56 protein-coding genes (1 of these 56 running past the window's edge) are annotated in these 57,671 nt (G+C 33.3%); 33 read left to right on the forward strand and 23 right to left on the reverse strand.

All coding sequences use genetic code 11. The annotated features are described in order from the left end of the window. The first annotated feature begins 252 nt into the window (after positions 1 to 252). From ACRHOC_RS04815 to ACRHOC_RS04830, 4 genes are all read left to right on the forward strand, one after another. On the forward strand, positions 253 to 966 hold the full coding sequence (locus ACRHOC_RS04815; protein ID WP_431157456.1) for a DUF547 domain-containing protein: 714 nt from the start codon (positions 253 to 255) through the stop codon (positions 964 to 966). A gap of 12 nt (positions 967 to 978) precedes the next feature. Beyond that, complete coding sequence (locus ACRHOC_RS04820) at positions 979 to 1,896, forward strand: hypothetical protein (protein ID WP_431157457.1); 918 nt, start codon at positions 979 to 981, stop codon at positions 1,894 to 1,896. Positions 1,897 to 1,920: 24 nt separating this feature from the next. Further along, positions 1,921 to 3,180, forward strand: a complete 1,260-nt coding sequence (locus ACRHOC_RS04825; protein ID WP_431157458.1) for a POTRA domain-containing protein — start codon at positions 1,921 to 1,923, stop codon at positions 3,178 to 3,180. A gap of 71 nt (positions 3,181 to 3,251) precedes the next feature. After that, entirely contained in the window at positions 3,252 to 4,334 is a 1,083-nt protein-coding gene (locus ACRHOC_RS04830) for a serine hydrolase domain-containing protein (RefSeq protein ID WP_431157459.1), read from the forward strand. 18 nt (positions 4,335 to 4,352) lie between these two features. On the opposite strand, the gene ACRHOC_RS04835 is transcribed toward ACRHOC_RS04830, so the two are convergent. From ACRHOC_RS04835 to ACRHOC_RS04880, 10 genes are all read right to left on the reverse strand, one after another. Further along, positions 4,353 to 4,589 carry a DUF6095 family protein gene (locus ACRHOC_RS04835; RefSeq protein WP_431157460.1) on the reverse strand — a complete coding sequence of 79 codons (237 nt, stop codon included), beginning with the start codon at positions 4,587 to 4,589 and terminating at the stop codon, positions 4,353 to 4,355. After that, a complete protein-coding gene (gene murQ, locus ACRHOC_RS04840) occupies positions 4,576 to 5,388 on the reverse strand; it encodes an N-acetylmuramic acid 6-phosphate etherase (RefSeq protein WP_431157461.1) in 813 nt (270 codons plus the stop codon). Before murQ ends, ACRHOC_RS04835 begins: the two co-directional genes overlap by 14 nt. A 122-nt stretch (positions 5,389 to 5,510) precedes the next feature. Continuing rightward, positions 5,511 to 6,326 (reverse strand): DUF4249 domain-containing protein, encoded by an 816-nt coding sequence (locus tag ACRHOC_RS04845; RefSeq protein ID WP_431157462.1) that lies wholly within the window; start codon positions 6,324 to 6,326, stop codon positions 5,511 to 5,513. Positions 6,327 to 6,328: 2 nt separating this feature from the next. Beyond that, on the reverse strand, positions 6,329 to 8,704 hold the full coding sequence (locus ACRHOC_RS04850; RefSeq protein WP_431157463.1) for a TonB-dependent receptor: 2,376 nt from the start codon (positions 8,702 to 8,704) through the stop codon (positions 6,329 to 6,331). Between the two features lie 71 nt (positions 8,705 to 8,775). Beyond that, positions 8,776 to 10,992, reverse strand: a complete 2,217-nt coding sequence (locus ACRHOC_RS04855; RefSeq protein WP_431157464.1) for an NADP-dependent isocitrate dehydrogenase — start codon at positions 10,990 to 10,992, stop codon at positions 8,776 to 8,778. Between the two features lie 812 nt (positions 10,993 to 11,804). Continuing rightward, the gene (gene rplS / locus ACRHOC_RS04860; RefSeq protein WP_431157465.1) at positions 11,805 to 12,155 is read right to left on the reverse strand and encodes a 50S ribosomal protein L19; all 351 of its coding nucleotides are present in this window, start codon (positions 12,153 to 12,155) and stop codon (positions 11,805 to 11,807) included. Positions 12,156 to 12,287: 132 nt separating this feature from the next. After that, a complete protein-coding gene (gene trmD / locus ACRHOC_RS04865; RefSeq protein ID WP_431157466.1) occupies positions 12,288 to 12,968 on the reverse strand; it encodes a tRNA (guanosine(37)-N1)-methyltransferase TrmD in 681 nt (226 codons plus the stop codon). A gap of 81 nt (positions 12,969 to 13,049) precedes the next feature. Continuing rightward, entirely contained in the window at positions 13,050 to 13,679 is a 630-nt protein-coding gene (locus ACRHOC_RS04870; RefSeq protein ID WP_431157467.1) for a tRNA (guanine-N1)-methyltransferase, read from the reverse strand. Between the two features lie 195 nt (positions 13,680 to 13,874). Next, positions 13,875 to 15,323: a glyceraldehyde-3-phosphate dehydrogenase gene (locus ACRHOC_RS04875; RefSeq protein ID WP_431157468.1), complete on the reverse strand. Its 1,449-nt coding sequence runs from the start codon at positions 15,321 to 15,323 to the stop codon at positions 13,875 to 13,877. Positions 15,324 to 15,454: 131 nt separating this feature from the next. Continuing rightward, positions 15,455 to 16,867, reverse strand: a complete 1,413-nt coding sequence (locus ACRHOC_RS04880; protein WP_431157469.1) for a S1C family serine protease — start codon at positions 16,865 to 16,867, stop codon at positions 15,455 to 15,457. 149 nt (positions 16,868 to 17,016) lie between these two features. On the opposite strand from ACRHOC_RS04880, the gene dapF reads away from it, so the two are divergent. The 5 genes from dapF (at position 17,017) to ACRHOC_RS04905 (ending at position 21,053) form a co-directional block, all read left to right on the forward strand. Continuing rightward, positions 17,017 to 17,796 carry a diaminopimelate epimerase gene (gene dapF, locus ACRHOC_RS04885; RefSeq protein ID WP_431157470.1) on the forward strand — a complete coding sequence of 260 codons (780 nt, stop codon included), beginning with the start codon at positions 17,017 to 17,019 and terminating at the stop codon, positions 17,794 to 17,796. Further along, positions 17,790 to 18,317 (forward strand): GNAT family N-acetyltransferase, encoded by a 528-nt coding sequence (locus ACRHOC_RS04890; RefSeq protein WP_431157471.1) that lies wholly within the window; start codon positions 17,790 to 17,792, stop codon positions 18,315 to 18,317. Before dapF ends, ACRHOC_RS04890 begins: the two co-directional genes overlap by 7 nt. A 3-nt stretch (positions 18,318 to 18,320) precedes the next feature. Further along, a complete protein-coding gene (gene mltG / locus ACRHOC_RS04895; RefSeq protein WP_431157472.1) occupies positions 18,321 to 19,364 on the forward strand; it encodes an endolytic transglycosylase MltG in 1,044 nt (347 codons plus the stop codon). Next, a complete protein-coding gene (locus ACRHOC_RS04900) occupies positions 19,315 to 20,274 on the forward strand; it encodes a DUF2279 domain-containing protein (RefSeq protein WP_431157473.1) in 960 nt (319 codons plus the stop codon). The genes mltG and ACRHOC_RS04900 overlap by 50 nt, the downstream gene beginning before the upstream one ends. Before the next feature lie 116 nt (positions 20,275 to 20,390). Beyond that, positions 20,391 to 21,053, forward strand: a complete 663-nt coding sequence (locus tag ACRHOC_RS04905) for a peptidoglycan-binding protein LysM (protein WP_431157474.1) — start codon at positions 20,391 to 20,393, stop codon at positions 21,051 to 21,053. 1 nt (position 21,054) lies between these two features. On the opposite strand, the gene ACRHOC_RS04910 is transcribed toward ACRHOC_RS04905, so the two are convergent. Genes ACRHOC_RS04910 through dnaA form a run of 4 tightly spaced genes read right to left on the reverse strand, consistent with a single transcriptional unit; the run spans position 21,055 to position 25,127 of the window. Continuing rightward, positions 21,055 to 21,768: an SAM-dependent methyltransferase gene (locus tag ACRHOC_RS04910; RefSeq protein WP_431157475.1), complete on the reverse strand. Its 714-nt coding sequence runs from the start codon at positions 21,766 to 21,768 to the stop codon at positions 21,055 to 21,057. A gap of 2 nt (positions 21,769 to 21,770) precedes the next feature. Continuing rightward, positions 21,771 to 23,171: a PQQ-dependent sugar dehydrogenase gene (locus ACRHOC_RS04915; protein WP_431157476.1), complete on the reverse strand. Its 1,401-nt coding sequence runs from the start codon at positions 23,169 to 23,171 to the stop codon at positions 21,771 to 21,773. Positions 23,172 to 23,231: 60 nt separating this feature from the next. Beyond that, positions 23,232 to 23,687 (reverse strand): low molecular weight protein-tyrosine-phosphatase, encoded by a 456-nt coding sequence (locus tag ACRHOC_RS04920; RefSeq protein ID WP_431157477.1) that lies wholly within the window; start codon positions 23,685 to 23,687, stop codon positions 23,232 to 23,234. Positions 23,688 to 23,699: 12 nt separating this feature from the next. Continuing rightward, the gene (gene dnaA / locus ACRHOC_RS04925; RefSeq protein WP_431157478.1) at positions 23,700 to 25,127 is read right to left on the reverse strand and encodes a chromosomal replication initiator protein DnaA; all 1,428 of its coding nucleotides are present in this window, start codon (positions 25,125 to 25,127) and stop codon (positions 23,700 to 23,702) included. Positions 25,128 to 25,323: 196 nt separating this feature from the next. On the opposite strand from dnaA, the gene ACRHOC_RS04930 reads away from it, so the two are divergent. Beyond that, positions 25,324 to 25,731 carry an acyl-CoA thioesterase gene (locus ACRHOC_RS04930; protein ID WP_431157479.1) on the forward strand — a complete coding sequence of 136 codons (408 nt, stop codon included), beginning with the start codon at positions 25,324 to 25,326 and terminating at the stop codon, positions 25,729 to 25,731. Here the strand turns inward: ACRHOC_RS04930 and ACRHOC_RS04935 are convergent. From ACRHOC_RS04935 to ACRHOC_RS04955, 5 genes are read right to left on the reverse strand one after another with little or no spacing between them, the layout of a single operon-like run. Further along, positions 25,726 to 26,328, reverse strand: coding sequence for an IMPACT family protein (locus ACRHOC_RS04935; RefSeq protein ID WP_431157480.1), 603 nt, complete (start codon positions 26,326 to 26,328; stop codon positions 25,726 to 25,728). The two genes, ACRHOC_RS04930 and ACRHOC_RS04935, sit on opposite strands and share 6 nt — an antisense overlap. 5 nt (positions 26,329 to 26,333) lie before the next feature. Continuing rightward, a complete protein-coding gene (locus ACRHOC_RS04940) occupies positions 26,334 to 27,185 on the reverse strand; it encodes an EamA/RhaT family transporter (protein ID WP_431157481.1) in 852 nt (283 codons plus the stop codon). Then, on the reverse strand, positions 27,182 to 27,793 hold the full coding sequence (locus ACRHOC_RS04945) for an HAD-IA family hydrolase (RefSeq protein ID WP_431157482.1): 612 nt from the start codon (positions 27,791 to 27,793) through the stop codon (positions 27,182 to 27,184). Before ACRHOC_RS04945 ends, ACRHOC_RS04940 begins: the two co-directional genes overlap by 4 nt. A 1-nt stretch (position 27,794) precedes the next feature. Then, positions 27,795 to 28,808, reverse strand: a complete 1,014-nt coding sequence (gene ribD, locus ACRHOC_RS04950; RefSeq protein ID WP_431157483.1) for a bifunctional diaminohydroxyphosphoribosylaminopyrimidine deaminase/5-amino-6-(5-phosphoribosylamino)uracil reductase RibD — start codon at positions 28,806 to 28,808, stop codon at positions 27,795 to 27,797. Continuing rightward, positions 28,809 to 29,264 carry an LEA type 2 family protein gene (locus ACRHOC_RS04955; protein ID WP_431157484.1) on the reverse strand — a complete coding sequence of 152 codons (456 nt, stop codon included), beginning with the start codon at positions 29,262 to 29,264 and terminating at the stop codon, positions 28,809 to 28,811. Positions 29,265 to 29,330: 66 nt separating this feature from the next. Here ACRHOC_RS04955 and ACRHOC_RS04960 point away from each other — a divergent pair, with 66 nt between their 5' ends. The 5 genes from ACRHOC_RS04960 (at position 29,331) to ACRHOC_RS04980 (ending at position 34,110) form a co-directional block, all read left to right on the forward strand. Next, positions 29,331 to 29,822, forward strand: a complete 492-nt coding sequence (locus ACRHOC_RS04960) for a GNAT family N-acetyltransferase (RefSeq protein ID WP_431157485.1) — start codon at positions 29,331 to 29,333, stop codon at positions 29,820 to 29,822. A 2-nt stretch (positions 29,823 to 29,824) separates the two neighbouring features. Next, the gene (prmC, locus tag ACRHOC_RS04965; protein WP_431157486.1) at positions 29,825 to 30,688 is read left to right on the forward strand and encodes a peptide chain release factor N(5)-glutamine methyltransferase; all 864 of its coding nucleotides are present in this window, start codon (positions 29,825 to 29,827) and stop codon (positions 30,686 to 30,688) included. Between the two features lie 4 nt (positions 30,689 to 30,692). After that, a complete protein-coding gene (locus ACRHOC_RS04970; protein WP_431157487.1) occupies positions 30,693 to 31,274 on the forward strand; it encodes a TIGR00730 family Rossman fold protein in 582 nt (193 codons plus the stop codon). Position 31,275: 1 nt separating this feature from the next. Beyond that, positions 31,276 to 33,270: an NAD-dependent DNA ligase LigA gene (gene ligA / locus ACRHOC_RS04975; protein WP_431157488.1), complete on the forward strand. Its 1,995-nt coding sequence runs from the start codon at positions 31,276 to 31,278 to the stop codon at positions 33,268 to 33,270. 99 nt (positions 33,271 to 33,369) lie between these two features. Continuing rightward, on the forward strand, positions 33,370 to 34,110 hold the full coding sequence (locus ACRHOC_RS04980) for a hypothetical protein (RefSeq protein WP_431157489.1): 741 nt from the start codon (positions 33,370 to 33,372) through the stop codon (positions 34,108 to 34,110). Here the strand turns inward: ACRHOC_RS04980 and ACRHOC_RS04985 are convergent. From ACRHOC_RS04985 to ACRHOC_RS04995, 3 genes are read right to left on the reverse strand one after another with little or no spacing between them, the layout of a single operon-like run. Further along, positions 34,107 to 34,490 carry a DoxX family membrane protein gene (locus ACRHOC_RS04985; protein ID WP_431157490.1) on the reverse strand — a complete coding sequence of 128 codons (384 nt, stop codon included), beginning with the start codon at positions 34,488 to 34,490 and terminating at the stop codon, positions 34,107 to 34,109. The genes ACRHOC_RS04980 and ACRHOC_RS04985 overlap by 4 nt on opposite strands. A gap of 57 nt (positions 34,491 to 34,547) precedes the next feature. After that, a complete protein-coding gene (locus ACRHOC_RS04990) occupies positions 34,548 to 35,462 on the reverse strand; it encodes a bifunctional metallophosphatase/5'-nucleotidase (protein ID WP_431157491.1) in 915 nt (304 codons plus the stop codon). A gap of 2 nt (positions 35,463 to 35,464) precedes the next feature. Then, entirely contained in the window at positions 35,465 to 36,226 is a 762-nt protein-coding gene (locus tag ACRHOC_RS04995; RefSeq protein WP_431157492.1) for a 5'-nucleotidase C-terminal domain-containing protein, read from the reverse strand. A gap of 70 nt (positions 36,227 to 36,296) precedes the next feature. Between ACRHOC_RS04995 and ACRHOC_RS05000 the strand changes: the two genes are divergently transcribed. The 18 genes from ACRHOC_RS05000 to ACRHOC_RS05085 all read left to right on the forward strand — a co-directional run bounded on the left by ACRHOC_RS05000 (position 36,297) and on the right by ACRHOC_RS05085 (position 57,587). Next, a complete protein-coding gene (locus tag ACRHOC_RS05000) occupies positions 36,297 to 36,815 on the forward strand; it encodes a DUF6913 domain-containing protein (protein ID WP_431157493.1) in 519 nt (172 codons plus the stop codon). Further along, the gene (dapA, locus tag ACRHOC_RS05005) at positions 36,815 to 37,699 is read left to right on the forward strand and encodes a 4-hydroxy-tetrahydrodipicolinate synthase (RefSeq protein WP_431157494.1); all 885 of its coding nucleotides are present in this window, start codon (positions 36,815 to 36,817) and stop codon (positions 37,697 to 37,699) included. The genes ACRHOC_RS05000 and dapA overlap by 1 nt, the downstream gene beginning before the upstream one ends. A gap of 108 nt (positions 37,700 to 37,807) precedes the next feature. Continuing rightward, the gene (locus ACRHOC_RS05010; protein WP_431157495.1) at positions 37,808 to 38,608 is read left to right on the forward strand and encodes an outer membrane protein assembly factor BamD; all 801 of its coding nucleotides are present in this window, start codon (positions 37,808 to 37,810) and stop codon (positions 38,606 to 38,608) included. Positions 38,609 to 38,625: 17 nt separating this feature from the next. Further along, positions 38,626 to 38,952 carry a DNA-directed RNA polymerase subunit omega gene (locus ACRHOC_RS05015; RefSeq protein WP_431157496.1) on the forward strand — a complete coding sequence of 109 codons (327 nt, stop codon included), beginning with the start codon at positions 38,626 to 38,628 and terminating at the stop codon, positions 38,950 to 38,952. A 6-nt stretch (positions 38,953 to 38,958) separates the two neighbouring features. Then, on the forward strand, positions 38,959 to 40,170 hold the full coding sequence (coaBC, locus tag ACRHOC_RS05020; protein ID WP_431157497.1) for a bifunctional phosphopantothenoylcysteine decarboxylase/phosphopantothenate--cysteine ligase CoaBC: 1,212 nt from the start codon (positions 38,959 to 38,961) through the stop codon (positions 40,168 to 40,170). Further along, entirely contained in the window at positions 40,163 to 41,050 is an 888-nt protein-coding gene (locus tag ACRHOC_RS05025) for a DUF4835 family protein (protein WP_431157498.1), read from the forward strand. Before coaBC ends, ACRHOC_RS05025 begins: the two co-directional genes overlap by 8 nt. A gap of 116 nt (positions 41,051 to 41,166) precedes the next feature. Continuing rightward, positions 41,167 to 42,819 carry a DNA repair protein RecN gene (gene recN, locus ACRHOC_RS05030; RefSeq protein ID WP_431157499.1) on the forward strand — a complete coding sequence of 551 codons (1,653 nt, stop codon included), beginning with the start codon at positions 41,167 to 41,169 and terminating at the stop codon, positions 42,817 to 42,819. 55 nt (positions 42,820 to 42,874) lie between these two features. Beyond that, complete coding sequence (locus ACRHOC_RS05035; RefSeq protein WP_431157500.1) at positions 42,875 to 43,690, forward strand: enoyl-ACP reductase FabI; 816 nt, start codon at positions 42,875 to 42,877, stop codon at positions 43,688 to 43,690. 77 nt (positions 43,691 to 43,767) lie between these two features. After that, entirely contained in the window at positions 43,768 to 45,504 is a 1,737-nt protein-coding gene (locus tag ACRHOC_RS05040; RefSeq protein ID WP_431157501.1) for an FG-GAP-like repeat-containing protein, read from the forward strand. Positions 45,505 to 45,657: 153 nt separating this feature from the next. After that, positions 45,658 to 47,382, forward strand: coding sequence for a T9SS type A sorting domain-containing protein (locus tag ACRHOC_RS05045; RefSeq protein ID WP_431157502.1), 1,725 nt, complete (start codon positions 45,658 to 45,660; stop codon positions 47,380 to 47,382). Positions 47,383 to 47,472: 90 nt separating this feature from the next. Then, positions 47,473 to 49,176, forward strand: coding sequence for an FG-GAP-like repeat-containing protein (locus ACRHOC_RS05050; protein WP_431157503.1), 1,704 nt, complete (start codon positions 47,473 to 47,475; stop codon positions 49,174 to 49,176). After that, entirely contained in the window at positions 49,176 to 50,915 is a 1,740-nt protein-coding gene (locus ACRHOC_RS05055) for an FG-GAP-like repeat-containing protein (protein ID WP_431157504.1), read from the forward strand. Before ACRHOC_RS05050 ends, ACRHOC_RS05055 begins: the two co-directional genes overlap by 1 nt. Before the next feature lie 29 nt (positions 50,916 to 50,944). Further along, positions 50,945 to 52,645, forward strand: coding sequence for an FG-GAP-like repeat-containing protein (locus ACRHOC_RS05060; protein WP_431157505.1), 1,701 nt, complete (start codon positions 50,945 to 50,947; stop codon positions 52,643 to 52,645). Positions 52,646 to 52,674: 29 nt separating this feature from the next. Further along, positions 52,675 to 53,688 (forward strand): glycosyltransferase, encoded by a 1,014-nt coding sequence (locus tag ACRHOC_RS05065; protein ID WP_431157506.1) that lies wholly within the window; start codon positions 52,675 to 52,677, stop codon positions 53,686 to 53,688. Further along, complete coding sequence (locus ACRHOC_RS05070) at positions 53,689 to 54,639, forward strand: hypothetical protein (RefSeq protein ID WP_431157507.1); 951 nt, start codon at positions 53,689 to 53,691, stop codon at positions 54,637 to 54,639. It abuts the gene before it with no gap. A 1-nt stretch (position 54,640) separates the two neighbouring features. Then, positions 54,641 to 55,231 (forward strand): dephospho-CoA kinase, encoded by a 591-nt coding sequence (gene coaE / locus ACRHOC_RS05075; RefSeq protein WP_431157508.1) that lies wholly within the window; start codon positions 54,641 to 54,643, stop codon positions 55,229 to 55,231. 70 nt (positions 55,232 to 55,301) lie between these two features. Then, positions 55,302 to 56,867 (forward strand): sensor histidine kinase, encoded by a 1,566-nt coding sequence (locus ACRHOC_RS05080; RefSeq protein ID WP_431157509.1) that lies wholly within the window; start codon positions 55,302 to 55,304, stop codon positions 56,865 to 56,867. Between the two features lie 9 nt (positions 56,868 to 56,876). After that, positions 56,877 to 57,587, forward strand: coding sequence for a response regulator transcription factor (locus ACRHOC_RS05085; RefSeq protein WP_431157510.1), 711 nt, complete (start codon positions 56,877 to 56,879; stop codon positions 57,585 to 57,587). 13 nt (positions 57,588 to 57,600) lie between these two features. Here ACRHOC_RS05085 and miaA read toward each other — a convergent pair whose 3' ends face one another. Then, positions 57,601 to 57,671, reverse strand: the 3' end of a protein-coding gene (miaA, locus tag ACRHOC_RS05090) for a tRNA (adenosine(37)-N6)-dimethylallyltransferase MiaA (RefSeq protein WP_431157511.1). 850 nt of this gene lie beyond the right edge of the window; only the last 71 of its 921 coding nucleotides appear in the window; its start codon lies beyond the right edge, outside the window; it ends in the stop codon at positions 57,601 to 57,603.

Here is a 57,671-nt window from a genome sequence, read left to right on the forward strand (position 1 = left end):
GTAGGTCGCCGCCTTTTTTGAAGCCCTTTGCTTTTTAGCTTAGGGCTTTTTTTGTATTCTATAATTTTTAAAATTCTTCTAAGAAGCATTTTAATTCTAACATAATACCATTGTTCATACATATATTCTGTAATTGTGGTAGACCCTTTCTTAAAATTTAATTTTTTCACATTCGTAATTAAGAGAAAATTTATTTGATCTGTTTGTAAGTAAACATCATTCTAAACGAACTACATTCTAAACCAATTTAGAATGAAACATCTTACGTTATTGTTTTTGTTATTAAGCCTAAATATTAATGCACAAACTCTAGAGACCTTTTTTAATGATACTAACAAGTTCATATCTGAGTATGTTATTGATGAAAAGGTAGATTACGAGAGAATTAGAGAGAATCAAACATCATTGGATCATGTTATTAATATGTCAAATGAATTGAATTTAAGCAATATCACAGATAATCAATATAAAGCACTTTGGGTCAATCTTTACAATCTATGCGTGATTAAAGGTGTTATAAATAATATAAAAATTAATTCACCTTTAGATGTTAGTGGCTTTTTTGATAAGGTAGTTTATCGCGTAGGAGGGAAGGAAGTTACCTTAAATTATATCGAAAATCAATTACTAAGAAAAAAGTTTGATGATGCAAGATTACATTTTGTTCTTGTATGCGGTGCCATAGGTTGTCCAGAATTGATAGATACCGCCTATACTCCTGAAATGATTAATCAACAGCTAGAAACCCAAACTATAAGAGCAATTAACAACCCAGAGTTTATAAAGATTAATAGAAAGAAAAAAAGAATTGTGATATCAGAAATATTTAAATGGTATAAAGAAGATTTCACTTTAAACGGTACGGAAATAGATTTTATCAATTTGTACTTGAATGAACCAATTCCGTCCAATTTTAAATTAGGTTACTACTCATACAACTGGAAATTAAATAAAAAAAGTAACTAACAAATAAAATCAATGATGAAAAAGAAATTAGTGTTATTATTTGCTATGGCTATTAGTATGGTTATAGTTGGTCAAGAAGAAGATTCAAATAAAAGTATTATTCAAGAATATACACCTTCGATATTATTAAAAAAGGGGCAATGGGATATAAAGTGGTTTAATAACCTATATACAGAAACCGAGGATTTATTTGGACCAAATGGTGATAAACAAAGTATTCCTAGAAAATCATTTTTTACTTCTTCAGTAGATATTTTTACAGGTATATCTGATAGCCGACGTGTTAATTTAGGTCTTTTATTAGAATTTAGATCAAATGTAATTGGTGGTAGAAATGCACTAGATGTGTTTTCTTTTGACGGTGAGCGAGGAAGTGCTCGTTCGGGTTTTACTTCTTTTGCACCTGCGATTAAGTTTAACCCAATTAAAAGTATTGGAAATTTCACAATCCAATCTGCGATACATATCCCATTAGTTGATAATGAAGAGGAAGACTTCGTTTTTGATTTTGATAATGATGGTAATCTAGATGGTGTCTTTTTGGATCAAAACGGCTATATATTTCAAAATAGATTCTTTTATGATTATAGTTTTTCTGATGGTAACTGGCAGTTATTTACAGAACTAAATACAGAATATAGTTTTAAAGAAGAAACGAGTTTTGCAAGTAATAGCTTAAGATTGATGCCAGGTGTATTTCTAAGTTATTTTCCGTCTTCTAAGTTTACAGTGCTTGGATTTGTTCAACATTTGCAATTAATTTCATTTGAGACTGAAGGGTTTGAGCAAGATGCTACTATATTGGGAGCTGGAGCCAAGTATCAGTTGACTGATGAGTTAAATGTAGAATTACTCTATTCAAACTTTGTGAGAGGTAATAGCACAGGTTTAGGTCAGACCTTCAATATTGGACTAAGAGCCCTTTTTTAATTTTCACACTAGAAAAACAAAACATTGAAAGTAAAATACGCCATAGTTTTACTGCTTATTACTTTTTTCTCAGGTGCGCAACAAAATGAGGTTGCTAGTATTGAAATTAGAGGGCTAAAAAGAACCAAAGAATCATTTATAAGAAAAATACTAGGTACAAAAATAAATGCTGTTTTAGACAGTACTATAATTAATAACGATATTGAGAGATTAAAGCGATTACCTCTAGTCTCTCATGTGTCTTTCCAAGTTTTTTATTCACATGAGAACAAGTACAATGTCTTCTATAACATTGAGGAAAATTTCACGTTTATTCCTAATGTCAATTTGTGGACAGCAGTAAATGATCAAGTAGCTTACAGATTAGGACTAAGTGATTTTAATTTTTTAGGACAAGGAATTGCCTTTGGCGGATTTTATCAAAATAATGGTAATGACACCTATGCCATTAACTTTAGAGCTCCTTATTTATTCAGCAAACATTTTGGATTATCGATAAATCATCAAAATTGGAAAAGTGAAGAACCTCTTTATTTTGAGAATACTAGTGCAAATTATCTATATAATAATATCTCCATTGAAGGATTAGCGATAATTGAATTTAATAGAAAGCACAAAGTTCATTTAGGTGTCAATTTTTTTACGGAGAAATTTGAGTATTTAAATGGTGATATACCAGAGGAAATACCAAGAAACCTCGATATCAATAAAACACTTTATAAATTGGTGTACGATTTTGATGATTTACATTATCATTATCAGTATATCTCAGGATTTAGAAGTTTGTTTTACTTACAATCTGTAGAAGCCCAGAATAATTTACAACCAAATTTTTTGATTGCTTGGAACGATTTTTTCTTCTTTAAGAGAATAGGTGAAAAAGGAAATTGGGCCAATAGATTACGACTTGGAATATCTACTAACAATGACAGTCCCTTTGCTCCGTTTTCTCTTGATAACAACATAAATATTAGAGGTGTCGGCAATTTAATAGATAGAGGTACAGGCGTAATAGTGCTAAATACAGAATATAGACATTCATTAATTGAAAAGGATTGGTTTGTATTGCAATCAAATGTATTTGTTGATTCTGGTACATGGAGAAATCCTGGCGGAGATTTTAGTGATTTTATAGATTCTCAGAACTTAAGAATTTACCCAGGGTTTGGACTTAGATTTATTAATAAAAAAATATATAGTGCCACCCTAAGAATTGATTACGGTTTTGGAATTACTGAAAATTCAAGTAATGGAATTGTATTTGGAATCGGACAGTATTTTTAAGAGTCATTTTGTTCAACTAATTAAAAAAGTGTAATGCGAATTGAGGTAAGGATTTTAAACCTAATTATGAGATGAAGAATTGGTTATATATCTTATTAATATCGATTTTGTTTGTTTTTCAAGATGTAAATTCTCAAGAATATATAATCAATACAGAGAAGATTGAAAGGGAAGCAAGAAAACTAATAAAAAGGAAAAAAGTTCCAGGTTTATCCATATCCGTTATTTCTAATGATTCTTTAGTTTTCTCTAAAGGTTATGGCTACGCAGATATAGAGAGAAAAATATCAATCAATTCTAGAGAAACACTTTTTAGAATAGCCAGTATTTCTAAAAGTTTGTCAGCCTATGGATTGGCTAAGGCTGTTGAACAGAACTTAATAAATTTAGATACTACTGCTTATGCCTATTTACCTGATTTCCCCAAAAAAAGATATGACTTTACTATAAGGGATTTAGGCGGACATTTGGCTGGAATTAGAAGTTATAAGGAGAAGGAATTCGAAAACTCTGAAAATTTAACTATAACAGAAGGATTAGATTTTTTTAAATCTGATACGTTGTTGTTTGAGCCTAAAACCAACTATAATTATACAAGTTATGGATGGAATTTAATATCCAAAGCACTTGAGAATTCCGCAAACACTACGTTTGAAGATTTTATGAATGCAAATGTTATTGCCCCTCTTAATTTACAAAAGACATTAGTTGATAAGAATGATGACTTAAAAAGTAAGGCAATTTATTATTCTAAGGGTAGATTGAACCGTAAATTCTATGAAGTAAAAAGTGTAAATAATTACTTTAAGCTTGCTAGTGGTGGCTATTTATCAACTTCAGAGGATATAGCTAAGTTTGGCAATGCTTTATTGAATTATACGGATATTGATACAACTATATTTAATGAATTTATATCTTCTCAAAGTCTGAAAAATAATTCAAAAACCTATTATGGAATTGGATTTCAAACAAGTTTTGATCATAATAATAGACCTTATTTTGGTCATTTTGGTAGTGGCCAAGGTAGCTATGGACTTTTCTACGTATATCCTAATGAAAAAACAGTTGTTGTAATTTTGATGAATTGCTCTAATCCTAATCAACAAAAACGATTTAATAGGATTATAGATGCTGTATTCGACTCGCGATCCTGAGAATACTGGTGTTATTCCCTAGTTTTTATCAAAAAAACTATTTACCACAGTCCTAATACTTATAAATAACATGACTATTGCAGACAAAATAATTAAAATAGCAATTATTAAAATAGGGATATAGAGTGATTTGTCCTTATTGAGTATGGCAACTCTAAACAATGAAGGGCCTGCAAATAATAGTAGAAGCGTAAACCCTAATCGCTGAAGACCTTTTTTCAAGAGCTCTTTATTTGTTCTATTATTTTCGTCCATGTCTTATACTTTCTCTAACGTTTTTATATTTCTTCAATAATCTTGATGCTTCTTCCTTAGAAATATTTAATTCATTCATTATCATTTTTTCACCTCTGTCCACTAGTTTATTATTACTCAATTGCATATCAACCATCTTATTTCCTTTTACTCTGCCTAGTTTAATCATGGAGGCTGTTGTAATCATATTAAGCACTAGCTTTTGCGCAGTGCCTGCTTTCATTCGTGAGCTACCTGTAAGAAATTCAGGGCCTACGATAACTTCAATAGGATATTTAGCTGTAAGACTTAAAGGACTATTTTTATTACAAGTAATACAACCAGTTAAAACATTATTTTCATTGCATGCCTTTAAAGCATGCACGACATAAGGTGTTGTGCCAGATGCTGCAATCCCAATTACAATATCATTTTTGGAAATTTCATAGCGTTTTAAGTCTAGCCAACCTTGTGTGGTAGAATCCTCTGCATTTTCAACTGCTTTTCTTATGGCATTATCACCACCCGCAATTAACCCAATAACAAGATTGTGAGGAACTCCAAAAGTAGGAGGGCATTCAGATGCATCAAGTATACCAAGTCTTCCACTTGTACCTGCTCCTATATAAAAAAGACGTCCACCTGAATTTAATTTTAGAATAACCTGTTCTATTAAAGATTCTATTTGAGGTAATGCCTTTTCAACGGCTAAAGGAACAATTTTATCCTCATTATTCATGTGTTTAACAATCTCATCTACAGACATTTGTTCTAGATGATTGTAATGGGAATCTTGTTCCGTAATTTTAATAAAATCCATAAGTTAAAGGTAATAAATATATCTTCTCGGTGTATTTTGTTTGTCTTAGAAACTGCCTCCTAAAGAGACTTATTGAGAAAAGATATTTCTTAATCAAACCCTTTAAATAAAAGCACAGTAATTTATTGTATAGTGTAAATTACTTCATCTACTTCAGAAAGTCTAAAGTAGCCAAAAGGAAAATTCTCAGGGTTAGTAAGGTTAATACAATTACCTCTCACCGTAGCCGGTTGAGTTTCAAATGGGCCTCCATTTTCTTCACTTCCTTGTTGCAGAAGAATAAACATGTATTCGTAAAACTCCTCGGAAACTCCGTAATTTCTGATAGTAACATTATCACCAGGTTCTAAATCTTCTTCGGTGTAAAACCCAAAAATTTGATTACCATCAGTAAACCTATCTTCATAGACTTCCAAGCTCGGTACTACAGATATTTCACTAAGAAATTCAAAGAAATAGTAGTTTTCTATATCAGCTGGATCTGTATAAAATGCTTTCAGTTCAATATCTTCTCCAGAGAACCCACCATCGTTTATTTGTTCAACAAATTCTATCGGTACTACAGATTTTAAAGTTTCTGTAGCTGTATATACTTCTTCGTTATAAATTATCGAAAGCGTATATTCCTGATCTAAAACAGGCAGGAAATTAGTATTTGTATAAATGCCTGTATTACCAACTTCCGTGAAATTATAGATATTAGAATTTATGTCTTCAATTTGTACTATAGCACCGTTGGCAGGAGGAACTTGCTCTTCGAAAAATGGTGCAGAGAGAGAAAGTTTTATGGTTTGAACATTACCTGTTGTTTCTTTAAACCAGTTAATGGATGCTTCGATCACTAATCTTGGTTCTGACTCATTTAAATCTACATCTATAACGTCTTCACAGTTAAACAGTAAAAACATTGCTACTAATATGGTAAATAACTTCCTCATTCTTAAAAACTAAAGTTATACGATACAGATGGTACAATGCCAAAAAGAGCTAACCTTAAGGCTTCATTCGTACCTGTCATTCTATTTTCTCTAAATTGAATATTTACAGCATTTCTTCGATTATAAAGATTATAAATACCAAAAACCCATTCACCTTTAAATCTTTTCGTACTATTTGGTTTAGGGTTGTAATTTACTGAAACATCTAACCTATGGTAGGCGGGTAATCGACTAGAATTACGTGATTCAAACTTCGGGACAACAATACCATTATATTCATATTGACCATTTGGAAAGGTCACAGGTAAGCCCGTTTGAAAAAGAAAATTCGAATTTAATCGCCACTTCTCATTTAATTCATAACTAGCCGTTAAAGAAATGTCATGCGTTTTGTCAAAAGGTGTGTTATACCATTCTCCATTATTAATTCCTGTTTCTATTGGAGTTCTACCAGGAGTTCTTTGTTCAGATTTGGACAGCGTATAAGAAAGCCATCCTTTTAATCTTCCTTCGTTTTTACGTAGTAATACTTCTAAACCATATGCTCTTGCTTCACCATTTAAAATGACCTGTTCAATGGCATTGTTTGCAATTAAATTAGCACCATCGGTATAATCAATTCTATTATCAATGGTTTTATAAAAAGATTCAACTTCTAAAGAATATTTATTGTCTTTAAATGTCTGAAAATAACCTATTGCCACCTGATCTAATAATTGGGGCTTAATATATTTTCCACTTGGAGCCCAAACATCTAGTGGCGTTGGCGAATTTGTATTGGACAATAAATGTAAATATTGAGCCATACGATTATAACTTGCCTTAATTGATGAATTCTCATTAAGTTGATAGGCTAGGGCTAGTCTTGGTTCAAGATTAGTGAAGGATTCTATAACCTCACTACGACTAAATGATTCTGTGTCTATAGGTTCAGCCTTTTGGTAAATACCTAGGTCTTCATTAAAAATTACAGGATTACCATCAGCGTAAACGTTTAATTCGTCTTGACCTAACCTATGAAAAGTACTTAGCCTGGTACCGTAACTTAATGATAGTCGGTCACTTATTTTGTGCTCGGCATCTAAATAAATAGCATTTTCGAAGGCATACTTATCAATTAATTTGAAAGGATTAATACCAGAATCCTCAGTATTTGGATTAATCTCACCAGGATTAAACTTGTAATAAATGCTATTAAGACCGTATTCAAGTTTAAAGTTGTTTGTGATGTAATGTTTGAAATCGTATTTAAGGTTGAAATTTCTTATTCCCGATTCCCATTCAAAGCCTACAAAATTTAGATCTAGTCCGTAGTAGTAGTCTGAATAGATTAGTGACAAGTTAGAAAATAACTTATCAGAGAATAAATGATTCCATCTAAAATTTAAAACTGAATTTCCGTACGTATTCTCAAAACTATCCTGTATGCTAAATACGTCTCTGCCAAAATAACCCGATAAGAAAATACTATTCTTATCATTTAGTTTATAACTTAATTTGGTGTTTAAATCATAAAAGTAGGCCACATTGTCTAAATCGAACAGAGGTAGAAATAAATGGACATAACTGCTTCGACCACCGAATAAAAATGAACCCTTTTCTTTTTTAATAGGGCCTTCCGCTAATAATCGACTTGAAATAAGGCCAATGCCTCCATTCATTTTAAAATTATTACTATTTCCTTCTTTCTGATATATATCTAAAACTGAAGATACACGACCGCCATATTTTGCTGGGATACCGCCTTTATATAGTTTAAGATCCTTAATTGCATCAGGATTAAATACCGAAAAAAAACCGAATAAATGGGAAGAATTAAATATTATGGCTTCATCTAAAAGAATAAGATTTTGATCTGCAGCACCACCTCTCACATTAAAACCCGAAGAACCTTCACCAGCGTTAGTGACTCCAGGTAAAAGCGTTATAGATTTTATGACATCAACTTCTCCAAAAACAACAGGCATATTTTTAATTGTAGAAATTGAAAGGGCATTAACACTCATTTGAGGTTTTTTTATGTTCAATCTTTCTACGTCTTCTTTGATTACCACTTCCTCTAAACTTTCCGCACTTTCTACAAGTTTATAGTTCTTGCTTATATCTTTATCTAGATTTATGGTTTCTGTAATAGTTTTAAATCCTAGATAGCTTATTTGTATGGTGTACTCACCTCGTGGCAGTGTAATGGAGTAAAAGCCATACTCATTTGTCATGGTCCCAGACTGGATTTCTGGTATAAGGACATTCACACCGATTAGGGTTTCATTACTTGCATTATCAGTAATAGAACCACTAAGTGTAAACTTATCTTGGGCACTTAAGATTAAGGGAATTCCTAAAAGGAAAAGAAAAAAACCACAGAGGCTCTTATTCATCACGGCAATTTTACGCAAAAATAAAAAAGCTTCATCTGGGATGAAGCTCTTTTAACGTAAGTTTAATCTTATTATAAGATGCTATTTAACAATGCGCTAGGACGCATGGCATTATTTGTTAATTTGTCATTTGGAAGATAATAGCCATCCATGTTTACTGAAGATCCTTGGCATGAAATCAAATCATCTAAAATGGCTAATTCATTAGATGATAAAAAGTCATAAACCTTCTTAAACTCAACCTGAAGGTCTAAATCCGAATTTTGGTTTGCTAAGGCTTCCGCCCAATAAAGCGCCAAATAAAAATGACTACCTCTATTATCTAGTTCATTCACTTTTCTAGAAGGGCCTTTCTTGTTTTCTAAAAGCTTTTCTGTAGCCTCATCTAGAGCTTCTCCTAATACCTTTGCTTTTGGATTAATGTTTGCATCAGCAAAATGATCTAATGAAACGGCTAAAGCCAAAAACTCACCAAGAGAATCCCAGCGTAAGTGATTTTCACTGACGAACTGCTGTACGTGCTTTGGAGCAGAGCCTCCAGCACCGGTTTCAAAAAGGCCACCACCATTCATTAATGGTACTATAGATAACATTTTAGCACTTGTTCCTAGTTCTAGAATAGGGAAAAGGTCGGTTAAATAATCTCTTAATACATTACCCGTTACAGATATAGTGTCTTTTCCTTCTTTTACACGTGCAAGTGTAAAGTTAGTAGCATCGATAGGTGATAATATCCTAATGTCTAATCCACTCGTGTCATGTGACGGAAGATATTTATTCACCTTCTTAATTAATTCTGCATCGTGTGCTCTTTCACTACCTAGCCAGAATACTGCAGGTGTTTGAGAAGCTTTCGCCCTAGTTACAGCAAGTTTAATCCAATCTTGAATTGGCTCATCTTTAACTTGGCACATTCTCCAGATATCGCCTTGCTCAACGTTATGGCTTGTAAGTACATTTCCATTCGCATCGATGACTTCAACTTTACCATCTGATTCTATTTCAAATGTTTTATCGTGAGAGCCATACTCTTCCGCTTTCTTCGCCATTAATCCAACATTAGGGACTGTTCCCATTGTTGTTGGATCAAAAGCACCATGTTTTTTACAAAAGTCAATTGTAGCAATATAAACGCCAGAATAGCTACTATCTGGAATAATAGCTTTTGTGTCTTGTTGCTCTCCTTTTGCATTCCACATTTGACCTGAAGTTCTAATCATTGCAGGCATAGAGGCGTCTATAATAACATCACTAGGTACATGCAGGTTAGTAATACCTTTATCGGAATTTACCATGGCTAAGTCTGGACCTTCGTTAAGAGTGATTTTTATATCGTTCTGTATCTCTTGTCTTTTATCTTCTGGTAATTCCTCAATTTTTTCTAAAAGATTTCCAAATCCGTTATTCTCTTCTACACCGATTTGATCAAATAATTCTTGGTGTTTTTCGAATAAACTTCTAAAATAAGTTTTGACAACATGACCAAAAATAATTGGATCAGAAACTTTCATCATTGTGGCCTTCATATGTAATGATAAAAGCACATCATTTTCTTTAGCATCATTAATTTCCTTATCTAGAAAACTTAAAAGTGCGCTTTTACTCATAACACTGGCATCAATAATTTCTCCATCAAGAAGATTAATACCTGCTTTAAGTTTAGTCTTGTTGTTATTCTTATCAGTATGTACAATATAAACTATTGTAGCATTATCTACAGTTACTGATTTTTCATTATGAGCAAAATCACCTTGTGACATTGTTGCAACATGAGTTTTAGAATCTTCTGACCAAGCACCCATTGAATGTGGGTTTTTCTTAGCAAAATTCTTAACTGCTTTTGGTGCACGTCTATCGGAATTACCTTCTCTCAAAACTGGGTTTACAGCACTACCTTTTATCTTATCATAACGTTGTTTAATCTCCTTTTCAGCTTCATTGGCAGGCTCATCTGGATAATCTGGTAATTTATACCCCTTAGCTTTTAATTCCTCAATCGCATCTTTGAGTTGTGGGATAGAGGCGCTTATATTTGGTAATTTTATAATATTAGCCTCTGGTTGTTTAGCTAACTCACCTAATTCTGCAAGGGCATTTGAAACTTTTTGATCATCATTCAGAAAATCTGGAAACACAGCTAATATCCTTGATGCCAATGAGATATCTTTAATTTCTATCTCAATCCCAGAGGATTTTGTAAAAGCTTTTACTATTGGTAAGAAAGATCGTGTCGCTAATGCTGGAGCTTCATCTGTTTTTGTATAAACAATCTTTGCTGTTTTGGTCATAGGTTATGAAAATATAATGATTGTATCTAGGCTTATTTTAAGCAGTGCAAATATACAAAAATGTACCAGCTAAAATGATGTAAGAATGATTACCTAAATGATATTTTTTATAGATTAAGTAAAAGAGATGTTTTAAAGGAAATCCTTTTAATTATTAGTTATATAAAACGCAAAAAGCCATATCAATTCAGTAAATCTGATTTAACATGGCTTTTCTTCGAAGCGGTATTAACGTGACCTATTTAGTTTTCACTAACTCAGCTGTATGGTCTAAGCCATCATCCTTTTCGGTTCAAGGGTTTCCACTTCAGAGAAACGTTTCCATCTTTCAAAATGTATTGACCTGATGTACAAACGTCTCCAAAATTGTTTTTCTTGATGTTTTTTCTTTTATCATTCACTTGCGTGTTTAATACCGTCCAAAACATTGCTCTTCCTTTTCACATTCACTTTCGTTCCTGTTACTTTTTCCGAGCTTTCATATCTTCAACACAATCCCTACACTGTATGGCTTATGCCTCAATAATCATGACCCGCTGGTTTTACTTGCCTACACAAGCCACTCACCGGCCTCAAAAAACAATCTCATAAAATAAAGAACTTTCTTTATCACAATTTAACACTTATTGAAAATAATTTCAAAACAAACACTGTTTGCCGTTAATTGTTTAGCTAAAGTATACTTTGGTTATTAATTTCCAAATTTTTTAACGGTTTAAATGTCAACATCTTATAAACCGCAGTTATTAACAAAAGTTAATAACTGAAAAAGCCTCCAGAACTGGAGGCTTTTTAATACTATTTTAGTTAGATTATCTTCTAACTTCTTTAATTCTTGCTTTTTTACCAGTAAGACCTCTGAAGTAGAATATTCTAGCTCTTCTAACTTTACCACGCTTATTAACTTCAATTTTTTGTAAAGCAGGCAAGTTTACTGGGAAGATACGTTCTACACCAATTGTTCCTGACATTTTACGGATAGTAAACGTCTCAGTAGCACCAGACCCTTTACGTTGTAATACTACACCTTTAAAAAACTGGGTACGTGTTTTATTACCTTCTTTAATTTCGTAATACACTGTGATTGTATCGCCAGCACTAAATTCTGGAAGATCTTTTCTTGTTACAAATTCGTCTTGTACAAATTTTACTAAAGAATTCATTTTTATTGTTTATTGGTTTTTTCAAATCAACATTCACGATTCTCGCCAGAGGTTAACCTAAAAGTGGCTGCAAAGATAATTAAAAAGTTAAGAGTTAAAAGCGAATACCTTAAAGTTTTTTACAAAACTATTTTAATCCTCATTTAATAAATCTGGTCTTCGTTCTTGAGTTCGTTGGAGTGCTTGGTCCTCTCGCCATTTTTCTATTTTTGGGAAATTTCCACTGAATAAAATCTCTGGGACTTTCATTCCCTTATATTCTCTTGGTCTTGTGTAAATAGGAGGTGCTAATAAATTATCTTGAAATGAGTCTGTGAGTGCTGATGTTTCATTGCCAAGTACTCCGGGAATTAACCGTATAATGGCATCACATAATACAGCTGCGCCCAATTCACCACCAGAAAGTACATAATCACCAATTGAAATTTCTTTAGTTATAAATAAATCTCTTACACGTTGATCAACCCCTTTATAATGACCACAGAGAATAATTATATTCTTTTTTAAAGATAGGGTATTGGCTATTCCTTGGTTGAGTCGTTCCCCATCTGGTGTCATATATATGATTTCATCATACGTGCGTTCCTTCTTAAGTTGCGAAATACATTTGTCAATAGGTTCTATCATCATTACCATGCCCGCACCACCACCAAATTGATAGTCATCCACAGACTTGTAATTATCGGTCGTATAATCTCTTAAATTATGGAAATGTACTTCTACAAGATTTGCTTCGATAGCTCTTTTAAGAATAGAAGCATCAAAGGGACTTTTCAATAATTCTGGTAAAACAGTAATAATATCTATACGCATTTTGCAAAGATGCAATAATTAAGAATCAAAAAAAATCCGCAAGGTCAACTTACGGATTTAATATAATATTTAAATGAGATTTTAAGCCTTATTCTTATTTATTTCGTCTTGTAATTGACGACGTACTTTTTGTTCTCTTTCTAACGCTACCCGTCTATGCTCTTCAAATTCAGACTCTACTTCTTCTAACTTAAGTTTTGCTGCTTTAGTAAGTGCATTGCTCCCTTTGAATTTTAAAATAAAAAATATTAAAAGTGCAAATAAACCAGCAATAATACTCCACATTAGAACATTATAATTTGTTTTACCAAGTTGCATTCCAAAGAGCGCCATGCTATTTTTTTCTGCTTCGGTCTGATTAAGTGTGGTCTGCGTATTCGAAAGTTGCGATTTTAAATCACTTATTTCCTTTTTTTGACTCTCAACTGTTTTTTCAGAAGCATCAAGCTTAGCGTATGTTGTATTGAGTGAATCTAAAACGTGCGCTTTCAAGGTTAGGAGTGAGGTGTACTTAACGGCTTCATATTTTTGACCGTTAACACCTTTAAAATTTCCAGATTTCTTAAAAATATATTCGAATTGATTATCTATGGTTCCACTGTTTAAGGATAATTGTTCTTCCTGAACTGGAGTAGAATTTGCTTGCGCATTAATAAATTGAAAACAGATTGTAAAAAGCAGAAGGACAGTGACTTTAGTCAAGAATTTCATCTTAATTAATTTTGGTTACGTTAGGATTAATTCAGTGCCAATATAGTAATTTTAATAGCATTTAAAGTAAGATTTTGACTTAAAAATATTAGTAAAATAGCGCACTTAGTAATATACGATTCATAGTCGTGATTTGGATTTTCTATAAAAGAAAATGGCCTATCAAATAGGCCATTTTATATTGATTACTAATTTTTAATAATATGCGTAGCGTCTTACTTTGGATATGTATTTGGCAAGCCTTATTACCTGATGACTGTAGCCATATTCATTATCATACCAAATGTATAGGATGATGTTTTTACCATCTTTACGAACTATAGATGCTTTACTATCATAAATTGAAGGTGCGGAGCTACCTACAATATCGCTCGATACTAACTCATCACTCATTTCATACTTAATCTGTTCAACGAGGTTACCCTCTAATGCATACTTTTTCATTATAGTATTAAGTGCATCGAGTGAGGTCTTTTTTTCTAGTTGCAGATTTAGAATGGCTAGGGAGCCATTTGGTACAGGAACTCTAATAGCGTTCGATGTTAGTTTACCATCTAATGAGGGTAGCGCTTTACTCACCGCTTGTCCTGCTCCAGTTTCTGTGATAACCATATTAAGACCAGCAGCTCTTCCACGACGGTATTTTTTATGGAAATTATCAACTAGATTTTGATCGTTTGTGTACGCATGGATTGTCTCTAAATGACCAGATTTAATTCCAAAAGAATCTTCAACAGCCTTTAAAACTGGTGTTATGGCATTTGTTGTACAAGATGCCGCAGAGTAAATTTTTACTTTATCAGGGTCGTGTTCTAAATGGTTTACACCATGCACTATATTTGGAATTCCTTTACCTGGAGCTGTTAATAATACTTTATCTACACCTTTGGCCTTTAAATGTCTTTTTAGTGCTTTATCATCTCTAAATGCACCTGTATTATCTATAACTAAAGCGTTTTTTATACCATAAGCAGTGTAATCTATGTCTTCTGGTGCATTCGCAGAAATTACATTTACTGTTGTGCCATTTATAATCAATGCACTATTCTTCGCATCTGTAACCACCATACCAGAAAAATCACCATGGACAGAGTCATTTCTCAATAAAGATGCACGCTTCTCTAAGACAGTTTCGTTAATCTCTCCTCGAGTCACAATGGCTCTCAGCCTTAATTGACTGCCAGCACCTGTTCTTGTCATTAATTCTCTGGCAACTAATCTGCCAATTCTACCAAAACCATACAAAACAACATCTTTGGGCTCAATTGCCTCATTATTCTTAGATTCTTTCAGCTTTGCAGAAACAAATGCTGTAGCATTACCATACTTATTATCTTCTAAATGATACTCATAAGTAAGTTTACCAATATCTAACTTGGCAGGAGGCATGCTCATTTTACTTATCGCTTGCGCGATTTCAACTGAATCAAAAATTGAGATTGGTTTTTGCACGAATTCACCAGCATACTCGTGAAGATTTAAAATTTCACTTACATTTTTATCAATTAACTGGTTTCTAAAAAGAACAATTTCAATTGATTTATCATACCATAAATCGGTAATTATTTTGATAAATTCAACAGTTGCTCTTCGACGATCGGCTTGAAAGGCTAACTCTTTTTCGTAAGTATCGTTATGACCCATTTTTTATATTTTGAGATTTAGAATTCGCGGCAAAAATACATATTTCAAACGTTTTCGTAACACATTTTGACGAAAATAAAAACCCTTTAAAGAATAACTCTAAAGGGTTCATATTTTGATAAGAATTTGTACTATTTAAAATTATAAACTGTTTTTTCGCCTTCCTTATTTATAACTTCAATTTGTAAAGGTTCATTATATCCTCTTATTTTCATTGCTGTCTGAACGTCGTCAACAGTATATAACTTTTTTCCATTAATTTTTGTCACTATACTTCCTTCTTCTACGCCATTTCTATTCCAGTAATTTTTATAATTTTCTTCATAAAATTCTGAAATCTTTACGCCATAATTAATATCGTACTTTTTGAGATCTTCACTAGTCGCATTCTTCACATAACCTATAGTCTCTAATAATGTTATGGCTGGTTTAAGCAAAGTTACCGGTAAAATCTCCTCGTCACCATCCCTAATTAAGGTTACATTCACGATGTCATTTGGACTTTTAGTTTTAAGATAACCTGTTAGATCAGAGAATTTGTTGATTTCTACATTATCAATTCTTCTTATGATATCACCAGATTGAATTCCGGCTTTTTCTGCACCAGTATCTTCTTGAACTTCACTTACATAGAAACCTTCTGTAATGTCTACACCTAATTGTTCAGCAGCCTTACTGTTTAATGCGCCACCAACAACACCTAAAATTCCGTTTTGAACATTACCATACTCCATAATGTCATTAACGATCTTTCTGGCAATATTACTAGGGACAGCAAATGAATAACCAATGTAAGAGCCTGTTCTCGAAGAAATGGCTGTGTTAATACCAATTAAGTCACCATTAGTATTTACTAATGCGCCACCAGAATTTCCTGGGTTTACGGCCGCATCAGTCTGAATAAAGGATTGTACATTTTGTCCTGTTAAATCTCTTGATTTGGCACTTATGATTCCTGCTGTAACTGTAGAATTTAAATTAAATGGATTTCCGACAGCCAATACCCATTCTCCAATTTTTGCATTATCAGAATCACCAAATGCCAAGAATGGCAAGTCTTCTTCAGTTTCAATTTTTATTAATGCGATGTCAGTTGCTTCATCCGAGCCCACAAGTTCAGCCGTGTAAACCTTATTATTATTTAAGGTTATACTAATATCATTAGCATTTTTAATAACATGGTAATTGGTAACAATATAACCCGAAGGTGAGATTATTACACCACTTCCAGTACCAACTTGTGCACGCTCGCTACTTCTTCCAGAAAACAAATCGTACATAGTCATTGGTGCGGTAACAATAGCTGTATTTTTAACATGAACAACAGCATCTAAAGTCTTTTCTGCGGCCTCGACGAAACTGGGTGCTTCTGATGCAATTGTATTGAGAGTACTTGTACTTGTTGGAACATAAATGGGAATTTCTTGTGCATCATTAACAATAACAGGTTCGTTTTGGCTTTCCTCAATAAAAAGTTTATATCCACCTAATGTTAATAGGCCTCCTAAAACTGAAACACCGACTAAGGTTAAAATCTTCTTCATAATTCTATTAATTATTATTCAACTATTTAACGTTTAAATTTAGAGATTTATTGAAATTCAAAATCATATTTAACGACTATTTAACTTCACTTTTAACGCCTAATTAACAGCTCCCAGTACTTACTATTATTACTATATTTGCAAGGCATATGACAACCACATTTTACAAATATCAAGGAACTGGAAATGACTTTATTATCATTGATAATCGTCAAGACATTATAGACAAAAATGATACCAAGCGTATAAAACAATTATGCGACCGACGATTTGGCATTGGTGCAGATGGTTTTATTCTTTTAGAGAATGACGAATTTTCAGATTTTAAGATGGTCTACTACAATGCTGATGGCAATGAAAGTAGTATGTGCGGTAATGGCGGACGTTGTATAGTAGCATTTGCTAATTTCTTGGGAGTTATTGATACTGAAACTAAGTTTAATGCCATTGATGGATTACATAAGGCAAGAATAAACGGTGATTTTATTTCATTACAAATGGGAGATGTGAATAATGTAGAATTATATGACAGTCATGTTTTTTTAGATACAGGATCACCACATCATGTAGAGATGGTTAATGACATTAAAAATATTGATGTTAAATCAAGAGGTGCAAAAATTCGCTATGGCGAACCATATAGCGCAACTGGTAGTAACGTTAATTTTGTAGAACCTATCAGCAAAGATATATTTTCGGTAAGAACCTATGAAAGAGGTGTTGAAGATGAGACTTTTTCTTGCGGCACTGGTGTTACAGCTGTAGCTCTAGCTATGCATGCCACAAAAAGAACTGAAGCCAATACAATAAAACTTAATACTCCAGGAGGTCATTTAGAAGTAAATTTTAAGTCTAATGATTCTGGTTACGAAGATGTTTGGCTTGTTGGACCAGCTAAGCAAGTTTTTAAAGGTGAATTAGTATGGTAAATCTAAAGGGCGACAAAATTTATTTGAGGGCATTAGAGCCAGAAGACTTAGAATTTGTTTACACCATAGAGAATGATACTGCACTTTGGAGTTTAAGTGACACAAAGCAACCTTATTCTAGGTATCTTATTAGAGAATATCTAAAAAATGCAAAACAGGATATTTTTGAAGCTAAACAGTTGCGATTAGCAATTTGTCAGCAATCTGATAATAAGATACTTGGCTTAATAGATTTGTACGATTTTAGTCCGCTTCATAAAAGAGCAGGTCTAGGTATTTTAATAAAGGAAATCTCTGATAGAAAGAAAGGAATTGGTAGTGAGGCCTTAAATCTATTGGTGAATTATGCATTCGATATTTTAAATTTACACCAAGTTTACGCTAACATTTCTGAAACAAACTCAGCGAGTTTAGCACTTTTTGAAAATAATGGATTTGAAAAAATCGGATTAAAAAAAGATTGGAGTTACGATGGTAAATCCTATAGCAATGAGTTTATTTTACAACGCATTAATCACTAGGTTATGTATATAAAGAAGATACTTTGGGCAGTCGCTTTGATAGGGTTAATAATATGTGGTATTATCGCATATAACATCTATGGAGCGATGTTTTCGCCTAATACAGCATTTAATAATGAAGAGGCTTATATTTTTGTACCAAGTGATGCGAGCTACAATGATGTTAGGGAACAATTAGAGCCACTTTTAGTTGATATCGATGGTTTTGACGCTTTGGCTAAGCAGAAGAAGTACACGAGCAATATAAAAGCTGGTAAGTTCGCTATCCGCAAAGGCATGAATAATAATGATATTATTAATTCAATAAGAAGCCGTAATATTCCAATAAAAATTTCTTTTAATAATCAAAATAGTATCGAAGCGCTAGCAGGACGAATAAGTAAGCAGATTGAAGCTGATAGTGGATCGTTAGTAAATGCCATGAGAGATGCGTTATTTTTAAGCGAGAATGGTTTTAATGAGGCTACAGCTTTAGGTATGTACTTACCTAATAGCTACGAGTTTTTCTGGAATACAAATGCAGAAAAATTTAGAGATAAAATGTTGAGTGAGTACAAGCGTTTTTGGAATGATGCGAGAGTTAAAAAAGCACAAGAATTAAATTTATCTCCTAATGAGGTCATCACATTAGCTTCAATTGTGCATGAAGAGTCTAAGAAAAGGGATGAGCAACCAAGAGTAGCAGGTGTATATCTAAATAGATTACGTATTGGTATGCCTCTTCAAGCCGATCCCACTTTAAAGTTTGCGGCATATCAATTACCAGAATATAAAAATACAGTTATAAGACGTGTACTTAATGTTCATAAAACAATAGACTCGCCTTACAACACCTACATAAACAAAGGTCTTCCGCCTGGATTAATTGCAATGCCAGATTTATCCGCAATCCGAGCTGTTCTAAATGCTGAGAAACATTCCTATTTGTACTTTGCCGCAGATGCTGAGCGTTTTGGTTATCATAAATTTGCAAAGACTTTATCACAGCATAATAATAATGCAAGGCAATATCAACGGTATCTATCCTCACAAGGCATCAGAAAATAAGGCCTTATATAAAAGGATACTTTTATTATTCTTTTTATTAAGTAGTTCTCTTATTATAAATGCTCAGAGTAAGCTAAACAGATTTTTAGCACCGAGCGATACGCTCGACATACCTCGACGCAATACGGTTGTAATTACTGAGGCATCGCTTGCAACTATTACGCTGGTTGGATTAAATGAACTATGGTATTCTGACTACGAAAGGTCATCGTTTAGAACAGTGAATGATAATGAGGAATGGTTACAGATGGACAAATTGGGCCATATTTTTTCTTCTTATCAATTAGGACGATTGGGTGCTAATACACTTAATTGGGCTGGTGTTAGTGAAAAAGACCAACTCTTATATGGCTCAACACTTGGTTTTGGTTTTTTAACTGCAGTTGAAGTTATGGATGGTTTTTCTGAAGAATGGGGATTCTCTTGGTTAGATATGTTGGCCAATTTAACAGGAACGGGTTTGTACGTTGGTCAGGAACTCTTATGGCGAGAACAGCGCATAACTATGAAATATTCTTTTAATACTTCACCCTATGCAAGTCAAAGAACAGATGCACTGGGTGATGGATTTTTTGAAGAATTTTTAAAAGATTATAATGGGCAAACTTATTGGCTGAGTGCTAATATTAATGCCTTTATTCCAAATAATACAATCCCAAATTGGTTAAATATTGCATTTGGATATGGAGCAGATGGCATGCTAACAGGTGATCCAAAGGATATAGCCTTTCCCAATCAAAATAGGATAAGACAGTATTACCTAAGTTTAGATGTAGATTTAACAAGAATTAGAACAAATTCTCACTTCCTCAGAACACTATTTGACGTTTTTAACGTAATTAAGATCCCTTTTCCGGCATTAGAGCTTAATAGTGAAGGTCGCGTAAAGCTCCATTATCTCTACTTTTAATAACTATTTATAACGCTTAAGTCACTGACTTTCAGCATTTAATTAATATTCGTATATTTGCACCCGAATTTAATAAAGCCGATTGGGGTACAGGTTTTATTTAAATATTAGCTGTTATGGTTAAAAATAGTATCAAAAATATTATTCTTCCGTTTGCTATTTGTTTGGCAATAGCAATCGCCCTATACCCAGATTCTGAATTAAATCTAGAGATTTATTCTACTTCTGGTTTAGAATTAGACTACACTGTTAAGGATGAATTTGCAATGAACTTGCAAACACCTCATAATGATCATTCTCAAACTATTTTCACACCTTTTTTAGGGAAGTCTTTTGAAGGTTTTAAAGAGGCTTTAGCTTTCAAAGAGTCTAGAGGAGATTATTTTACTGTGAATACATTAGGATACTTAGGTAAATATCAATTTGGGTCAGAAACATTAAAACTAATTGGTATTTATAGTCCAAAGAGTTTCTTATACAATCCTGAATTACAAGAGAAGGCCTTTATAGCGAATGCAGAACGTAATAAATGGATTTTAAGAAAAGACATTAAGCGTTTTGATGGAAAAGTTATTGGAGGTATAACTGTAACAGAATCTGGTATACTTGCGGCAGCGCATCTTGCTGGACCTGGTAGTGTAAAAAAATTCTTGAGAAGCTCTGGGAATTATAATTTTTCGGATGCTTATGGTTCAACAGTGAAGTATTACATGAAAAAATTCTCTGGTTATGATACTTCTTTTGTGAAACCAAATAAAAAGGCAAAAGCCAGAATTTAATCTAATCTTTTTTTATTATAAAAATTGCAGGCCTTTTATGAAGGTCGCCTTTGTATTGCTTCCATTCTTTAACTGGCATTGTTTTAATATACTCAGTTGGCAGTGTTATGTCACAAGCAATACATAGTTTAGTGGTGGGATGAAGCGCTACGATTAAATCTTGTAATAATTTATTATTTCTGTAAGGGGTTTCAATAAAAATCTGTGACTGGTCTTGCTCCGAAGATAGACGTTCTAAGGATTTTAATTTTGATTTCCTTTCTGCTTTATCAATAGGCAGGTAACCATTAAAAGCAAAGTTTTGTCCATTCATTCCAGATGCCATGAGCGCCAATAGGATAGACGAAGGTCCAACTAATGGTATTACTCTAATATTTTTCTCGTGAGCTTGACTAACTATTTGAGCTCCTGGATCAGCGATAGCTGGGCAACCAGCCTCAGAAAGTAAACCAACAGATATACCTTTTAAACAAGGGTCTAAAAAAGTACTACGCTCTTCATCTGTAGTGTATTTATTTAAAACTTTAATTCTCAGCGAAGGTTGAGATTTACTTGGCGTTACACGTTTTATAAACCGGCGTGCAGTTTTCTCGTTTTCTACAATATAATCATCTAGATTTTCTATTATTTTTTTAATAGAAATAGGAAGAACTTCTAGTGGTGGATTGTCTCCTAATCGTGTTGGGATAAGATATAATTTTCCATATTCTTCCATTTCTATTCTAGTATTAATTTTTGAATATGGTTATTACCTAAATCTGAGGTACATTTTAAAACATAGATGCCTTTAGTGAGGTTGGCCGTATCGAATTGAAATATGCTTGCTTCATTAAAGCTTGATGAAACCACCGTTTTACCATGCAAATCTATTATCTCAATAGTTATTTTCTGGTTAATAGGAAAGCTTGTGAAATCAATGTTTAATGTGCCTTCCGATGGGTTAGGGTAAGCAGTAATACGCGACAATTCATTTTCATCAATACTTAATAGATTATCAACCAATTTATAAATGTTGCCAGAGGTAATATCAGAGATATATAATTCGCCATTAATATCTTCTCCAAATGCAACCCAATTGCCTGAAAAATCAACCAAAGTCATATCCCAGTTAGAACCATTTTCAGTCAAATAACCAATTTCACCACTGCAGTAATCCGCGAAGAAATATTTACCGCTAAAGTTAGTATAGGTACTTCCTCTATATCTATAACCACCAGTGATTGAGCATTTAAATTGCCCACTAGTGGTATGATTATACTCAGCTACAGGAAAAGTTAAGGTATTAGAAGCAGGACAACCCGTGGTGTTGAAGGTAGCATTACCTTCATAACAACGCCATCCGTAATTTAGACCAGCATCTGTAAGCGTAGCTCTATTTATTTCTTCATATTCTTGTTGTCCAACATCGGCAATCCAAATATCACCATTTAGACTATCGAAAGAGAATTTCCATGGGTTTCGAAGTCCATAAGCCCATATTTCCTCACTATTTGTGAGGCTTCCATCAAAAGGATTGTCAGAAGGAATAGCATAATTATTTCCGTTTTCCGTATTATCGATATCAATCCTTAAAATCTTACCCAATAAATTAGTTAAGTTTTGAGAATTATTCTGCGGATCACCTCCAGATCCACCGTCACCAGAAGAAATATACAAATAGCCATCTTGACCAAATGCCATATCACCACCATTATGATTGGTAAAAGGTTGTGAGTAGGAGAGTAAGATAAGTTCTGAATTTGGGTCAGCCAGCAACGGGTTTGTGCTAGATCGATTAAAACGCGATATAACAGTGTTTCCAGAATTATTTATATAGTTAACATAAAAATGACCGTTAGTTATATAATTAGGATGAAAAGCTAATCCTAATAGTCCTCTTTCATTTCCTGTATTTATTACACGAGAATCGATATCTAAAAAAGCAGTAGATTCAACAGATCCGTCAGCATTAATTATTTTGATATATCCATCTTGCTCCACTACGTATAATTTATCATCACCAGCATGTTTTAAATTTACAGGACGATCAAAATTTTGAGCAAATAATTCAATATCTAAATCTTGAGAAATAACAATGGAAGTGTAAAGTAGGAACAAAATAGAGGCAAGCAATCTCATATTCAATTTTTTTGAGTTCCTCTAAGTTACAAAATTTGAAAAAATTGACTTAGCTAATGGTTAATCTTCCAATGAAGATGCTATAATATCACAGGTCTCATCAACTATGTTAAAAACATTCTCAAAGTCCAATATATCACCATAATAAGGATCTGGTACATTTTTATCTGATATATTAGGATTACTCTCTAAAAATAAATGTACTTTTTTTGCATCCTCATCATCTCTAGATAGGCTAAGAATATTACTTAAATTAGAGCGATCCATTACATAGATATAGTCAAATTCATCAAAATCTGCAACTACAAACTGCCTTGCCCTTTGATGACTAATCTCTATACCATGATTTAAAGCAACCTCAATAGATCGTCTATCTGGTTTACTACCAATGTGGTATGATGCAGTACCAGCAGAATCTACATAATAGTTTTTGGTATTTAGTTTATTAGCCATTATACCATGAGCCAAAGGCGATCTACAAATATTGCCCAGGCAAACCATTAATATTTTAGTCATTGAATTGTAGTGTTATAAGGACAGCTTTTTAGAAAGATCCTCAACATACTTTCTAAATTGTTTATCTGTAGATGATAAATTGTCTACAGTCTTACATGCGTGTAGTACGGTTGCATGGTCTCTCTGTCCAATCTGAGATCCAATACTCGCTAAAGAAGCCTTAGTATACTTTTTAGCAAAGAACATTGCTAACTGACGTGCCTGAACGATATGACGTTTTCTAGTTTTAGATTGAAGTGTACTCACATCCATTTGGAAATAATCTGAAACTACTTTCTGAATATAATCTATAGAGACCTCACGTTTTGTATTCTTAACGAATTTCTCAACAATATCTTTTGCAAGGTTAATAGTGATTTCCTTTTTGTTGAAAGAGGACTGTGCGATTAAAGAGATAATAGCACCTTCTAGTTCTCTCACATTAGTTTTAATGTGCTTAGCAACATATTCAACAATTTCTTCAGGCATTTCAACACCATCTCTATAAAGTTTATTCTTTAAGATTGAAACACGTGTTTCAAAATCTGGTGTTTGTAATTCGGCAGAAAGACCCCATTTAAAGCGGGATAGTAAACGTTGTTCAATGTCTTGCATATCAACAGGTGCTTTATCACTTGTTAATACGACTTGTTTACCATTTTGGTGTAAATGATTAAAGATGTGGAAAAATACATCTTGAGTTCCAGTCTTACCCGATAAGAACTGTACGTCATCAATTATTAATACATCTATAATCTGGTAGAAATGAATAAAATCATTTCTGTTATTCTTCTTTACAGAATCTATATACTGCTGTGTAAACTTTTCAGCAGAAATATATAAAACGGTCTTTTCTGGATACTTATCCTTAATATCTACACCGATAGCATGCGCTAAATGTGTTTTACCTAGTCCAACACCACCAAAAATGAGTAGAGGGTTGAAAGACGTTCCACCTGGTTTATTGGCAACCGCAATACCTGCATTTCTAGCCAATCTATTTGAATCTCCTTCAAGGAAATTTTCAAAGTTGTAGCTAGGATTTAATTGGGATTCAATTTTTACATTTCTAATCCCAGGTATAATAAAAGGATTCTTTAATTCAGGACTTTTATTATCAAAGGGTACATCAACGTCTTGTGATTTAACAGCCGTTCTGTTAGAACTTGGAATTTTCTCTGTAAAAGGTTGTCTATTACCATAGGTGTTTTCCATCTTAATGACATACACTAATTTGGCATCTTCACCTAGCTCTTTGGTAAGTGCAACTTTAAGGATTTTTACATAGTGCTCTTCTAACCACTCATAAAAGAATTTACTAGGTACTTGTATGCTCAATGCACTGCCTGAAAGTTTAACTGCTTTAATAGGTTCAAACCAAGTTTTAAAAGCTTGTGGCTGAATATTATCCTTTATAAAATCAAGACAGTTATCCCAAACAGATTGAGCGGTTACCTCCATACTTTGAGTTGATATTTTAGTATTGTTAGTTAGATTAGCAAAAAAAAGAGAACCTGAATTCTCTCATTTAATATGAAACAAATATGTGAACAAAATTCTTAAAAAAAAAATGAATTTTAATTGAATTTTAAGAAATTTTTTCCCATGTTTATTTCCGCCTGAAAGTACGAATTTTTTATAAAAAAATCGCACAAAAATGAATTTTTACGAGACCGAAATTAGGGTACGTTATGGTGAGACAGACCAAATGGGTATTGTATACCACGCGAACTACGCCATATACTTTGAAGTTGGGCGAACTGAATGGTTAAGGGCATTTGGCCTGAGCTACAGCCAGATGGAGGCTGAGGGCATTATGCTCCCTGTAATTTCCTTAAATATAAACTACAAAAATTCAGCACGTTATGACGATGTGCTTAAAGTAAAAACACGATTAAAAACGATGCCTACTGCATCTATAGAGTTTGAATATGAATTAGTTAATTCTGATGCTGTTTTATTAGCTACTGGAAGTACAACTTTAGCTTTTATTAATATGCAGAAGAATCGCCCTACACGATGCCCAAAATATCTTTTAGATAAACTGCAGAATTATTCGTTATAATTCAATAACATTAACACCATAAAAATCTCTAAATAAATCAACTACCAATTGGTAGTTACTTTTTCTGACAGATAATTCTAACAAACAATCCATTTCTAAGATACGTTTTACCACTTCGACGTCATTTTCTTTTAAAATACGAAGTACTTTACTGAGATGTTTATAGTCAAATCTTAACTGAAAATTTCTATTAATCGTTTTTTCTTCAATAAGCGATGTATTAAGCACAAGTTCTGCGCCTTTTCTATAGGCATTAATTAATCCACTCACTCCAAGTTTTACACCGCCATAATATCGAATTACAACTACCAGTACATTAGTGAGATTAAAGGATTGAATTTGACCATATATTGGCATACCTGCAGAATTATTAGGTTCACCGTCATCATTAACTCGAAAGACTATTTTCTCGGTTCCTAATTGATAAGCATAACACCAATGTCCTGCATTATGGTGTTCTTTTTTGAGTTGTTCTAAATGAATTTTGACATCATCCTCATCAGTAATTGGAAAAGCAAAACCATAGAACTTACTGTTTCGATCTTTAAAGAGCTCGCCTTTATTTGGTTCTGTGATTGTTCTGTAAGTATCAGTCATATAATTTAGGCAAGGGTGACTATTACAATTGAAATAATGGCAATTAGAATACCTAGCCAATTTTTAAATGAAATTTTCTCTTTGAATAAGAAAAGCCCAACTAAAGTTGAAAATGCCACAATAGCCACATTATTGACTGTAAAAATTGAAGATGTATCGTATCCTTCAACTCTAAGCGCTTTCAATAGATAATAAATTGAAGCATAATTTATAAGGCCTAATGCGACTCCAAAAGGAATACTTTTTATTTTGAAATGACGCTTCATTCTTAAGGAATTATAACTTAAAACAAAGATTCCGATCGTAAAAGCAATCCCAAATATTACAGCTGAAAATAGTGGTATTTTATCGTCTGGTGCAAAATAGTTGACAAAAGTGTCAATGGTTCCGGAGCCAAAGAACAAAATAATAGGTAGATAAATAGATTGGGTTAAAACAACATTATCTTTCTCTTTTACAGATGTTAGATAAACGGCAATTAATGCTAAAACTATTCCGGCAATTTTTAACCACCCAACACTTTCATTAAATACTACTATACCAAAAACTATTGGAATGATGACACTCATTTTGCTCGCAACTGAAGCTACAGAAAGGCCATTTTTTTGAGCAGTTAAAGCCATAACATTAAATATTGATATAAATAGAAAACCTAATCCTATGGCGCCATAAAACCAAGTTGAGTTTACTATTTCGCCTACATTTATGTTACCATCATAAAATGTTAGTCCAATAGAACAAGCCGTAAAATAGTTTACTACAATAGCTTGTAAGGTGTTGATTTTATATTTATTGAATAATTTGAAGAGTACAAAAATTCCTGTAGAAGATAATATGCTTAGTAAGAGGTATATCAAAACAAGTCTTTATGTTTACTAAATAAATTAATGACATCTTCCTTGGTTTCATCAATTGTCCAAGTATGAAGGCCAAGTGCTTCGGCAGTCCTAGTATTTTCGGCTGTATCGTCTATAAATAGGCACTCAACTGGATTAAGGTTGTTTTCGCCTAAAACAAATTCAAAAATATCGGTATTCGGTTTTCTAAGCCTTATTTCGTGGGATAAATAAAATTTATCAAAACAGTTTTTGAATGCATTGTAAAAGCTAATGTACCTTTTAATATAATCAATATGCATTTCGTTAGTATTGCTTAACAGAATAAGATTGAAACGCTTTTTTGAGGCTAGGTCTTGGATAAAATTTAATCTGTATCTCGGGAAATCTTTAAGAATGTAATTCCATGCATTCACTATATCTTCTTGGGTTAAAAAGGTAAATTTTGAACGATAAAAATTAATAAATTCCTCAGTAGAGATGTTACCAGTTTCGTAAGACATATTAGTATTTATCATGTCAGCTTCAAACGTTTCAATTTTGAAGAGATCCAATGCGTTTTGCATGGCACCTTGTTTATCTAAATTGATAAAGACATCTCCAAAATCAAATATTAATGTCTTAATCATTTCAGGTAACTTTTTTATTTGAATAGACACTCAATCGATCTTCTAGTATGTAAGTTTCTGAAATTAATGCACCTTCAATGTGTGGTGCTTTAACACCTTTGCAAAAAGTTGTCTTACCAACAAATATTCGTGCTTCATCCCATAGGTTATTGTCTATAAATGTTTGAAGTGTTTTGGCGCCACCTTCTATGATGACAGAGTTGATATTGGAAGCATGAAGAAAATTAGCTATTTGATGCGCTTTACTCTGATTAAAATCAATATCCTTTTCACTAATTATGATAGTAGTAATGTCCTTTTTAAAAACAGAATAGTCTTTACTTAAGCTTAAATTTTTATCCAATACAATACGAGTAGGATTCTCACCAATCCAATCTCTAACGGTTAAACTTGGATTATCTTCAATTACAGTATTGGCGCCAACCAAAATGGCCTGTTCTTCTGCACGCCATTTATGCACTAATTGTCTAGAATATTTATTTGTGATCCAAACTGGTTTTTTTTCATCCTTTATTATAGGTGCTATGAATCCATCACTAGTTTCGGCCCACTTTAAAATTACATACGGTCTTTTTTTATTGTGAAAGGTAAAAAATCGTCTATGATGATACTTACATTCCTTTTCGAGTACACCAACAATGACGTCGCACCCAGATTTTCTAAGTTTTGCAATGCCTTGACCTGCTACTTCAGGATTATCATCAACACATCCAATAACGACTTTTGGGATATTGTGTTTTATTATTAAATCACTACAAGGTGGTGTTTTTCCATGGTGACTGCATGGTTCTAAAATCACGTAAAGAGTACTCTTTTTAAGTAGAGATTTATCTTTTACCGACCTTATAGCTATAACCTCAGCATGAGGTCCACCATAAATACTAGTAAATCCTTCTCCAATTATTTTATCCTCATATACTACAACAGCACCAACCATTGGATTTGGACGTGTTGTGCCTAATCCATTTGAGGCAATTTGTAAACAACGATTTATGTAGTAAGCGTTTTTATTCAATTATAGCTTTACTTTAATGTTTTGTTCTTCATCCAATTTGTAGGAAGAGGAATATCCAAATACTTTATAATCTATTTCACCTTTATATCTCACTTTTAGTCTTTGAGAAATGAGGCCTCCCAATAAACTTCCTAGGCTATTGCGATCTACAAGACTATCTGTAGATACCGAAACTATTAAGGGAATTGTAAAATCATCCTTAGATGGTACATCAAACACTTCAGAGACTATTGTGGCCACTTCGGTATCATTAATTAGGACCTTTAAGCCATCAGTTTTGAGTGTACCACCAACATCATTTGGGTTCTTAAAAACCGCATCAGCACCAATAGTTATAGTTTGTGCATTGGCATTTAAAACTTTTATTTTGTCTAATCCCTGAAATTCTGGTTTTTCGGTTACTGTACAGTTGAAAACAAGTGTAAAAAACAATAAAATCAATAGGTGTCTTTTCATAGAAAAAAAAGAATTATAGCTATCTTCATACCGACGTAAAATCAGCCTTAAAAACCAATATTTAAAGTGCGTAAAGATACTATTGTTATTCGAGAAATAGAACTTAAGGATAATCCTAAAATTGCAATAGCCATAAGAAAGGTTCTTATTGAAATGGGTGTGCCAAAAGTGGGCACAGCCTATGAGGATGAGGCTTTAGATTGTATGACAGAAACTTATGACGAGTCAAGAAAGAGGTATTTTGTTGTTGAAAGTGGTAATGAAATTCTAGGAGGTGCAGGTATTTCTCCTTTAGATAATTATGATGGTAATGTTTGTGAGTTACAAAAGATGTATTTTATGCCAGAAGCAAGAGGCAAAGGTCTCGGTAGTAAAATGATGGCAATGTGTTTAGATTTTGCAAAAGAAGCAGGATTTGAACAATGTTACTTAGAGACTATGCCATACATGGATGATGCAAGAAAATTATATAGAAAGGTTGGTTTTAATAGTATAGATAAGCCTATGGGAGATACAGGTCATTATTCTTGTTCTGTTTGGATGATTAAAGATTTATAAGATTGAAGGCATTAGATCTAAAGCGCATATTTCATAAGGAGCTTGATGGTATTTACGGTGCAAATGAGGTAGCTAACTTTTTTTATCTCTGTTTAGAGCATTTTGTGAAAATCCCAAAGTTTCAACTTTCAATAGACCCTCAATTTACATTAAAGTCAAAAGAGACCGATACTTTCTTTGAGGTGTTGGAAGAATTGAAAAGCCAAAAACCCATTCAATACATATTAGGAGAAACAGAGTTTTATGGTTTAAAATTCAAGGTGAATCAAAACGTTTTGATTCCACGACCTGAGACAGAAGAATTAGTGGATTGGATTATAAAATCGAACAAATCTAGATTCGAGCCTTTAAAAATATTAGATATTGGAACAGGTAGTGGTTGTATTGCTGTAAGCCTTGCTAAGCATCTAAGTAATGCGCAGGTTTATGCTTTAGATATATCTTCGGAGGCCTTACAAGTGGCCCAAGGCAATGCCATGGTAAACGGAACAGAAATTAATTTTATAAATGCAGATATTTTAGATGTGAAATCTTATCAATCTGTTTTTAATGAGACTAGTTTTGACATAATTGTATCAAATCCGCCTTATGTAAGACAGTCTGAGCAATTAGAAATGAAACCAAATGTTTTGGATCATGAACCACATTTAGCGCTTTTCGTTGAAGATAATAATGCGCTAGTGTTTTACAAAGCCATTATAGATTTTGCAACTAGGCATTTAAGTTCAAATGGAGAAATATATTTTGAAATTAACCAGTATCTTGGTGAAGAAACAAAACAGCTTTTGATTGATGCGCATTTTAAGAATGTTAATTTGCTTATGGATTTGAATGCTTATAATCGAATGTTAAAGGGTATAAAATAATTGTATGAAAAGTATATCAGTCTTTTGTGGAAGTAGTGAGGGTAACGACCCAACAATTATTGATTCTGCATATAATCTAGGTGCAATATTAGCTAAGAATCATATTACTCTAGTTTATGGTGCTGCAAAGATTGGGATTATGGGAAAGGTTGCACAAGGAACAATAGACCATAAAGGAAAAACAATTGGTGTTATCCCAAATTTTTTAAGAACCAAGGAAATCGTTAATGAAGGGCTCACTGAGCTTATCGTAACTCAAAACATGCATGACCGTAAGGTATTAATGTATGAGAAGAGTGAGGGCTTTATGATTATTCCAGGTGGTTTTGGCACAATGGATGAGTTTTTTGAGATTACCACTTGGGGACAGTTGGGTCTGCATACAAAACCCATTGGAATTTTAAATATAAACGGTTATTACGATGCGTTGATTCAACAATGCAACAAAATGGTAGAACGTGGTTTTTTAAAACAACGGAATCTAGATGCTGTGGTTGTTGATGATACGATAGACGGACTACTCACTAAAATGAACAATTACACCCCACTTCCAACACCTAAATGGTTGAATAAAGAAGGTTTATAAAATGGACGTAAAATCAAAAATAGAAACACTCAGAGACGAGCTTCGTCAACATAACTATAATTATTACATACTCGATAATCCTACAATAAGTGATTATGAGTTTGATATGAAACTCAAAGCCCTTCAGGATTTAGAAGAAAAACACCCAGAGTTTTTTGATTCTAATTCACCTTCGCAACGCGTTGGAGGTACTATAACCAAAAACTTTGAGACCATTGTTCATGATTTTAGAATGTACTCCTTAGATAATTCTTATTCGAAGGAAGATTTATTGGATTGGGAAACACGCATAAAGAAGCTAGTGGATGGTGATGTGCAGTATACCTGTGAGCTTAAGTATGATGGTGCATCTATGAATCTAACATACGAAAATGGGCAATTGCTTAGAGCAGTTACTAGAGGAGATGGTGTGCAAGGTGATGAGGTGACTGCAAATGTCAAAACCATTCCTACGATTCCCTTGCAACTTAAAGGTGATTATCCTGATCGATTTGATATTAGAGGAGAAATTATTTTACCAATTGCTGGTTTTCTAAAAATGAATCAAGAACGTATTGCGAATGATGAAGAACCCTATAGAAACCCGCGAAACACAGCTTCTGGAAGCTTAAAACTTCAAGACAGTGCGGAAGTTGCAAAGCGTCCACTAGAGTGCTTATTATATAGTATAAAGGGCAATAATCTTAATGTGTCTACTCAGTTTAAAGGTTTAGATAAAGCTAGAGAATGGGGTTTTAAGGTACCTAAGGAGGCAAAATTGGTGAATACCATCGATGAGGTTTTAAATTATGTTGCGTATTGGGAAGAACATCGACATGAATTACCATATGAAATTGATGGTGTTGTTATAAAAGTAAATAGCCTTTATCAACAAGAGGAGCTAGGATTTACGGCTAAAGCTCCACGTTGGGCAATGGCCTATAAGTTTAAGGCAGAACAAGTCTCTACACGGTTAAATGAAATTACATATCAAGTAGGTAGAACAGGTGCAATAACACCAGTTGCTAATTTAGAACCTGTTCAATTGGCTGGCACAATTGTTAAAAGAGCCTCTTTACACAATGCAGATCAGATTGAAAAATTGGATATTAGAGTAGGAGATGAGGTTTATGTTGAGAAGGGTGGAGAGATTATCCCAAAGATCATTGCAGTAGATTTAAGTAAAAGACCAAATGAGTCGGTAGCTACAAAGTATATAGATGTTTGTCCAGAATGTGAGACACCATTGGTTAGACCAGAAGGTGAAGCAAAGCATTATTGTCCTAACTATAATGGTTGTCCACCACAGGTTATTGGACGTATACAACATTATATTTCTCGCAAGGCTATGGACATTGAAGGTTTAGGAGGGGAAACAGTAGCATTGCTGGTTAACGAAGGTCTAATAAGAAACTATTCAGATTTATATGAGTTAAAGGTGGAGCAGGTTATCCCACTGGATCGTATGGCAGAAAAGAGTGCAGAAAATTTAATTAATGGCATTGAAGCCTCAAGACAAATTCCATTTGAGCGTGTTCTGTTTGCACTAGGTATACGTTATGTAGGTGAAACTGTTGCTAAGAAATTGGCCAAACATTATAAGACTATAGATGCCTTAATGCACGCAACGATTCTAGATTTAGTTGCTGTAGACGAAATAGGAGAGCGGATTGCTGAAAGTGTGATTGACTTTTTTGGTGATTTAGAGAATATTAGAATTGTAGAACGGTTAAGGTCTTTTGGTGTTCAACTTGAAATCTCAGCAGAGAAGCTAGCAAATCAGACCGACAAACTTCAGGGTAATAGTTTTGTTGTTTCAGGAGTATTTGAAACCGTTTCTAGAACTGAGCTCAAAAAACTAATTGAAGACAATGGTGGAAAAGTCTCATCATCGATCTCATCTAAGACAAGTTTTGTGGTTGCAGGTGATAAAATGGGTCCAAGTAAACGAACCAAAGCAGAAAACTTAAATATACCCATCCTAACAGAGCAGGGCTTTTTAGACCTTTTGAAATAAATTCTTACAAAAAAATACGTATTTTATCGATAAAATGCATTTTTTTACCGTTTAATTGTAAAATAATTTTATATTTGGCTCAATAATGAGGGATTATAAATGGTATTTAGCAAAATATTAAAAGGTTTACTGTTGCTATTAGGCGGTATATTCATCGTGTTTCAAGGAATGACCTTTGAGACCGAAGGTGCTGCTATAAGTGCAATAGTCTTGGTTTTGCTCACCTTTGTTTATTTGAAATGGACAGATAAGAAAAACAAATATTTTTTATGGTTCTTAATAATCTATACGATAGCTCAAGTTGTTAGCTTTGGAGCATGGTTTGGACCAGAGGTATATGAAGGAGATGTGGATTACTTTTATTATTTAACCAATATACTATTCATAATTGCGTATTCGGTTTTATCATTAAAGATGCTAATCCAATTAAATTTTAAGCAAGTTTTTTCTCAGCTTTCTGTACCAATTATTATTTTAATAATTCTTGACGTTTTCTGCGTCTCTTTAGTCACTGCCACAGCTGTTAGTACTTTGAGTGTTTATGAATATGTATTGGAGTATTCCTATAATGCTATCGTAATGGTTTTACTTTCTATTGCTTTAATTAACTATATGTATCGCAATGATAATAAATCAATGTTGCTTCTTTTAGGGTCAATTTGTATTGTATTTTCTGAAATTATCCAATTGGCCTACTTTTACGTGTTTAATGATAATATACTTGGGTTTGTTTATTCTTTCCTTTTAGTAGTGGCCTTTGTGTTTTTCTACATGCAGTCTCAGGATGATTTTACGGGTCCCGAACCAGAATATGTAGAAGAACAATTAGAAGAGGCTTAATTAAGTTTCAAAAAGGGAATACTTTTCCTTTCAGAATATAAAATTATTCCACTTAGTGTAAATGTAATTAGCGCTGTATAAAAAAGTATGCCTCCATCACCCTTTACTTCAATCCCTAGTTGGGTTAAATGCATCATAATTGCTCCGGCCATAAGTCCTAATGATAATGAAGCACCCATCCAAACTGATTTTGGTATAAGTAAAAGTATACCTGCAATTAATTCGAGTATACCAATTCCTATACGGCCAAAAGGTTCAAGCCCAACCGTTTCGAATATGTAAACACTATCTGGATGCGCTGTAAATTTAAACCTAAGAGTTTGGATTAAAATAATTGCAACTGCGATTCTAAGAATAAGAATGATTTTTTTTGACTTCATTTTGATTAGTTTTAGTTTGAAGTCTTAGACGCAGAATTACCAACAACTTACAAATGATTAAACTAATATTGTCGTCCCTTGAGCTTCTGTTTCTTTGCCAGGTTCAAAATAAAAGTCTATTTGGCCCAAATAAAGACCATAGGCTCCAACTTGGTTAACGAGGACATTTTTACCAACACTATTCTTCTCGATTGTCGGTTTTGGAAGAAAAGTATGAGTATGACCACCTATGATTAAATCAATATCTTTTGTTGCTCTTGCTAAATTTAAGTCCGATACTTTCTCCGGAAATTTTTTGTAGAAATACCCAATATGCGAAAGACAAATTACCAAATCACATTTATGTTCTTGTTTTAAAGTTCGAGACATATCTTGCGCAATTTCAATAGGGTCGAGGTATACTGTCTCTTTAAACATGCGCTTTTCTACAAGGCCTTCAAGTTGAATTCCAAGTCCAAATACACCAATTTTAATACTATCCTTTACAAAAATCTTGTAGGGCTTTACATGTGTATCCATTACAGTATTTTTGAAGTCGTAATTCGCTGAGACAAATTCGAAATCGGCATGAGGTAATTGGGCATAAAGTCCATCGATACCATTGTCAAAATCGTGGTTTCCGATAGTCGCCAAATCGTATTTTAACATGCTCATTAATTTAAACTCCAATTCACCGCCATAATAATTAAAATATGGTGTGCCTTGAAAAATATCACCAGCATCTAATAATAACGTATTTGGATTTTCCTGCCTTATGGCTTCGACTAAAGTAGCACGTCTTGCAACACCGCCTTTATTGGCATTTCTCCCATCTTCAGGACCAAATGGATCTACATGACTATGGACATCGTTGGTATGAAGAATTGTTATTCTTTTTTGTTTGTTTTCTGCAAAAGAAGATAATGTCATACCTCCCATACCGATAAGTGCTCCAGTAGCTACAGTATTTTTTATAAACTTTCTTCTTTGCATTTTTAATTTGGTTTTTGTGTAAAGCGATTATCAATTATTGGTCTAATCGTATCTTTCTTTTTAAAATAATCAATCAGGACATTCCTTATCTTATAGTCTAGTACATAAAGACTGTCATTAGGATGAAAAAAGGTCATACGATCACCACCATTATATAGATAATCGTTAGTTGCAATGTAGTAGGTCTTGTCTTCTAGGACTTCTTGATCGCTAATAGTAGCAGAGATAACATTATAATTGGCATCTACTTCTATTTTAATCTGATTAGATAATGGGTGTGCTCTTTTAGCTTTTGACAGGTAAGTGAGCATTTGATTAATCTGCTTACCTTTTAATTTAACAACGACAACAGAGTTTTCAAAGGGCATCACATTATATGCAGTTCTGGTCGTAATATTCCCTTTTGGTATTATTGATCTTATGCCTCCATGATTTAGAATAACAAAATCAATATTTTGGCCTGTTCTTTTATTAAAAACAGGATTTGCTTCACTGAATACCGCATCGGCCATTAGATTACCAATTGCTGTATTGAGGTTTCCGTCTTTTTTTGAATACGTTTCTGGAGCATATGATATGACACTATCCAAATTACGATTTACATTTTGACGATAAGGCTCAATATATGTTTCAATGGCGCTGTCACTTGCAAGGTCTTCATTTATTTCAAGGCGTTTGCCTTCAATTTTATTTAGATAAACATCTTCTTTGCAAGAAAAGATAAAGACCAATATTACTAATAGGGACGCGTATTTAGGAGACATTAAAATTCTTAAAATTTGTTTATGAAAAAATGAATGTGCTTTTGCTACATTTGCACAAAGTCAAAAATAAATGATTTTAAAGGCATTTAAGACAAAATCAAATCAAAAATATGTTAATTCACTATTGAAGGACCGAAAAGGAACTGTGAATAACAAAAAGGTAGCGACTATTGCTGTACTACTGAATTTAGATGAATTTACTGATTTTGAAGCTTTTAGATCATATTTTAAGGAGTTAAACCTAACATCGCCTAAACATAAAATTGTTGCGTTTACCATGGACGATAAACATGAAAGTAGTCAATGGGAAACTTATTTTAGTCCAAAAGACATAGGCTGGAAGGGTAAAATTAATAGTACCGATTTACAGGCTTTTATCGACGAAGATTATGATGTGTTAATTAGTTACTTTAAAACAAATGAGGTTTTACTTAATTTAATAACAACACTATCTAAAGCAAATTTAAAAGTTGGTATATCGCGAAAAGATGAACGTTTATATGATTTAATAATCGACATCAAACCTTCAGATTTTGACATTTTTAAAGTAGAATTTCGAAAGTATTTAAACATCTTAAAAAAATTATAATGAACCAATTTATAGGTACAGGAGTTGCATTAATTACACCCTTCAAAGAGGACTTATCCATAGATTTTGATGCATTGACTCGTCTTATTGAGTATAATATTGAAAACGGTATTGAGTATCTTGTGATCAGTGGTACTACAGGAGAAAGTGTAACCGTTACACCTGCCGAAAAAAAGCAGCTTATTGAATTTATTGTTAAAATCAATAATGGGAGGTTACCGCTTGTTTTAGGAATAGGAGGAAACAATACGACGTCAATTATAGAAGAGATTAATCAAACAGATTTAACATCTATTGACGCATTATTATCCGTTTCTCCATACTATAGTAAGCCTACACAAGAAGGGCTTTATCAACACTTTAAGGCAGTCGCAGAAGCTTCACCAATTCCTGTAATTCTATACAACGTACCAGGTAGAACTTCAAAAAATATGGAGCCTTCAACGACAATAAGATTAGCCAATGACTTTGAAAATATTATTGCGGTAAAAGAGGCGGGAAATAATGTGCATCAATATTTGGAGTTGCTTCGAACAAAACCTGATGATTTTCTCATTATTTCGGGAGATGATGATTTGGCACTAGGTGTAGTTCTTGCCGGTGGTGCAGGAGTTATCTCTGTTATTGGACAAGGATTACCCAAAGAATTTTCGAACATGATACGTTTAGGCTTAGCTGGTAAAGCCAAAGAAGCCTACAAATTACATTTTGCATTAATGCCAATTACTGCAATGATTTTTGCGGAGAATAATCCTGCAGGTATTAAAGCAGTTTGTAAGCATCTGGGAATATCTAATGATCACGTAAGAATGCCATTAGTTCCGGCTACAGAAAAGCTACAAAATCAAATTAAAAAAGCACTAAACGATTTAGGTAAAAGTTAAACTTAATATAAAGCCTATTAACGTGTGATCTCATGGGCTATTTTAGCTCATAATATAAGTTTTCAAAATCCGTTATTTATGCATACTTTTGCAATCTGTTTAAAATTTATGAAGAAAGCACTTTACATAGCATTGCTGTCAATTATTGTGGCCTCATGCAGTGATTATCAGAAAGCATTAAAATCTGAAGATACTGCTTATAAATTTAAGATGGGAACCGATCTTTACGAAGAAGGCAAGTTTGCAAAAGCATTTCGTTTGTTTGAGCAAATCATTCCTAGCTATAGAGGTAAGCCACAAGCTGAGAAGTTGACTTTTATGCATGCTATGTGCTCTTACGAAATGGGTGACTATTATATATCGAGCTATCATTTCGATAAGTTTGTAGATATTTATCCAAGTAGTGAAAAGGCTGAAGAGGCAGCATTTCTCTCTGCAAAAGGCTATTTCTACAATTCACCAGTTTACACTAAAGAGCAAAAAGAAACTATTGAGGCTATTGAGAAGTTACAATTGTTTATTAATTTGTATCCTACATCAAGTTACGTAGCAGATGCAAACAAACTTGTAAACGAATTAGATTTTAAATTAGAAAAGAAGGCTTATGAAATCGCTAAACAATATAATTTGATTAGAGATTACAAAGCTTCAATTAAATCATTTAATAATTTTTTACTGGAGTTTCCAGGGACATCATTGCGTGAAGATGCAATGTTTTACAGACTAGATTCGGCTTATAGATTGGCTATATTTAGTATAGACAGGTTAAAGGAGGAACGTGTAGATGATGCCTTAAATTATTTAAATGGCTTAATGAAATCCTTTCCAGACACAAAGTATGCTGAGGAAGTAGCAACTATGAAAAGCGACCTTGAAACAGGTCAAAACACATTAATAACTAAAAGTTAAAGTTAATCTTAATTAAGATGGATTTAAAGAAGACCGATGCACCAGTAACAACTGTAACCTATGACAGAAATGTTGTAGATGCACCAACAGATAACATTTACGAGGCCATATCTGTTATTGCTAAACGTGCTGAACAAATTAACACGGATATAAGACGTGAGTTAATTGATAAGTTAGAAGAATTTGCAACTTACAATGATAGCTTAGAGGAGATCTTTGAAAATAAGGAGCAGATCGAAGTATCTAAATTTTATGAAAAATTACCTAAGCCACATGCTTTAGCTGTTAAAGAGTGGTTAGATGATAAGATCTATCATAGAAACACTGAGGACACTCAGGAATAAACTTCAATGTCTATTTTAAAAGACAAAAACATTTTATTAGGCATTACCGCTGGTATTGCCGCATATAAATCGGCCTCATTGGTCCGATTATTCATAAAAGCAGGTGCGAACGTTAAAGTCGTTATGACACCTGCTTCTAAGGATTTTGTTACGCCATTAACCTTATCTACACTTTCTAAAAACGAAGTCTTTTCATCATTTGTTGATGAAACAGATGATAACCAAGTTTGGAATAACCATGTTGAGTTAGGTTTATGGGCAGATTTATTTGTAATTGCTCCTGCCACTGCAAATACACTAGCGAAAATGGCAAACGGAGTATGTGACAATATTCTTCTTGCAACCTATCTTTCTGCAAAATGTCCTGTTTATTTTGCTCCTGCGATGGATTTGGATATGTATAAACACCAATCGACTAAAACGTCATTTTCTAAACTGATTTCTTTTGGTAATAAAATGATTCCTGCAGGTACTGGAGAGTTAGCAAGTGGCTTGGTTGGTGAAGGTCGTATGGCTGAGCCTGAAACCATTATAAATTTTATTGAAAAGGATATTTTGGATCAATTGCCCTTAAGAGGAAAAAAGGTGCTTATAACAGCCGGGCCAACTTATGAATCGTTAGATCCAGTGAGATTTATTGGGAATCATTCAAGTGGGAAAATGGGTTTTGAAATTGCTAAAGCTTCAGCAAATTTAGGTGCACAAGTAATATTGGTAACTGGCCCAACACATCAATCTATTACTCATGACAATGTCGATTTAAAACCTGTAATCAGTGCAGAGGACATGTATAATGAGGTACACAACTATTTTTTAGACTCAGACATAGCTATCCTTTCGGCAGCAGTAGCGGATTACCGACCAAAAAATGTGGCAGATCAAAAAATAAAAAAGAAAGATTCTACGTTTACAATAGAGCTCGAAAAAACAAAGGATATTCTAAAGTCTTGTGGTGAAATAAAAGACAAACAGTTTTTAGTAGGTTTTGCTTTAGAGACTAATAACGAATTAGAAAATGCAAAGGGTAAGCTGCAGTCTAAGAATTTAGATTTAATTGTACTTAATTCTTTGCAAGATAAAGGGGCTGGTTTTGGAGTATCCACAAATAAAGTTACATTTATAACTTCGGGTAACGATATAGTAGAACACGAGCTTAAATCTAAGGCTGAGGTAGCCAGTGATTTAATGCAACAAATTCTTAAGCAAATAGATGCGTAATTTTTTACTTTTTTTATCTTTAATTACTTCCTTAAGCATTGTTTCTCAGGAGCTTAATTGTACCGTAACCGTTATTGCACAACAAACAGGTAACGATAATAATGTTGTTTTTAGGAACCTAGAAAGTCAGTTGAATGAGTTTATAAGTAATACGCAATGGACCGATAAAAATTTCAGCCAACAAGAGCGTATTGATTGTAACATGGTCATTAATGTACAAGAATATAACAACGATCTCTTCGCTGCTACATTACAGGTGTCGTCTTCTCGTCCTGTGTATAACTCAACATATAATACACCGATTTATAATTATAACGACAGAAACTTTAACTTCCAATATTTAGAGTTTCAGAATTTAGTATATAATCCAATTCAGTTTGAGTCTAATTTGATTTCTGTTTTATCATTTCATGTTTACATGATTCTTGGAATGGATGGAGATTCCTTCGCTTTAAATGGTGGTGATGAGTATTTTAAACAAGCACAGACTATAGCTAATTACTCCCAACAATTAAATGGCCAAGGTTGGAAACTCGAGGATGGGTTACAATCTCGATTTGCTTTAATCGATAATTTAATGTCACCTACGTTTAAGGAATTTAGAACTACCATGTATGAGTATCATATTAATGGTTTAGATGTCATGCATGAAGACACTAAGAAGGGAAAAACCAAGGTTGTTGCTGTGTTAGATGAATTGCAAAAAATTCATCGTAGACGCCCAAATTCATTTCTAATGCGTGTATTCTTCGATGCTAAATCCGATGAAATTATGGATATTCTTTCGGGTGGACCTAGCATTAATATTACGGATACCATGGATACCTTAAATCGAATAGCGCCGACATATTCACAAAAATGGCGTAATATTAAATTTTAGTAGTTAATCATTTTTACCGAGTTCTTTAAGGAATCTAATATTTAGTGCACAAGTTTTTCTTTTGGCACTTCTAATTATTTTAGGAATCGTTTAATTTTGTTATAAATAATATTGTATTGCTTTCAACTTTACACATAAAAAATTACGCTTTAATCGATCAATTAAATGTCGATTTTAATAATGGTTTCTCGATTATTACAGGAGAGACAGGAGCTGGGAAATCGATATTATTGGGTGGGCTCTCGTTAGTCCTAGGTAAGCGTGCTGATCTTAGTCAGATTAAAAGTAAAAATGAGAAGTGTGTTATCGAAGCCACTTTTGATATTGCAAGGTATAACCTTAAAGGTCTCTTTACTGAACTAGATTTAGATTATGATGTGCACACTATAATAAGAAGGGAAATATTGCCTTCAGGTAAATCTCGTGCATTTATTAATGATACTCCAGTAACTTTAGATAGTTTGGTAGCACTAAGTTCGTACCTTATTGATATTCACTCTCAGCATCAGACACAACAATTGATTCAAGATGAATACCAGTTTCAGATAATCGATGCACTTGCTGGGAACAAGAATAATTTAGAGGATTATAGCACCAAGTTAAGTCAGTATAAAACTATATTAAAAGGATTGGAAGAATTAAAAACTTCTAAAGCTGAAATGCTCAAGGAGTACGACTATAATTCTTTTTTACTAAAGGAGTTATCCGAGATTAATCTCGATAGTATTAATTTAGAAGACTTAGAATCTCAATATGAAACCCTTAATAACGTAGAAGAGATTAGTGAGCGACTCGGTAATACCAGAGGAATAATTTCTAACGAAAACATTGGTTTGTCTGACCAACTTAATACTATAAAACAAGAATTAAGTAAGATTTCTGGTTACAGTCAAAATTATAATGCATTGTACGATCGTGTTCAGAGCATTGACATTGAGTTGAATGATATTTTAGTTGAAATAGAAGGTCTGCATGAGGATCTAGTTACGGATCCCACAGCGTTGGAAAAGATTAACTCACAACTTCAAATCATTTATAACTTATTTCAAAAGCATGCTGTTGATACCACCGAGGAATTATTAGAGATTAAAGAATCTCTAGAACTTAAGGTTGCAAATACTGAAAATTTAGATGAGACAATTGCTAAGTATGAAGATGAGTTGTCTGAATTGGAATCGAAACTCAATTCGGTAGCGTCAAAAATTCATAACGCCAGACAGAAAGCAATACCACAGCTTATAAATAAGTTAGAAATTATACTGGACGAATTAGGAATGCCCAATGCCAAATTTAAGATTGAGCTCTCAAAAACAGACGGTTTTAATAAGAATGGTAAGGATACTTTAGAGTTCTTATTTATGGCGAATAAGGGTTCGAGTTTTAGCACCTTAAAGAAGGCAGCTTCAGGTGGCGAGATGTCTCGAATAATGTTAGCAATTAAATCGATATTATCAGAATATATGCAATTGCCAACCATTATGTTCGATGAGATTGATACTGGCGTTTCAGGTGAAATATCTCATAAAATGGGTGCAATAATGAAAGTAATGAGTGGTTCCATGCAGGTATTTGCTATAACCCATTTACCACAAATAGCTGCTAAAGGTGATGCGCATTTTAAGGTATTTAAAGAGGATCATAATGATATAACAACCACCAATTTAAAGCGCCTAAATGAAGAAGATAGAATTGTGGAAATAGCTCATATGCTAGGCGGTTTAAATATTACAGAATCAGCTATAGCACATGCTAAACAATTATTGAATTAGCAGTATATTTACAACGTTAAAAAACAGATAACTAACTAAACATAATATTTAAGGTATGTATAACTTACTTAAAGGAAAAAGAGGAATTATTTTCGGAGCGTTAGATGAAAATTCAATCGCATGGAAAACAGCAGAACGTGTGCATGAAGAAGGTGGTCAGTTTGTATTAACTAATGCACCAGTGGCTATGCGAATGGGACAGATCAATGCACTTGCTGAGAAAACAGGTTCAGAAATAATTCCGGCAGATGCCACATCTGAAGAAGATTTGCAAAATTTAGTTGAAAAGTCCATGGAAATTCTAGGTGGCAAATTAGATTTTGTTTTACACTCTATAGGGATGTCAATTAATGTGAGAAAAGGTAGAGCTTATACAGATCAAAAATATGATTGGACACAAAAAGGAACTGATGTTTCTGCAATGTCTTTTCATAAAGTGATGCAGACGCTTTATAAGTCTGATGCCATGAACGAATGGGGAAGTATAGTAGCGTTAACTTATATGGCAGCACAACGTGTTTTTCCAGATTATAATGATATGGCTGATAATAAAGCATATTTAGAAAGTATTGCTCGCAGTTTTGGCTACTTCTTTGGAAGAGATAAAAATGTAAGAGTAAATACAATTTCGCAGTCGCCAACACCAACTACTGCGGGTAGTGGTGTAAAAGGGTTTGATGGCTTTATTGCTTATGCTGAGAAGATGTCTCCACTTGGTAATGCTACAGCATTAGATTGTGCCAATTATACGGTGACACTGTTCAGTGATTTAACACGTCGTGTTACACTTCAAAATTTATATAATGACGGTGGATTTAGCAATATGGGCGTGAGTGATGCGGTTATGGATGTTTTTATGGATAACGATTAAACGTTTTAATAATTCAATTAACGTTGTTATGCGGATTGTAAAAACAGCTTTTTTTATATTGCTTTAAAATTTTGATGATGAAACGAATTAGTTTATTGTTATTATTATTTTCAATAGGTCTTTCAGGTCAAATTCTTTTTGAGGATGATGCATCTATAGCAGGACTTACTGAACACACTGGTTCAATTGGTAATGGCAATGGGCTAAGTTTTGTAGACTATGATGGTGATGGTTGGGACGATATCACCTTACCATCTGGAAATGGAGTCCCCTTACGATTTTACAAAAATTATAATGGTTTTTTTGTTCAAGAACTGTTACTAACTAATCAAATTACCTACCAGACTAGAGGTGTATCATGGGTAGATTTTGATAATGATGGTGATAAAGATTTGTTTGTGATTAGCGATACAAATGGAAATAGGCTTTTTAAACAAAAAGAGACTGGTTTGTTTTCGAATATTACTACTAGTGCAGGTTTACCAGAAGACAATTTAGAAACTTATGCAGTAACATGGGGAGATATAAATAATGATGGTTGCTTAGACTTATATTTGTCTAATCGAGTTAGCGCCTATGCTGTTTCCAACTATTTGTTTCAAAACAATTGTGATGGCACATTTACAAATGTAACCGACTCTATAGGATTAGCTAATACACCGGCACTTACTCTTTGTGCTAGTTTCTTTGATTTTAATAATGATGGCTGGCAAGATCTTTATGTATCAAATGACAAAGAATTTCCAAATTTTCTTTATAAAAATAATGGTAACGGTACATTTACAGATGTTAGCGCGGAATCTGGAACAGGCATTATAGTTGATGCAATGTCAGTTACTATAGATGATTATAATTCCGATGGATATTTTGACATTTACATAACAAATACCCCAAGTAATGCGGGTACAACCACTACCGATGGTAGTGTACTGTATAGAAATAATGGAGACGAGACATTTACCGATGTGGCTATTTCAACTGGAACTCAATTAAATAGTTGGTCTTGGGGCGCCAATTTTTTGGACGCAGAAAATGATGGTGATTTAGATTTATATGTAAGTTGCTCCTACATTTCTAGTGACGGTTTCCCATCATTCGCATTTTATGAAAATGAATCATTTGAAACATTCTCTACTCCAAGTAATATAGGGTTTGAGAATAATCAATATCGTAGTTATGGCAGTGCCATAGGTGATTCAAATAATGATGGTAAAACAGATATAATAGTAATAAATAATCTAAATACATTACCAAATCTATGGAATAATAAGTCTACTTCACTAAACAATTACCTTTCAATCAATTTAATTGGGACACAAAGCAACAAGGATGGTGTGGGCTCTGTAATTGAAATTTCGGTAGAGGGCAATAAGCAATATCGATACGTTATTAATGGAGAAAGTTATTTGTCACAAAATTCGTTTAAGGAAAATTTTGGTATAGGAACCAATGACATCGTAGATTATGTAAAAGTGAAATGGCTCAGTGGAATCGAGGATGTTTTTTATAATGTTATGGCAAATCAAACGCTCAATATAGTAGAAGGTATAAGTTTATCTATCGAATCATTAGATAAAGAAGAAGTTTTTAAAATATTTCCTAACCCAGTAAGGGAACAATTAAATCTCAGTGCTAGATTTCCCATAATAAGTTTTAAAATTATTTCATTAGTAGGTGAAGTTCTTTTGGAGAAAAAGGATATTAATAAAAGACAATTCACTTTAGAAATTGACAATTTATCTAATGGAGTTTATTTCATTAATGCCAAAGACACAAATGATAATCACTTGGTTCTAAAATTCATTAAAAGTTGATTTATAATTTGAGAATCTCTTCATTTTAAATATTTATTATTCAATACAGTTAATCGATGTTTATTGATTTTTAACGATTTACTTTAATCTTGTGTTAAAGTTTTTAAATAATAATATATTTTTAACAGTATACTAACTTAAAAAAATTCTTACATGAAAAAAATTACTTTTTTGCTTATGGCTTTAATGTTGTCATTTATAGCAACAGCTCAATCCACTTGTACCGATAATTTTACGACATCAGGAACAGATGCAGGCCCGACTGTCCTGACTATAAATTCTGGCGATATATCATGTTTTGGAAGCAATACTCCAACAAGTATGCAATTGACTAATTCTGCCGGAAGTTTAGCAAGTACCAATTGTGATACAAGTACAGGAACATCGTATTATGTATTTACTTTAGCAGTAAGTGGAGGAACTAACGATGGCTTATCAGTTACTGGCTGTGGTGCTGAGTTTGATGGAACTGATATCACAGGTTTTACATCCTTGACAATAACATCGGCAGATACTGATGCTTTTGAAGATTCAGTCACAATAACCATTGATGTTGAAGTAACATATCCAACTCCATCATGTACATCTCCTGCAGCTACTGCTTCAGTGGTAGAGAGTTGTCCTACTTATAGTGTAGATGTTGATATAACTGATTTAGGTGATGCTTCTTCTGTTGCGATAACAAATGATGCTGGTGTGGCAGCTACAACAGGTATTACCGCATTGGGTGTTGTAACCGTGGGACCATTTGATCAAGGTACACCTGTTAATTTAACCTTAGAGCATGAGCAAGATGGTTTATGTAGTGTACCTTTAGGGTCATTTGCAGATACTTGCCCACCGCTAAATGATATTTGCTCCGGAGCAATTGATGTAGCTTGTGACGAAACTGTAACTGGAGACACATCAGCAAGCAGTGTAACAGATACTGTTGGTAATTCTTCAGCAGATTTATGGTATTCTTATTCAGGTGCGGCTGGGGACATTACGGCGAGTCTGTGCGGTTCTAGCTATGATACTAACGTTAGAGTTTATGATTCTTGTGGAGGTACACAGATAGCTACTAATGACGACGCATGTGGCACAAGGTCTGAGGTTACATTTACTGCAGATGGTAGTTCTACATATTATATAGCTGTAGAAGGATACAGCACAGCGGAAGGTGCCTTTACAATGACTTTAACTTGTTTAGAGACAGTACCACCGCCTGCAAATGACGCATTTGCTGATGCTGAGGCTTTGGTTACCGGAGTGGCTACCTCAGGCACTACTGCTGGCGCTACAGAAAACTTAGCAGATGAGAAACCATCTTGTGATCTGTTTGGAAATATTGCTGATGTTTGGTATACCTACACGCAGCCTGCAAATACTGATACAATGATTATTACTACCTCTATTTCTGGTACGTCTTCTGAGGCTAATTGTGCAGTATATTCAGCAGGAGAACCGATTCTTGCGGAGAACCAAGTTGCTTGTGGTGACGAGGGTCAAGCGTCAGGTGAAATGTTAGAGTTTGCAGCTACACCAGGTACAACCTATTATATTAGAGTTTGGAGTGATGGTGCGTTGCCACCAGTATCGGGTAGAGTAGAAGGAACATTTAATGTAACTGCAGATGCTGCATTATCAACTGATGAGTTTGACAATCCAGCTGTATTTACCTATTACCCGAATCCGGTGAAAAATACATTAACATTAAATGCTCAAAATAACATTGAGGATGTTAGAGTGTATAATATGCTTGGTCAAGAAGTAATGAATGCGCAGCCACAAGCTGTAGATAGCGATATTGATATGTCGAGTTTAGAAACTGGTACATATTTCGTTCAAGTTACAATTGCTAGTATCACAAAAACGGTGAGAGTAATTAAGCAGTAACTGAAATAACTATAATTTTGAAAAAGCCGTTTGAAAAAACGGCTTTTTTCTTTTTATAAATTATTCTTTTATCTTAGTAAAAATTGCGTTATGACGATGCGGTATGTAATTTTAATACTCTTTTCAATTAATCTATTATCTGCCCAAGTAGCATTTGAGGAAAGTGCGCAACAATTGGGTATATCAATTAACTGTGAGTACACCTTTCTAGGCAATGGTATTACTTTTTTCGATTACGATAATGATGGCTTAGATGATATAACGGTTGCTACGGCCTTAGGTGACCCTATTTACTTCTACAAAAATATTAATGGCAATTTCGTATCTCAAACTCTTAATATTTCTAATAATAATGCGAGGAATAAACAGATTAATTGGGTAGATATTGATAATGACGGAGATAATGATCTTTTTATAACAAGTGATAATTCAGGAAATCGATTATTTGAAAATTTAGGTAACATGATTATGTCTGAGATAACGGATACATCAGGCATGTTATCAGATAACTTTCCATATTACGGAGCTTCTTGGGGAGATTATAATAATGATGGATTCTTAGATGTATTTATTTCAATTCGCGATCCTTTAATCCCTAATTTATTGTATAAGAATAATGGTGATCGCACATTTACTTTAGTTAATGTTGAAGCGGGTCTTGAAACCACAGGATATATGTCTTTCTGTTCTGCATTTTTAGATTATGATAATGATGGAGATCAAGATATTTATGTTGCAAATGATAAATATGCTAATCCCAATTTAATGTATAGAAATAATGGTGACGGAACATTTACAGAGGTTGGGGAAATTACAGGTACAGATGTAAGTATCGATGCCATGACAGTCACTGTAGAAGATTTTAATTATGATGGATGGTTAGATATTTATATTACCAACGATCCTATGGATAGTGTGTTATATGTAAATAATGGAAATGGGACCTTTACAGATATGGCCCAATCCTATCAAGTAACGTTTAATAGTTCGGGATGGAGTGCGGTTTTTTTAGACGCAGACAACGATAGTGATTTAGATCTTTATGTGAGTGGAGAGGGCAATGGTACAGCTTCACCAATTATGTCTTCTGCGTTTTATGAAAAGGTGAGCAATTCTACTTTTCAGCTCAATAATAGTGCAGTTCCCAATGATTTTGCATTTAGTTATGGTAATGCCTTGGGGGATACTGATAATGATGGTTATCCTGAGATTGTTGTAAATAATATTGATCATGAAAATGTATTTGTATGGAAAAACAATACCAATACGTCTAATAATTGGTTAAAAGTAGAGTTAGAGGGCACTACAAGCAATAGAAATGGTGTAGGATCATTTATTGAAATTTCAATTAATGGCAACAAACAATACCGCTATACGTGCTTAGGTGAAGGATATTTGTCACAGAATTCAGGAAGTGAACAATTTGGACTTGGTTCGGCAACATCAATAGATTATGTTAAAGTAAAATGGTTAAGTGGAATAGAGGATACTTATTATAATGTTACTGTTAATCAATCTTTAAAAATTGTTGAAGGCGCTTCGTTATCCATAGATGAGTTTAATGCTTTTGAATTAAAGTATTTTCCAAATCCAGTTACGGAGACCCTTAATATCGAAGCTCAGGAAGTTCTTGATGAAATCAATGTTTATAACATCCTTGGCGAGAAACTTATTAGTGAAAAACCAAAAAACGTTTACTACCGATTGAACACATCTAAACTCTCTTCAGGTATTTATAAAGTTGAAGCCAAATCGCTAAAAGGAGTTAATGTTTTTAAGTTTATCGTAAAATAGTGAAGCAATTACTTTCCATACACGCTAATTTAGAATACTGCAAAGTATCGTGCATTTTATGCTTATTTACCACTACAGTTTTTGGACAAGTCCAGTTTGTGGAGAATGCGAATGAACTTGGTGTAAATGTGAATTGTGATTATACTTTATTTGGTAATGGGATTTCATTTTTTGATTATGATAATGACGGTTGGGATGATATAACTGTTGCTACCGTTGATGGCTCACCTATACGATTTTTAAAAAATATTAATGGGAATTTTGTTGCTCAGACTATTAATATCCCAAATAATACAGATAGAAATAAGCAAATAAATTGGGTAGACATTGATAATGATGGTGATAATGATTTGTTTATTACTAGTGATAATGCTGGTAACCGTTTGTTTGAGAATCTTGGTAATTTGATTATGTCTGAGATTACTGATACATCAGGAATGTTATCAGATAACTTTCCATATTATGGTGCCTCATGGGGCGACTATAATGGAGATGGATATCTAGACGTATTTATTTCTGTTCGCGACCCTTTAATTCCTAATTTGTTATATAAGAATAATGGTAACCGCACCTTTACTTTAGCAAATGTAGAAGCTGGATTAGAAACTACTGGTTATATGTCCTTTTGCTCAGCATTTTTGGATTATGATAAAGATGGTGATCAAGATATTTATGTTTCAAATGACAAATATGTGAACCCAAACTTAATGTACAGAAATAATGGTGATGGTACTTTTACTGAGGTAGGGCAGGAAACTGGATCTGGTGTGTATATTGGAGCGATGTCCGTAACAGTAGAAGATATTAATGATGATTCTTTTTTGGATATCTATATTACCAATGATGATAATGATAGTGTGCTTTTAGTTAATAATGGAGATGGCACATATTCAGATTTGGCACAATCACAGCAGGTCACCTTCAACAGTAATGGTTGGGGTGCAGTTTTTTTAGATGCAGATAATGATAAAGATTTAGACTTATATGTGAGTGGTGAAAGTGATGGCACTTTGCCACAATATTTATCTTCTGCATTTTATGAAAATATTGATCAGTCTTATTATCAGTTAAACAATGAAGCTGTACCAAATGATTTTGCCTATAGTTTTGGAAATGCTTTAGGTGATACCGATAATGATGGATATCCTGAAATTGTTGTAAATAATATAGATCATGAAAATATTTTTCTTTGGAAAAATACGAGTATCACAGATAATAACTGGTTAAAAATAAGGCTAGAAGGCACTATAAGTAATAGAAATGGTGTTGGATCATTTATAGAAATTTCAATTAATGGAAATAAGCAGTACAGATATACCTGTTTAGGAGAGGGTTATTTGTCTCAAAACTCAGCTTCTGAACAATTCGGACTTGGTTCAGATACTGTTGTAGATTACGTAAAAGTTACTTGGCTTAGTGGATTAGAAGATATTATTTACGATGTCCCGGCAAATCAATCAGTAAAAATTGTAGAAGGTTCTGCGCTTTCAATCGATGAATCGGATAACATGACTTCAGTTAAAGTATTTCCAATACCTGCAAAGGATATTATTAATTTCAATTCCTTAAACACTATCGACAAGGTAGAGGTTTATAACGCTTTAGGTCAATTATTACTTCTTAAGTTACCAGTTGCTCATGACTTTAGTATTGATATATCTAATATTGATAAAGGGCATTATTATGTAAGGATGTATACGCAAGATCAAATTGAAACCACTAGGTTTATAAAGCGTTAGTGTTTCATTGAATTCAACAAACTTAATTCATGCGGAAATTATTAATCATATTAGGATTTGCATTCGTCATTAATTTGTACGGTCAAGTCGCTTTTAATAATGAAGCACAAGAATTAGGAATAGAGGTTCTCTGTGGCAACACGCTTTTTGGAAATGGTATTTCATTCTTTGATTATGATAATGACGGTTGGGATGATATTTCCATTGCTACGGCTAATGGTGACCCAATCCGCTTTTTTAAGAATATAAATGGTAACTATATAGAGCAAAGTTTAAATATCCCAAATAATAACTGGAAGAATAAACAAATAAATTGGGTAGATATAGATAACGATGGAGATAATGATCTATTTGTAACCAGTGACAATCAAATAAATCGTCTTTTTGAAAACTCAGGAAATATGGTTATGACAGATATAACCAGTTCCTCTGGTATGCTTAATGAGGTGTTAATTACTTATGGTGCTTCTTGGGGAGATTATAATAATGATGGTTATCTCGATGTGTTTTTAAGTAATAGAGACACCTTAATACCAAATGTGCTTTACAAAAATAATGGCAACAATACATTTACTATAGTTAATAATGAAGTCGGATTAATAAACACTGGTACGCTATCATTTTGCTCAGCTTTTATTGATTATAATAAAGATGGATACCAAGATATTTATGTTGCAAATGATAAAGTACAATATCCAAATACGATGTACAAAAATAATGGAGATGGTACATTCACTGAAGTAGGCGCTCTAACAGGAACAGATATTACCATTGATGCTATGTCTGTAACTGTAGAAGATTTTGATTCTGATGGTTGGACAGATATATATGTTACAAACGATGTTGTAGGAAATGTTTTTTTAAAGAATAATGGAGATGGTACTTTTAGCAATATCGCTACATCTACCAATACAACCATGAATAGTGTAGCCTGGGGAGCAGTATTTTTAGATGCCGAGAATGATGGTGATCTAGACTTATATGTAAGTGCAGAGCATGACGGATCTGTAACGGGTTATTTATCCTCCGCATTCTATAATAATGAAGGTGACCAGTTTGATTTGGATAATACGGCAGTTCCTGATGACTATGCGATTAGTTATTCCAACGCCATCGGAGATGTTGACAATGATGGACTGGCTGAGGTTATCGTTAATAATATTAATCATAATAACATATTCCTTTGGAAGAATAATACCTCAAGTATTGCCAATTGGTTAAAAGTTAAACTTGAAGGTACCATCAGTAATAGGAATGGTATAGGCTCACTTATCGAAATTTCAGTAGATGGTGAGAAACAGTTTCGATATACATGCTTGGGTGAAGGGTATTTATCTCAAAACTCTGCAAGTGAAATTTTTGGGCTAGGAGAGGCCTCTGTAATTGATTATGTTAAGGTAAATTGGTTGAGTGGTATAGAAGATGTTTATTATGACATTCCAATTAACCAAAGCTTAAAAATTGTTGAAGGATCATCTTTGTCCATAAATGATTATTCAAATTCCAAATTTAAAATTTACCCAAATCCAGCAAATGATATACTTCACTTGACTTTAGAAGAAAATGACTTCAGTATAAAAATTTTTAATCTGCTAGGCTCCGAAATTAGAGATTATCAGACCAATGTGAACAATAAGACTGTTGATATTTCGAATATCAAAATAGGAGTTTACATCATAAAAATCTTTAGTGGTAAAGAGAGGGAAATTATTAAGTTTATTAAAAAATAAACATTAAGGTTTAGTTACCTTTGCCTCGTATGGAGCAATTGTCTTTTTCATTTATTATCCCTGTTTATAACAGACCGGACGAGATAAAAGAGTTATTGGATAGTTTTTTAAAAATTCCTGGTAACTATGAAATTGTTATTGTAGAAGACGGTTCCACAGAACCATCTGAAAATGTAATTCAGCAATACAAGGAAAAACTAAATATTTCCTACTACTTTAAAGAAAATACAGGTCCAGGTGATTCTCGCAATTATGGTATGCGAAAAGCGAAAGGAAATTACTTTATCATTTTAGATTCTGATGTTTTATTGCCAAGTAACTATTTGGTTGAGGTAAAGCAATTTTTAGAAAATAATTACTTTGATTGCTATGGAGGGCCAGATTCAGCACACGAGTCCTTTTCTAACCTGCAGAAGGCTATAAATTTCTCCATGACATCTGCCATAACTACAGGAGGAATAAGAGGAGGAAAGAAGCAGGTAAATAAATTTCAACCTCGAAGTTTTAATATGGGAATTTCGAAACGAGCTTTTGAACAATCCGGTGGTTTTGGTTCAATTCATCCTGGAGAAGATCCAGACCTTTCATTACGATTGATTAAGCTTGGATTTCAAACAGCCTTGATTCCAGAGGCTATTGTGTATCACAAAAGAAGGATTTCTTGGCAAAAGTTTTACAAGCAAGTAAATAAGTTTGGTATGGTAAGACCAATTTTAAATTTATGGCATCCTAATTCGAAAAGTATAGTGTATTGGTTTCCATCTATATTCTGCGCAGGTCTAGTTTTTTCTATTGCTTTGGCCTTATTAAGTATAACCAAGCTTCCTTTAATTTTATATCTAGCATATTTTTTAATTGCTTTTACTTTATCTTTTGTCGTAAATAAGAATTTCATTATTGCATTACAATCAATAATTGCTATCGCAATTCAATTTTTTGGTTATGGTTATGGATTTTTAAAATCTATGTTTTATATAGTACTTTTAAATAAAGTACCGAAGGAGGTGTTTCCTCATTTGTTTTTTGAAAAAAAACATGTTTAAATGAAATCAGTAATCTCAAATTTTCTTCGAAAGAAAAATGCGAAACGCTTTAGTCTATTCTTTGCGTTGGCCTTTGTTTTTTTGATTTTTTCTAAACTATCAAACGATTACAACCAAACTATTAAATTAAAAGTAGAGATTAACAATCTTGATGAGGAGATTATTATTGAAAATGACTCACTAAATATTCTAGAGGCCGTAGTTGAAGCAAAAGGCTTTACTCTAATTCCTTTTTTGTTCAATGACTATAAGACTATTAAAGTAGATGCAGATAAAGACATGACTGTAAGGGCAGATGACTATATTTTTGACGTTACTAAGCAAAAGTATCTGATAGAAAACCAACTAGGAAATTCTTATAAACTGTTATCCATAAAGCCAGATACACTTAATGTCAAATACTCTAAAATGGCATTTAAATATGTAGATGTGATGGTTAGTAGTAATTTACAATTTAGTCTTGGTTATGATTTACTTGGAGACTTAGTAAAAGATATTGATAGTGTAAAACTCATTGGCGCACAGTCCAAACTAGATACCATTACACGTATTGAAACCAATTTACTTGAGCTAAGTGATATTAGTGCGGATATAGATCAAGAATTAGGTTTTAAAACATCCTCTTTAAAAGATATTCAGATCGTACCAGAAAAGACAGTTGTAACAGGCAAAGTAGCGAGGTTTACGGAAGGTTCTATAGATGTGCCTGTAATTATAAAAAATACACCAGTGGGTACAAATATTAATTATTTTCCTAAGGCTGTAACAGTGTCATTTTATGTAGACTTAAATAGATATAATAATATTAAGCAGTCGGATTTTAATGTAGAATGTGACTTCAACGCTATAATTGAAGGACAGCAGTATTTAACCCCAAAGATTACTGAAAAACCAGAATTTGTTAAACGTGCGACTATTAAGCAAAAGCGCGTAGATTTTATTAAAATTTAAAATGATTATTGTCGGGATTACAGGAGGCATAGGTAGTGGTAAGACCACTATTGCAAAGCATTTAAACGCACTTGGCGTTCCATTGTACGTGGCAGACGATGAAGCAAAAGCTTTAATGAATAGGTCTAAGGTAATCCGTAGAAAGCTCACAGCTATTTTTGGTGAAAATGCTTATAAAAACGACGAGCTTAACCGAACATTTTTAGCTAAGAAGATATTTGCAGATAAATCTATGTTGGCTAAAATGAATGCTATTGTCCATCCAAAAGTGGCCTCTCATTTTAAGCGTTGGCTAAAAAAGCAAAAGGCACCATATATCCTTAAAGAAGCAGCAATTATATTTGAAAATGGATTGCAGGATAATTATGATTACATCATTACTGTGGTTGCCGACAAGGATTTAAGGATTGAGCGTTTGCTAAAACGCGATAATTCAAATAAAGAAAAAATACTAGCCATAATTAATAATCAATGGCCAGATTCAAAAAAAATGGAACAATCAGATTTTGTGATCACCAACAATAATCTGAATTCGGCACTTCTCGATGCAGAAAAAATACATCAGAAAATACTTAAATTATCTTCTAAGTAAGGCGGTATCCTTTTGTTAATGTAAGGTTAAACATAATTTGAGCTAAATGTTAAAATGTTAAATTTGACTGATGGGTAAAAAGCTATTCGTCTTGTTGGTGGTATTAATGAGTCTTTCACTTATTGGTATCATTTTTGTGCAATCATTTTTTATAAACAATAGTTTACAAAATGAGGAGAAGAATTTCACACTAAGTGTGAAGAGAGCATTGAGTTTCGTTTCAAGGGATATTGAAGAAATGGAACTTAGAAATTCGCTTATAAAACTTCAGCCATTTTTAAGTAAGGATCAAACACCCGATTCTACTGTTTTAAAACGATTGTTTATAGCGACAGAAGACGATATTAACGATAAGACCATTGTTCATAGAAATACGGTTTTAGAGGAGCGATTTAAAGTACCCTCATTGTTCTTTGAAATTGATGCTGACAGTTTTGCTATAAGTAAAAGGTCTAATGAGCGTGTTACAGAAATTTATAATAACTCTCAAATCGATGGTAACAATACCATTGCACCGAGTGAGCGATTAATTCAATATTCTTCTATGCCTGCATTAGATAGGCAAATGTATGAAGATACCTTTAAGGATATGCTAAGGGATATCCCTATTTACAAACGTGTTACTGCTATACAGGTAGAAACATTATTAAATAGAGAATTAAAGGATGAAGGTGTAAACTTAGATTTTGAATTTGCTATATATGATGATGATTTAGCTACAAAAGTGCAGAGTGAAAACTTTGAAAAGGAAAATGCCTATGGTGTTTATATTTTTCTTGATAATAATAATGAAAGTAGTTATAAATTATGGGTCGATTTTCCTGATCGCAAGAAATACCTTATAGATTCAATATTATGGATGATTGTGCTGTCTGTGGTGTTTACCAGCGTGATAATATTGGCATATTCTAGTGCTATTTATCAGTTAATTCGTCAACGACAAATCTCACAGATAAAAACGGACTTTATCAATAATATGACGCATGAGTTTAAAACACCAATTGCGACTATCAATTTGGCTTTAGACTCTATTAAGAATCCAAAAATAATAACGGACGAAGAAAAGGTGAAGCGCTATTTAAGAATGATTAGAGATGAAAATAAGCGCATGCATGCTCAAGTCGAAAATGTCTTAAGGATATCCAAACTTGAAAAGAACGAACTTAATATTAGCAAAGAGCGATTAAAACTTCATAATCTTATTGAAGACGCAATAACACATATAGAGTTGATCGTAGAAGATCGAAAGGGTTATGTAAAAACCCATTTCGGTGCTGTTAAGTCATCAGTATTAGCCAACGAAACACATTTCACAAATGTTATCGTTAATATATTAGATAATGCAGTTAAGTATTCAGATGAAGCGCCAAAGATTGACGTTTATACTGAAAATATTGGAAATCATATAATACTAAAAATTGCAGATCAAGGTAATGGAATGTCAAAACAGGCTGTTAAGCGTGTGTTTGAAAAATTCTATAGGGAACATACAGGAAACGTACACAATGTAAAAGGGCATGGATTAGGATTAGCGTACGTAAAACGAATAGTAGAGGACCATCAAGGTCATATATCAGTAGAGAGTGAAAAAGGAAAAGGTAGTACATTTATTATAAGGCTACCATTAATATCATAAAAACGAATTATGGAAGAACAAAACAAAAAGATTCTTTTGGTTGAAGACGATCCGAATTTTGGAACTGTTTTAAAAGATTATTTAATGATGAACGATTACGATGTTGTCCATGCCAAAAATGGAATGGAAGGTTTTGAAAAGTTCAAAAAAGACGATTACGATCTTTGTATTTTAGACGTAATGATGCCTTATAAAGATGGATTTACACTTGCTAAGGAAATAAGAGAAAAGAATACAGATGTACCTATTATATTCCTAACGGCTAAGGCTATGAAGGAAGATGTTTTAAAAGGTTATAAGGTTGGAGCAGACGATTATCTCAACAAACCTTTTGATAGTGAGGTGTTATTAATGAAGATTAAGGCTATTATGCAGCGTAAGGCAACCGATACTGTTGCAGATAGCAAGCAATTTGAATTTAAAATCGGACGATTTGATTTAAATTCTAAACTTCGTTTTTTAAAATTTGATGGAGGAGAGCCAACAAAATTATCTCCTAAAGAAAATGAATTACTGCGTTTGCTTGCACTTCATGAAAATGACTTAATGCCGAGAGAATTGGCACTTACTAAGATTTGGAGAGATGATAATTACTTCACTTCTCGAAGTATGGATGTATACATTGCCAAATTACGTAAGTATTTGAAACCAGATCCAAATGTTGAAATCCTCAACATTCATGGCGAAGGATTTAGGCTTGTAATAAATGCAAATGACTAAAATATAAAACTAGCTATTCAGCTGGTTTTTTTATTTCATTTTCTATAAATCTAGCGATTTCTAGATAATCTGTTTTATAGTCAA

Origin of the sequence: Winogradskyella poriferorum, assembly GCF_050618035.1 — a bacterium.
Classification (GTDB): domain Bacteria; phylum Bacteroidota; class Bacteroidia; order Flavobacteriales; family Flavobacteriaceae; genus Winogradskyella; species Winogradskyella poriferorum_A.

Excerpts from the sequence above, each read along its gene's own strand:
- ACRHOC_RS04815 (WP_431157456.1), top strand. The coding sequence starts at position 253 with ATGAAACATCTTACGTTATTGTTTTTGTTATTAAGCCTAAATATTAAT.
- ACRHOC_RS04820 (WP_431157457.1), top strand. The coding sequence starts at position 979 with ATGATGAAAAAGAAATTAGTGTTATTATTTGCTATGGCTATTAGTATG.
- ACRHOC_RS04830 (WP_431157459.1), top strand. The coding sequence starts at position 3,252 with ATGAAGAATTGGTTATATATCTTATTAATATCGATTTTGTTTGTTTTT.
- ACRHOC_RS04835 (WP_431157460.1), bottom strand. The coding sequence starts at position 4,589 with ATGGACGAAAATAATAGAACAAATAAAGAGCTCTTGAAAAAAGGTCTT.
- murQ (WP_431157461.1), bottom strand. The coding sequence starts at position 5,388 with ATGGATTTTATTAAAATTACGGAACAAGATTCCCATTACAATCATCTA.
- ACRHOC_RS04845 (WP_431157462.1), bottom strand. The coding sequence starts at position 6,326 with ATGAGGAAGTTATTTACCATATTAGTAGCAATGTTTTTACTGTTTAAC.
- ACRHOC_RS04850 (WP_431157463.1), bottom strand. The coding sequence starts at position 8,704 with ATGAATAAGAGCCTCTGTGGTTTTTTTCTTTTCCTTTTAGGAATTCCC.
- ACRHOC_RS04855 (WP_431157464.1), bottom strand. The coding sequence starts at position 10,992 with ATGACCAAAACAGCAAAGATTGTTTATACAAAAACAGATGAAGCTCCA.
- rplS (WP_431157465.1), bottom strand. The coding sequence starts at position 12,155 with ATGAATTCTTTAGTAAAATTTGTACAAGACGAATTTGTAACAAGAAAA.
- trmD (WP_431157466.1), bottom strand. The coding sequence starts at position 12,968 with ATGCGTATAGATATTATTACTGTTTTACCAGAATTATTGAAAAGTCCC.
- ACRHOC_RS04870 (WP_431157467.1), bottom strand. The coding sequence starts at position 13,679 with ATGAAATTCTTGACTAAAGTCACTGTCCTTCTGCTTTTTACAATCTGT.
- ACRHOC_RS04875 (WP_431157468.1), bottom strand. The coding sequence starts at position 15,323 with ATGGGTCATAACGATACTTACGAAAAAGAGTTAGCCTTTCAAGCCGAT.
- ACRHOC_RS04880 (WP_431157469.1), bottom strand. The coding sequence starts at position 16,867 with ATGAAGAAGATTTTAACCTTAGTCGGTGTTTCAGTTTTAGGAGGCCTA.
- dapF (WP_431157470.1), top strand. The coding sequence starts at position 17,017 with ATGACAACCACATTTTACAAATATCAAGGAACTGGAAATGACTTTATT.
- ACRHOC_RS04890 (WP_431157471.1), top strand. The coding sequence starts at position 17,790 with ATGGTAAATCTAAAGGGCGACAAAATTTATTTGAGGGCATTAGAGCCA.
- mltG (WP_431157472.1), top strand. The coding sequence starts at position 18,321 with ATGTATATAAAGAAGATACTTTGGGCAGTCGCTTTGATAGGGTTAATA.
- ACRHOC_RS04900 (WP_431157473.1), top strand. The coding sequence starts at position 19,315 with ATGCAAGGCAATATCAACGGTATCTATCCTCACAAGGCATCAGAAAAT.
- ACRHOC_RS04905 (WP_431157474.1), top strand. The coding sequence starts at position 20,391 with ATGGTTAAAAATAGTATCAAAAATATTATTCTTCCGTTTGCTATTTGT.
- ACRHOC_RS04910 (WP_431157475.1), bottom strand. The coding sequence starts at position 21,768 with ATGGAAGAATATGGAAAATTATATCTTATCCCAACACGATTAGGAGAC.
- ACRHOC_RS04915 (WP_431157476.1), bottom strand. The coding sequence starts at position 23,171 with ATGAGATTGCTTGCCTCTATTTTGTTCCTACTTTACACTTCCATTGTT.
- ACRHOC_RS04920 (WP_431157477.1), bottom strand. The coding sequence starts at position 23,687 with ATGACTAAAATATTAATGGTTTGCCTGGGCAATATTTGTAGATCGCCT.
- dnaA (WP_431157478.1), bottom strand. The coding sequence starts at position 25,127 with ATGGAGGTAACCGCTCAATCTGTTTGGGATAACTGTCTTGATTTTATA.
- ACRHOC_RS04930 (WP_431157479.1), top strand. The coding sequence starts at position 25,324 with ATGAATTTTTACGAGACCGAAATTAGGGTACGTTATGGTGAGACAGAC.
- ACRHOC_RS04935 (WP_431157480.1), bottom strand. The coding sequence starts at position 26,328 with ATGACTGATACTTACAGAACAATCACAGAACCAAATAAAGGCGAGCTC.
- ACRHOC_RS04945 (WP_431157482.1), bottom strand. The coding sequence starts at position 27,793 with ATGATTAAGACATTAATATTTGATTTTGGAGATGTCTTTATCAATTTA.
- ACRHOC_RS04955 (WP_431157484.1), bottom strand. The coding sequence starts at position 29,264 with ATGAAAAGACACCTATTGATTTTATTGTTTTTTACACTTGTTTTCAAC.
- ACRHOC_RS04970 (WP_431157487.1), top strand. The coding sequence starts at position 30,693 with ATGAAAAGTATATCAGTCTTTTGTGGAAGTAGTGAGGGTAACGACCCA.
- ligA (WP_431157488.1), top strand. The coding sequence starts at position 31,276 with ATGGACGTAAAATCAAAAATAGAAACACTCAGAGACGAGCTTCGTCAA.
- ACRHOC_RS04980 (WP_431157489.1), top strand. The coding sequence starts at position 33,370 with ATGGTATTTAGCAAAATATTAAAAGGTTTACTGTTGCTATTAGGCGGT.
- ACRHOC_RS04985 (WP_431157490.1), bottom strand. The coding sequence starts at position 34,490 with ATGAAGTCAAAAAAAATCATTCTTATTCTTAGAATCGCAGTTGCAATT.
- ACRHOC_RS04990 (WP_431157491.1), bottom strand. The coding sequence starts at position 35,462 with ATGCAAAGAAGAAAGTTTATAAAAAATACTGTAGCTACTGGAGCACTT.
- ACRHOC_RS04995 (WP_431157492.1), bottom strand. The coding sequence starts at position 36,226 with ATGTCTCCTAAATACGCGTCCCTATTAGTAATATTGGTCTTTATCTTT.
- ACRHOC_RS05000 (WP_431157493.1), top strand. The coding sequence starts at position 36,297 with ATGATTTTAAAGGCATTTAAGACAAAATCAAATCAAAAATATGTTAAT.
- dapA (WP_431157494.1), top strand. The coding sequence starts at position 36,815 with ATGAACCAATTTATAGGTACAGGAGTTGCATTAATTACACCCTTCAAA.
- ACRHOC_RS05010 (WP_431157495.1), top strand. The coding sequence starts at position 37,808 with ATGAAGAAAGCACTTTACATAGCATTGCTGTCAATTATTGTGGCCTCA.
- ACRHOC_RS05015 (WP_431157496.1), top strand. The coding sequence starts at position 38,626 with ATGGATTTAAAGAAGACCGATGCACCAGTAACAACTGTAACCTATGAC.
- coaBC (WP_431157497.1), top strand. The coding sequence starts at position 38,959 with ATGTCTATTTTAAAAGACAAAAACATTTTATTAGGCATTACCGCTGGT.
- ACRHOC_RS05025 (WP_431157498.1), top strand. The coding sequence starts at position 40,163 with ATGCGTAATTTTTTACTTTTTTTATCTTTAATTACTTCCTTAAGCATT.
- ACRHOC_RS05035 (WP_431157500.1), top strand. The coding sequence starts at position 42,875 with ATGTATAACTTACTTAAAGGAAAAAGAGGAATTATTTTCGGAGCGTTA.
- ACRHOC_RS05040 (WP_431157501.1), top strand. The coding sequence starts at position 43,768 with ATGAAACGAATTAGTTTATTGTTATTATTATTTTCAATAGGTCTTTCA.
- ACRHOC_RS05045 (WP_431157502.1), top strand. The coding sequence starts at position 45,658 with ATGAAAAAAATTACTTTTTTGCTTATGGCTTTAATGTTGTCATTTATA.
- ACRHOC_RS05050 (WP_431157503.1), top strand. The coding sequence starts at position 47,473 with ATGACGATGCGGTATGTAATTTTAATACTCTTTTCAATTAATCTATTA.
- ACRHOC_RS05060 (WP_431157505.1), top strand. The coding sequence starts at position 50,945 with ATGCGGAAATTATTAATCATATTAGGATTTGCATTCGTCATTAATTTG.
- ACRHOC_RS05065 (WP_431157506.1), top strand. The coding sequence starts at position 52,675 with ATGGAGCAATTGTCTTTTTCATTTATTATCCCTGTTTATAACAGACCG.
- ACRHOC_RS05070 (WP_431157507.1), top strand. The coding sequence starts at position 53,689 with ATGAAATCAGTAATCTCAAATTTTCTTCGAAAGAAAAATGCGAAACGC.
- coaE (WP_431157508.1), top strand. The coding sequence starts at position 54,641 with ATGATTATTGTCGGGATTACAGGAGGCATAGGTAGTGGTAAGACCACT.
- ACRHOC_RS05080 (WP_431157509.1), top strand. The coding sequence starts at position 55,302 with ATGGGTAAAAAGCTATTCGTCTTGTTGGTGGTATTAATGAGTCTTTCA.
- ACRHOC_RS05085 (WP_431157510.1), top strand. The coding sequence starts at position 56,877 with ATGGAAGAACAAAACAAAAAGATTCTTTTGGTTGAAGACGATCCGAAT.